The sequence below is a fragment of the Streptomyces sp. NPDC055287 genome (assembly GCF_053646035.1).
Genome location: NZ_JBSHNE010000028.1, coordinates 1 through 56999, shown reverse-complemented (window position 1 = coordinate 56999; position 56999 = coordinate 1). Strand labels below are relative to the sequence as shown.

General features: G+C 71.5%; 48 protein-coding genes and 1 pseudogene (1 of these 49 running past the window's edge). 17 read left to right on the top strand and 32 right to left on the bottom strand.

All coding sequences use genetic code 11. From position 1 onward, the window contains the following. A protein-coding gene (locus tag ACWIHY_RS30380) for an MFS transporter (protein WP_454379180.1) crosses the window boundary here: on the bottom strand, nucleotides 1–315 show its beginning. Its footprint begins 1059 nt before the window's first position; 315 of the gene's 1374 nt are visible here — the first part of the coding sequence; the start codon lies at nucleotides 313–315; its stop codon lies beyond the left edge, outside the window. A 160-nt stretch (nucleotides 316–475) separates the two neighbouring features. Beyond that, nucleotides 476–1717, bottom strand: a complete 1242-nt coding sequence (locus ACWIHY_RS30375; protein ID WP_454379208.1) for an MFS transporter — start codon at nucleotides 1715–1717, stop codon at nucleotides 476–478. A gap of 95 nt (nucleotides 1718–1812) precedes the next feature. Here ACWIHY_RS30375 and ACWIHY_RS30370 point away from each other — a divergent pair, with 95 nt between their 5' ends. Beyond that, complete coding sequence (locus tag ACWIHY_RS30370; protein WP_454379179.1) at nucleotides 1813–2880, top strand: GlxA family transcriptional regulator; 1068 nt, start codon at nucleotides 1813–1815, stop codon at nucleotides 2878–2880. A gap of 110 nt (nucleotides 2881–2990) precedes the next feature. Here the strand turns inward: ACWIHY_RS30370 and ACWIHY_RS30365 are convergent, their stop codons facing one another. The 3 genes from ACWIHY_RS30365 to ACWIHY_RS30355 all read right to left on the bottom strand — a co-directional run bounded on the left by ACWIHY_RS30365 (nucleotide 2991) and on the right by ACWIHY_RS30355 (nucleotide 6242). Beyond that, a complete protein-coding gene (locus tag ACWIHY_RS30365; RefSeq protein WP_454379207.1) occupies nucleotides 2991–4046 on the bottom strand; it encodes a Zn-dependent alcohol dehydrogenase in 1056 nt (351 codons plus the stop codon). 14 nt (nucleotides 4047–4060) lie between these two features. Continuing rightward, complete coding sequence (locus ACWIHY_RS30360) at nucleotides 4061–5206, bottom strand: acyl-CoA dehydrogenase family protein (RefSeq protein ID WP_454379178.1); 1146 nt, start codon at nucleotides 5204–5206, stop codon at nucleotides 4061–4063. 121 nt (nucleotides 5207–5327) lie between these two features. Further along, a complete protein-coding gene (locus ACWIHY_RS30355) occupies nucleotides 5328–6242 on the bottom strand; it encodes an SDR family oxidoreductase (protein WP_454379177.1) in 915 nt (304 codons plus the stop codon). A gap of 84 nt (nucleotides 6243–6326) precedes the next feature. Here ACWIHY_RS30355 and ACWIHY_RS30350 point away from each other — a divergent pair, with 84 nt between their 5' ends. After that, on the top strand, nucleotides 6327–7256 hold the full coding sequence (locus tag ACWIHY_RS30350) for a cyclase family protein (protein WP_454379176.1): 930 nt from the start codon (nucleotides 6327–6329) through the stop codon (nucleotides 7254–7256). A 304-nt stretch (nucleotides 7257–7560) separates the two neighbouring features. Here ACWIHY_RS30350 and ACWIHY_RS30345 read toward each other — a convergent pair whose 3' ends face one another. From ACWIHY_RS30345 to ACWIHY_RS30330, 4 genes are all read right to left on the bottom strand, one after another. Beyond that, nucleotides 7561–8028 carry an ATP-binding protein gene (locus ACWIHY_RS30345; protein ID WP_454379175.1) on the bottom strand — a complete coding sequence of 156 codons (468 nt, stop codon included), beginning with the start codon at nucleotides 8026–8028 and terminating at the stop codon, nucleotides 7561–7563. A 536-nt stretch (nucleotides 8029–8564) separates the two neighbouring features. Continuing rightward, complete coding sequence (locus ACWIHY_RS30340) at nucleotides 8565–9506, bottom strand: acyl-CoA dehydrogenase family protein (protein ID WP_454379174.1); 942 nt, start codon at nucleotides 9504–9506, stop codon at nucleotides 8565–8567. Continuing rightward, entirely contained in the window at nucleotides 9506–10669 is a 1164-nt protein-coding gene (locus ACWIHY_RS30335) for an acyl-CoA dehydrogenase family protein (protein ID WP_454379173.1), read from the bottom strand. The genes ACWIHY_RS30340 and ACWIHY_RS30335 overlap by 1 nt, the downstream gene beginning before the upstream one ends. Then, nucleotides 10669–11907 (bottom strand): amidohydrolase family protein, encoded by a 1239-nt coding sequence (locus tag ACWIHY_RS30330; RefSeq protein WP_454379172.1) that lies wholly within the window; start codon nucleotides 11905–11907, stop codon nucleotides 10669–10671. The genes ACWIHY_RS30335 and ACWIHY_RS30330 overlap by 1 nt, the downstream gene beginning before the upstream one ends. 141 nt (nucleotides 11908–12048) lie before the next feature. Between ACWIHY_RS30330 and ACWIHY_RS30325 the strand changes: the two genes are divergently transcribed. After that, a complete protein-coding gene (locus tag ACWIHY_RS30325) occupies nucleotides 12049–13593 on the top strand; it encodes a class I adenylate-forming enzyme family protein (protein WP_454379171.1) in 1545 nt (514 codons plus the stop codon). Nucleotides 13594–13643: 50 nt separating this feature from the next. On the opposite strand, the gene ACWIHY_RS30320 is transcribed toward ACWIHY_RS30325, so the two are convergent. Beyond that, nucleotides 13644–14174 (bottom strand): EF-hand domain-containing protein, encoded by a 531-nt coding sequence (locus ACWIHY_RS30320; RefSeq protein WP_454379170.1) that lies wholly within the window; start codon nucleotides 14172–14174, stop codon nucleotides 13644–13646. Between the two features lie 60 nt (nucleotides 14175–14234). After that, a complete protein-coding gene (locus ACWIHY_RS30315) occupies nucleotides 14235–14609 on the bottom strand; it encodes an STAS domain-containing protein (RefSeq protein WP_454379169.1) in 375 nt (124 codons plus the stop codon). Nucleotides 14610–14862: 253 nt separating this feature from the next. Between ACWIHY_RS30315 and ACWIHY_RS30310 the strand changes: the two genes are divergently transcribed. Beyond that, a complete protein-coding gene (locus tag ACWIHY_RS30310; protein ID WP_454379168.1) occupies nucleotides 14863–15447 on the top strand; it encodes a sigma-70 family RNA polymerase sigma factor in 585 nt (194 codons plus the stop codon). A gap of 140 nt (nucleotides 15448–15587) precedes the next feature. Next, a complete protein-coding gene (locus ACWIHY_RS30305; RefSeq protein ID WP_454379206.1) occupies nucleotides 15588–16790 on the top strand; it encodes a zf-HC2 domain-containing protein in 1203 nt (400 codons plus the stop codon). Between the two features lie 12 nt (nucleotides 16791–16802). Here the strand turns inward: ACWIHY_RS30305 and ACWIHY_RS30300 are convergent. The 3 genes from ACWIHY_RS30300 to ACWIHY_RS30290 all read right to left on the bottom strand — a co-directional run bounded on the left by ACWIHY_RS30300 (nucleotide 16803) and on the right by ACWIHY_RS30290 (nucleotide 19069). Continuing rightward, nucleotides 16803–17593, bottom strand: a protein-coding gene (locus tag ACWIHY_RS30300) for an IS5 family transposase (protein WP_454379205.1) whose coding sequence is annotated in 2 segments (ribosomal slippage) — nucleotides 16803–17258 and nucleotides 17261–17593 — 789 coding nt in all. Because the reading frame shifts where the segments join, the coding sequence is not laid out codon by codon here. 111 nt (nucleotides 17594–17704) lie between these two features. Next, nucleotides 17705–18595, bottom strand: coding sequence for a formyltetrahydrofolate deformylase (gene purU, locus ACWIHY_RS30295; RefSeq protein WP_454379167.1), 891 nt, complete (start codon nucleotides 18593–18595; stop codon nucleotides 17705–17707). Between the two features lie 27 nt (nucleotides 18596–18622). Continuing rightward, nucleotides 18623–19069, bottom strand: a complete 447-nt coding sequence (locus ACWIHY_RS30290; RefSeq protein WP_454379204.1) for an SCO4402 family protein — start codon at nucleotides 19067–19069, stop codon at nucleotides 18623–18625. A 171-nt stretch (nucleotides 19070–19240) separates the two neighbouring features. Between ACWIHY_RS30290 and ACWIHY_RS30285 the strand changes: the two genes are divergently transcribed. Continuing rightward, nucleotides 19241–20575 (top strand): ABC transporter substrate-binding protein, encoded by a 1335-nt coding sequence (locus tag ACWIHY_RS30285; protein ID WP_454379203.1) that lies wholly within the window; start codon nucleotides 19241–19243, stop codon nucleotides 20573–20575. 59 nt (nucleotides 20576–20634) lie between these two features. Here ACWIHY_RS30285 and ACWIHY_RS30280 read toward each other — a convergent pair whose 3' ends face one another. Both ACWIHY_RS30280 and ACWIHY_RS30275 read right to left on the bottom strand, forming a co-directional pair. Beyond that, a complete protein-coding gene (locus tag ACWIHY_RS30280) occupies nucleotides 20635–22410 on the bottom strand; it encodes a hypothetical protein (RefSeq protein ID WP_454379166.1) in 1776 nt (591 codons plus the stop codon). Nucleotides 22411–22604: 194 nt separating this feature from the next. Next, nucleotides 22605–23990, bottom strand: coding sequence for a transcriptional regulator (locus tag ACWIHY_RS30275; RefSeq protein ID WP_454379165.1), 1386 nt, complete (start codon nucleotides 23988–23990; stop codon nucleotides 22605–22607). A 307-nt stretch (nucleotides 23991–24297) separates the two neighbouring features. Between ACWIHY_RS30275 and ACWIHY_RS30270 the strand changes: the two genes are divergently transcribed. The 3 genes from ACWIHY_RS30270 to ACWIHY_RS30260 are packed head-to-tail and all read left to right on the top strand — an operon-like array spanning nucleotide 24298 to nucleotide 27523. Further along, a complete protein-coding gene (locus tag ACWIHY_RS30270; RefSeq protein WP_454379164.1) occupies nucleotides 24298–24975 on the top strand; it encodes a bifunctional DNA primase/polymerase in 678 nt (225 codons plus the stop codon). Between the two features lie 44 nt (nucleotides 24976–25019). Further along, nucleotides 25020–25841, top strand: coding sequence for an ABC transporter ATP-binding protein (locus tag ACWIHY_RS30265; RefSeq protein WP_454379163.1), 822 nt, complete (start codon nucleotides 25020–25022; stop codon nucleotides 25839–25841). Next, nucleotides 25838–27523 carry a transporter gene (locus tag ACWIHY_RS30260; protein WP_454379162.1) on the top strand — a complete coding sequence of 562 codons (1686 nt, stop codon included), beginning with the start codon at nucleotides 25838–25840 and terminating at the stop codon, nucleotides 27521–27523. The genes ACWIHY_RS30265 and ACWIHY_RS30260 overlap by 4 nt, the downstream gene beginning before the upstream one ends. A gap of 70 nt (nucleotides 27524–27593) precedes the next feature. On the opposite strand, the gene ACWIHY_RS30255 is transcribed toward ACWIHY_RS30260, so the two are convergent. Beyond that, complete coding sequence (locus ACWIHY_RS30255) at nucleotides 27594–28484, bottom strand: alpha/beta fold hydrolase (RefSeq protein ID WP_454379161.1); 891 nt, start codon at nucleotides 28482–28484, stop codon at nucleotides 27594–27596. A 495-nt stretch (nucleotides 28485–28979) separates the two neighbouring features. Continuing rightward, a complete protein-coding gene (locus tag ACWIHY_RS30250; protein WP_454379160.1) occupies nucleotides 28980–29672 on the bottom strand; it encodes a metal-dependent transcriptional regulator in 693 nt (230 codons plus the stop codon). Nucleotides 29673–29848: 176 nt separating this feature from the next. Between ACWIHY_RS30250 and ACWIHY_RS30245 the strand changes: the two genes are divergently transcribed. Further along, on the top strand, nucleotides 29849–30604 hold the full coding sequence (locus ACWIHY_RS30245) for an SIS domain-containing protein (RefSeq protein WP_454379159.1): 756 nt from the start codon (nucleotides 29849–29851) through the stop codon (nucleotides 30602–30604). Between the two features lie 141 nt (nucleotides 30605–30745). On the opposite strand, the gene ACWIHY_RS30240 is transcribed toward ACWIHY_RS30245, so the two are convergent. Both ACWIHY_RS30240 and ACWIHY_RS30235 read right to left on the bottom strand, forming a co-directional pair. Beyond that, nucleotides 30746–31933 carry a sensor histidine kinase gene (locus ACWIHY_RS30240; RefSeq protein ID WP_454379158.1) on the bottom strand — a complete coding sequence of 396 codons (1188 nt, stop codon included), beginning with the start codon at nucleotides 31931–31933 and terminating at the stop codon, nucleotides 30746–30748. Then, the gene (locus ACWIHY_RS30235) at nucleotides 31930–32595 is read right to left on the bottom strand and encodes a response regulator transcription factor (protein WP_454379157.1); all 666 of its coding nucleotides are present in this window, start codon (nucleotides 32593–32595) and stop codon (nucleotides 31930–31932) included. Before ACWIHY_RS30235 ends, ACWIHY_RS30240 begins: the two co-directional genes overlap by 4 nt. Nucleotides 32596–32707: 112 nt before the next feature. Here ACWIHY_RS30235 and ACWIHY_RS30230 point away from each other — a divergent pair, with 112 nt between their 5' ends. From ACWIHY_RS30230 to ACWIHY_RS30215, 4 genes are read left to right on the top strand one after another with little or no spacing between them, the layout of a single operon-like run. Next, a complete protein-coding gene (locus ACWIHY_RS30230; protein WP_454379156.1) occupies nucleotides 32708–33229 on the top strand; it encodes a hypothetical protein in 522 nt (173 codons plus the stop codon). Then, entirely contained in the window at nucleotides 33226–34284 is a 1059-nt protein-coding gene (locus ACWIHY_RS30225) for an efflux RND transporter periplasmic adaptor subunit (RefSeq protein WP_454379155.1), read from the top strand. Before ACWIHY_RS30230 ends, ACWIHY_RS30225 begins: the two co-directional genes overlap by 4 nt. Beyond that, entirely contained in the window at nucleotides 34281–34961 is a 681-nt protein-coding gene (locus ACWIHY_RS30220; RefSeq protein WP_454379154.1) for an ABC transporter ATP-binding protein, read from the top strand. Before ACWIHY_RS30225 ends, ACWIHY_RS30220 begins: the two co-directional genes overlap by 4 nt. After that, nucleotides 34961–36160, top strand: coding sequence for an ABC transporter permease (locus ACWIHY_RS30215; protein WP_454379152.1), 1200 nt, complete (start codon nucleotides 34961–34963; stop codon nucleotides 36158–36160). The genes ACWIHY_RS30220 and ACWIHY_RS30215 overlap by 1 nt, the downstream gene beginning before the upstream one ends. A gap of 129 nt (nucleotides 36161–36289) precedes the next feature. On the opposite strand, the gene ACWIHY_RS30210 is transcribed toward ACWIHY_RS30215, so the two are convergent. Together ACWIHY_RS30210 and pdxH are read right to left on the bottom strand one after the other, a co-directional pair. Next, complete coding sequence (locus tag ACWIHY_RS30210; RefSeq protein ID WP_454379149.1) at nucleotides 36290–37651, bottom strand: PAS domain S-box protein; 1362 nt, start codon at nucleotides 37649–37651, stop codon at nucleotides 36290–36292. Between the two features lie 372 nt (nucleotides 37652–38023). Then, nucleotides 38024–38647: a pyridoxamine 5'-phosphate oxidase gene (gene pdxH, locus ACWIHY_RS30205; RefSeq protein ID WP_454379202.1), complete on the bottom strand. Its 624-nt coding sequence runs from the start codon at nucleotides 38645–38647 to the stop codon at nucleotides 38024–38026. Between the two features lie 334 nt (nucleotides 38648–38981). Between pdxH and ACWIHY_RS30200 the strand changes: the two genes are divergently transcribed. Beyond that, on the top strand, nucleotides 38982–40082 hold the full coding sequence (locus ACWIHY_RS30200) for a citrate synthase 2 (RefSeq protein WP_454379148.1): 1101 nt from the start codon (nucleotides 38982–38984) through the stop codon (nucleotides 40080–40082). 35 nt (nucleotides 40083–40117) lie between these two features. On the opposite strand, the gene ACWIHY_RS30195 is transcribed toward ACWIHY_RS30200, so the two are convergent. The 9 genes and pseudogenes from ACWIHY_RS30195 to ACWIHY_RS30155 all read right to left on the bottom strand — a co-directional run bounded on the left by ACWIHY_RS30195 (nucleotide 40118) and on the right by ACWIHY_RS30155 (nucleotide 51707). Beyond that, entirely contained in the window at nucleotides 40118–40762 is a 645-nt protein-coding gene (locus tag ACWIHY_RS30195; protein WP_454379146.1) for a TetR/AcrR family transcriptional regulator, read from the bottom strand. Further along, nucleotides 40750–41487, bottom strand: a complete 738-nt coding sequence (locus ACWIHY_RS30190) for an enoyl-CoA hydratase family protein (RefSeq protein ID WP_454379144.1) — start codon at nucleotides 41485–41487, stop codon at nucleotides 40750–40752. The genes ACWIHY_RS30195 and ACWIHY_RS30190 overlap by 13 nt, the downstream gene beginning before the upstream one ends. Further along, the gene (locus ACWIHY_RS30185; protein ID WP_454379142.1) at nucleotides 41478–43079 is read right to left on the bottom strand and encodes a 4-coumarate--CoA ligase family protein; all 1602 of its coding nucleotides are present in this window, start codon (nucleotides 43077–43079) and stop codon (nucleotides 41478–41480) included. Before ACWIHY_RS30185 ends, ACWIHY_RS30190 begins: the two co-directional genes overlap by 10 nt. 44 nt (nucleotides 43080–43123) lie before the next feature. Then, nucleotides 43124–44287 carry an acyl-CoA dehydrogenase family protein gene (locus tag ACWIHY_RS30180; protein WP_454379140.1) on the bottom strand — a complete coding sequence of 388 codons (1164 nt, stop codon included), beginning with the start codon at nucleotides 44285–44287 and terminating at the stop codon, nucleotides 43124–43126. After that, entirely contained in the window at nucleotides 44284–46272 is a 1989-nt protein-coding gene (locus ACWIHY_RS30175; protein WP_454379138.1) for an ATP-binding protein, read from the bottom strand. Before ACWIHY_RS30175 ends, ACWIHY_RS30180 begins: the two co-directional genes overlap by 4 nt. An 11-nt stretch (nucleotides 46273–46283) precedes the next feature. Continuing rightward, nucleotides 46284–47888 carry an acyl-CoA carboxylase subunit beta gene (locus ACWIHY_RS30170; protein ID WP_454379136.1) on the bottom strand — a complete coding sequence of 535 codons (1605 nt, stop codon included), beginning with the start codon at nucleotides 47886–47888 and terminating at the stop codon, nucleotides 46284–46286. Nucleotides 47889–48056: 168 nt separating this feature from the next. Then, entirely contained in the window at nucleotides 48057–49808 is a 1752-nt protein-coding gene (locus ACWIHY_RS30165; protein ID WP_454379134.1) for an acyclic terpene utilization AtuA family protein, read from the bottom strand. Then, nucleotides 49805–50609: pseudogene (locus tag ACWIHY_RS30160) on the bottom strand (TIGR03084 family metal-binding protein). Before ACWIHY_RS30160 ends, ACWIHY_RS30165 begins: the two are co-directional and overlap by 4 nt. A gap of 75 nt (nucleotides 50610–50684) precedes the next feature. After that, nucleotides 50685–51707, bottom strand: a complete 1023-nt coding sequence (locus ACWIHY_RS30155; RefSeq protein WP_454379133.1) for an EamA family transporter — start codon at nucleotides 51705–51707, stop codon at nucleotides 50685–50687. A 243-nt stretch (nucleotides 51708–51950) separates the two neighbouring features. Between ACWIHY_RS30155 and ACWIHY_RS30150 the strand changes: the two genes are divergently transcribed. After that, entirely contained in the window at nucleotides 51951–52496 is a 546-nt protein-coding gene (locus ACWIHY_RS30150) for a hypothetical protein (protein ID WP_454379131.1), read from the top strand. A gap of 131 nt (nucleotides 52497–52627) precedes the next feature. Here the strand turns inward: ACWIHY_RS30150 and ACWIHY_RS30145 are convergent, their stop codons facing one another. Then, complete coding sequence (locus tag ACWIHY_RS30145) at nucleotides 52628–55426, bottom strand: FAD-binding and (Fe-S)-binding domain-containing protein (RefSeq protein WP_454379201.1); 2799 nt, start codon at nucleotides 55424–55426, stop codon at nucleotides 52628–52630. 326 nt (nucleotides 55427–55752) lie between these two features. Here ACWIHY_RS30145 and serC point away from each other — a divergent pair, with 326 nt between their 5' ends. Further along, nucleotides 55753–56871, top strand: a complete 1119-nt coding sequence (gene serC, locus ACWIHY_RS30140) for a phosphoserine transaminase (RefSeq protein WP_454379130.1) — start codon at nucleotides 55753–55755, stop codon at nucleotides 56869–56871. Nucleotides 56872–56999: the final 128 nt, after the last annotated feature.

Here is a 56999-nt window from a genome sequence, read left to right as displayed (position 1 = left end):
GCTCAGCGCCACGGCCACCACCTTGCGCATGCCGAAGCGGTCCATGAGCGCGGCGGCGAACGGCGCGGTCAGGCCGTACAGCGCCATGTTGATGGAAACCGCGAATCCGACCTCGCCGCGCGACCAGTCGAACCACTCGTGCAGCGGGTCGATCAGCAGGCCCGGCAGGGAGTTGAACGCGGCGCCGCCGGTGATCGTCACAAAGGCGACTGCCGCGACGAACCAGGCTCGGTGGATCCGAACCGGGCGGGCCGGGCGGCGGGATCCGGCCGGCCCGGGGGCGGCGTGCGGGGCGGCATCGGTCGTCTGGGTCACGTCACTCAGCTTCGGTGCCGCCGGGATCGCGGGCGAGTGGCCCGGCGGCCAGCGTTCGCAAGGATCGGGACACGGCGGGACGCGCGGGGACGAAGCTCCTCAGCCTCGGCCTCCGGCCGCACGACGTCGGCCTCAGCCCACCCGCCTCGGCCCACCGGCGTCACCTCCACCCGCCTCGGCCTATCCGCCCGAGCTCCCGGATCGGCCGGGCTCCCAGCAGCACCCCGACCACCAGCACCATGACCGCGGCCCCCGCCAGCAGCACCGTGTCCGCGCCCACCGCCTCCGCGACCGGACCCGCCAGTGCCCGTCCCGCCGCCATCATGAGCAGCGATCCGGACACGTCGTACGCGTGCAGGCGGTTCAGCGCCTCGTCGGGGACGTGCGTCTGGACCGTCGTCGACCACATCACCAGCCAGAAGGCGGATGCCGCGCCCGCGATGAACTGACCCGTCCCCAGCGCGAGTACGGACATGTCCAGCCCCAGCACCACCAGGTTCACCACGATCCCGAGCAGCGCCACCGCCCCCGCCGCCAGCGGACGCCCCGGCCGCAGGCGCAGTGCCAGCAGGCCGCCCGCGACGCTGCCCGCGCCCTGGACCGCCATCAGGGCGCCGTACATCCCTGAGCCGTGGGCCTCGGTCACCAGGACGGCCGTCAGCGGCAGCATCGGGCCGGCGACGGTCAGTCCGTACACCGTCCAGATCGCGATGACGCCCCACAGCCAGCTGCGCGCGGTGAACTCGCGCCAGCCGTCGATCAGTTCGGCCATGAGCGAGCCGCGCTCCAGCGGGTGGCCGACCGGCGGCAGCCGCAGCAGGAACAGGCAGACTCCACTCACCCCGAAGGTCGCGGCGTTCGCGGCGAAGACGGCTCCCGCGCCACCGGACAGGCCTGCCACGAGCCCGGCGAAGGCCGGACCCGCCATGGTCATGAGCGCCTCACACACCCGCAGGAGCGCGTTCGCCCGCTGTACGTCGTGCGCGATGCGCGGCACGATCGAAGCGACGCCGGGCTGGAAGAGCGCGGCGCCGACGCCGCTGACCGCGCTCAGCCCGTACACCACCCACACCGACGGATCGCCGGCCGCGAAGGAGAGCGCGAGCACCGACGCACCGACCAGCCGCAGACCGTCCGCGACGATCATCATCCGGCGCGGCGTGAAGCGGTCCGCGAGAACGCCGCCGAAAAGGACCAGCACCGCGAAGGGACCGATCCACGCGGCGAGCGCGTAGCCGACGGACGAGCCGGGGTGGCCCGCGCCGAGCAGGCCTGCGGCGAGGGCGACCGGGACCATGCCGTCGCCGAAGACGGCGACCGTACGGGCCACGAAGAAGAGCCGGAAGTTACGGTTCCAGAGGCCTCGGGGGGCCACTGACGGCGTACGCGTCGTCTCGGGAATGTCCTGGGCTGCTGCGCGCTTGTCCGTCACAGCGGAGACATGTACCAGCTTGAGGTCTATACCAGCCAGTGAATAAGAGGGTGGAGGGGCAGCCAATGAACAAGGAACGTCACGCGGTGCCGCACCGCGTAGTCGTCCTCGCGCTCGACGGGCTGCTCCCCTTCGAACTCGGTATCCCGCACCGCATTTTCGGCCGTGCGAAGGACCCGTCGGGCGAGCTCCTCTACGAGATCGTGACGTGTTCGGTCCGACCGCCGGGCCCGGTCCGCACGGACGCCGACTTCTCCATCGCCGTCGAGCACGGCCCCGAGGCGCTGGCCACCGCCGACACCGTCGTGATCCCCGCGTCGTACGAGCTCGGCCCGGTCTACGACCAGGGCGTACTGACCGATGACCTCGAGGCCGCCTTCACCTTCGTACGCCCCGGCACCCGCATGGTCTCCATCTGCACCGGCGGCTACGTCCTGGCGGCGGCGGGCTACCTCGACGGCCGGCCCGCCACCACGCACTGGTCGTCGGCCGAGCACTTCCAGCGGCTGTTCCCGTCGGTCAGGGTCGACGCGGACGTGCTGTTCATCGACAACGGTGACGTCCTGACCTCCGCCGGGGTGGCCGCCGGGCTCGACCTCTGCCTGCACATCGTGCGGCGCGACCACGGCAGCGGCGTCGCCAACGAGGTGGCCCGCCGCACCGTCGTACCGCCGCACCGGGACGGCGGCCAGGCCCAGTACATCCACCGCCCGGTGCCCGAACCCCAGCTGGCGACCACCACGGCGGCGCGGGCATGGGCACTCGGCCGGCTCCACGAACCGATCCAGCTCCGCGACATGGCCGAGCAGGAGTCGATGTCGGTACGGACGTTCACGCGGCGCTTCCGCGAGGAGGCCGGGATCAGCCCCGGCCAGTGGCTGGCCCAGCAGCGCGTGGAGCGGGCCCGGCACCTTCTGGAGTCCAGCGACCTGTCCATCGACCAGGTCGCCCGAGCCGCCGGCTTCGGCACGGCGACCTCACTGCGCCAGCACCTGCAGGCGGCGCTCGGCGTACCCCCGACCGTCTACCGCCGCACGTTCCGCGCCACGACGAGCCACTCGGACGCGGGAGGCGACGACGCAGGAGGCGGCAACGCGGGAGGCGGCAGCGCCCTCAAGACCACCACCGCATGATGTCGAGCGCCGGAGTTCAGGCGCCGCCCACAGCCCCGGCGCCGGAGATCCCACCGGCCGCAGACCCACCGGCCGAAGCCCCGCGTACGTCAGAACCGTGTCGTAACCGGTCAGAAGACCAGCACTCCACGCGCCACGCGCCCGTGGTGCGCGTCGTCCGCCGCCTTCGCGAAGTCCTCGACGGGGTACGTCTCCGTCACCAGCTCGTCGAGCAGCAGCCGGCCCTCCCGGTACAGCTCGGCGTACAGCGCGATGTCCCGCTGCGGGCGCGAAGAGCCGTACCGGCAGCCGAGGATCGACTTGTCCAGGTACATCGAGGAGACGCGGAACGACGCCTCCGCCGTGGCGGCCGGCACCCCGAGCAGCACCGCCTGTCCGTGCCGGTCGAGCAGGTCGATCGCCTGCCGGATCAGGGCCGTTTTGCCGACGCACTCGAAGGCGTGGTCCGCGCCGGTCGGCAGGATTTCCCGTACCGCGTCGCCGCCCGCCGACGGGAGGAAGTGGGTCGCGCCGAACTGCCGCGCGACCGCCTCCTTCGCCGGATTGGAGTCGACGGCGACGATGGTCAGCGCACCGGCGATGCGGGCGCCCTGAATGACGTTGAGGCCGATCCCGCCCGTCCCGATGACGACGACCGTGTCCCCGCGATCGACCTTCGCCCGGTTCAGCGCGGCGCCCACGCCGGTGACGACGCCGCAGCCGATCAGGGCGGCGGAGCTCATCGGGATGTCGTCCGGGATCCTGACGGCCTGGACGGCCTTGACGATCGTGCGCTCGGCGAAGGAGGAGTTCGACGCGAACTGGTACAGCGGTTCGCCGCGTCGCGAGAACGGCTGCCCGGGCATCCCGATCGCCTTGCGGCACATCGTCGGCCGGCCACGGCCGCACTCCGCGCACGCCCCGCAGTTGGCGATGGTCGAGAGCGCCACATGGTCACCGGGCGCCACATGCTTCACGCCGGCGCCGACCGCCTCCACGACACCCGCGCCTTCGTGCCCGAGGACGACGGGGGCCGGGAAGGGGATCGTCCCGTCGATGACGGACAGATCGCTGTGGCACAGCCCGGCCGCGCCGACGGCGACCATGACCTCCCCGGGCCCCGGGTCGCGTATCTCGAGGTCGTCGACAACCTGAACCGTGCTCCCGTCGAAGACAACACCCCGCATGCCGCCGCCACTCGTCATCCGGACTCCCTCGGTAGGCCGAGCACGCGCTCGGCGATGATGTTCCGCTGGATCTCGTCGGAGCCGCCGTAGATGGTGTCGGCCCTGCTGAACAGGAACAGCTTTTGCAGGGGGTCGAGTTCGTACGGGCGCTCCTCGTCCCAGTCGCACGGCCCGACCGTCGCGGCCGCGCCCCGCACCTGGACGGCGAGCTCGCCCAGTCGCCGGTGCCAGCCGCCCCAGAGGAGTTTGGCGACGCTGGGGGCGCCGGGCCCGCCCCGTGAAGTGCCCAAGGTGCACAGGGCGTTGGCACGCATGGTGTGGAGTTCGGCCCACAGCCGGACGAGGCGGCCGCGTACGACGGGGTCACCGGCGCCGCCCGTCTCGACGGCGAGCCGCACGACCCGCCGCAGCTCCTCCGCGAAGCCGATCTGCTGGACGAGGGTGGACACGCCGCGCTCCAGCGCGAGCAGGCCCATGGCGACGCGCCAGCCGTCTCCCTCACCGCCGACGACGTCCCGGGCCACGGCCCCGTCGAAGAACACCTCGTTGAACTCGCTGGTCCCGGTCATCTGCCGGATGGGCCGTACGTCGACATGTCCCGGCTGATCCATCGGCACCAGCAGGAACGACAGCCCGTGGTGACGCCGGGCACCCGCCCGCGCGTCCTCGGTCCTGGCCAGGACGAAGCACCAGTCGGCGTCCTGGGCGAGGGAGGTCCAGATCTTCTGCCCGGTGACGCGGTACGTGCGCCCGTCCCGTACGGCGACGGTGCGGACCCCGGCCAGGTCGGAACCGGCTCCGGGCTCGCTGTAGCCCTGGCACCAGAGCTCCTCGCCGCGCGCGATCGGGGGTAGGAACCGCTGCTTCTGCGCGTCCGTGCCGTAGGCGATGAGGGTGGGGGCGAGCAGGTTCTCGCCGATGTGGCCGGCTCGGGCGGGGGCGCGGGCGCGGGCGTACTCCTCGGCCCAGACGACCTGCTGGGTCAGTCCGGCCCGGCGGCCGCCGTACGCACCGCCGTCGTCCCACCCGAGCCCGATCCAGCCCCCGCCACCGAGTTCCCGCTCCCAGTCCGTTCCTGCCGCGGCCCCGGGATGCGCCGCGAGCCACTCCCGCGCGTCACGTCTGAAGGCGTCGTCGTCGGGGCCGAAGGCGAAGTCCACGGTGCGTCTCCTGTTCGTCGAGCGGATGGGCTGAGTGGGGGACGGCCGGGTGGGCCTGGGTGCGGCCGGGCCCGAACCACTCCCCCGCCCCACCTCCCGCACCACTCCTTCGCCCCCAACCTCACGCGTTCGGCCGCGCCTTCCGGGACGCCGCCTCAGCCATCGCCTCCAGCTGCGCCAGCATCGGCATCGGGTCGGTGCCCACCGCCCCCGGCAGGAAGTCCGCGATGCGATCCGGCGTCCACCGCCCGCCTTCCGCGTACGCAGCCCGCAGTTCCCTCGGCTGCGCCCAGACCGCGATCTTCGGGCCGGCGACCGTGTACACCTGCCCGGTGATTCCCTCGTCCCGCGCCCGCTCGGAGAGCAGGTACACGACCAGCGCCGCCACATCCTCCGGCTCGCCGATCTCCTTCAGCTCCATCGGTACGTTCGCGGACATCCGCGTACGGGCCACCGGCGCCACCGCGTTGGCCGTGACCCCGTACTTGTGCAGCCCGAGCGCCGCGCTCCGGACGAGCGAGATGATCCCGCCCTTCGCCGCGCTGTAGTTGGCCTGGGCGACGCTCCCCTGGTGGTTGCCGCTCGTGAAGCCGATCAGCGTTCCGACACCCTGCTTGCGCATCACCGCCGACGCCGCCCGGAAGACCGTGAACGTCCCTTTCAGGTGCGTCGCGATGACCGGGTCCCACTCCTCCTCGGCCATGTTGAAGAGCATCCGCTCGCGCAGGATCCCGGCAACGCACACCACCCCGTCGATACGTCCGTACTGCGCCAGCGCCACGTCGACGATCCGCTGTCCGCCCGCCATGGTCGAGATGTCGTCGGCGACCGCGACCGCCTCGCCGCCCGCCGCCGTGATCTCCTTCACCACCGCCTCGGCGACCTCGCTCGTCGGCTCCGAGCCCTCCATCGAGACGCCGTAGTCGTTGACGACGACCCTCGCGCCCTCGGCCGCGCAGGCCAGCGCCACCGCTCGCCCGATGCCCCGCCCGGCCCCTGTCACGGCGACGACCTTGCCTGCCAAGAAGTTCCCCACGCCCGGCCCCTTCCCGCGGTTTCTGACGGACCGTTAGATTTTATGGGCATCCAGGTGCCAGGACACAAGACCCGAGGAGGCCCCATGTCACTGCCGGCCGAGTTCCACGACATCGCCAAGCGCGTGAACAACTGGGGCCGCTGGGGCGCCGACGACGAGATCGGCACCCTGAACCTCATCACCGACGAGGTCGTACGCACAGCCGCCACCACCGCCGTCCGCACCGGCCGCCGCATCCCCCTGGCGCTCCCGCTCAAGGAGGACGGCGTACAGACAGGGCTGATTCCGGGGCGGATCAATCCGCTCCATTCCATGGTCCAGATCAACCAGGAGCTCTTCGGCCCCGGCACCGTCGCCACCAGCGACGACGCCGTGACCATGGGGCTCCAGGCGGCCACGCACTGGGACGCCCTCACCCATGCCTCGCACTCGGGGAAGATCTACAACGGCCGCCCGGCCGACACCATCACCCCCCACACCCGCGCCCGCTTCAGCGGCATCGACAAGGCGCGGCACGTCGTCTCGCGCGGGGTGCTGCTCGACGTGGCCCGCGCACGCGGAGTGGACCGGCTGGCCGGGGACCACGCGGTGACGCCCGAGGACCTCGAAGCCGCCGAGGAGCTGGCGCGAACGACCGTGCGGGCCGGCGATATCGTCCTCGTACGGACCGGACAGATACAGACCTACCTGGCGGGCGACAAGCACGCGTACGGCTATCCGTCGCCCGGCCTGTCCATCCGTACGCCCGAGTGGTTCCACGCCCGCGACGTGGCCGCGGTCGCGAACGACACGCTCACCTTCGAGATCTTCCCGCCGGAGATCGAGAACCTGTGGCTGCCCGTGCACGCCCTCGACCTCGTCGAGATGGGCATGATCCAGGGCCAGAACTGGAATCTGGAGGAGTTGTCCACAGCCTGTGCGGAGGAGGGGCGGTACGCCTTCCTGCTCTCCGCGATGCCGGAGCCGTTCGCCGGGGGAACGGGCACCCCGGTCGCCCCTGTGGCGATCCTCTGACGCTGCCGGACGGCGGTGAACAGCCGGATGGCGACCAACAGCCGGATGACGATGAACAGCCGGGTGGCGACGCACTTCCGCACGCCCCGAGCGCGGCACAAGGGCCACCACCCGGCTCCGGCGTACAGGCCCTGCCCCTCTCGCTTCCCCCGGAGGAGCTGACGCCGAACCACGACCCGCGTTCGCCAAGGACGGGCCGCCGGAAACGCAGCTCGAATCCTCGGCGTCCCCTCGCAGCGAATCGCCTCACCCAAGGGTCATCAGACCATCACGAACCGTCAACACCTGATCGGCGTTTTGCGAGTTACGCGCTATTTGTGACAGCGCACGACGGCTCATACACAGCCGCCTCGTACGCCCCTGTCGCCACCACGGGCGCCCCCCGGTCGACCTCGCACCAGATCCGCTTGCCGGCGCCCTCGGACTGCCAGCCCCAACGGTCGGCGAGGCCGTCGACCAGCTCCAGCCCCCGGCCGTTGGTGTCGTCGCCCTCCGCGTGCCGGGGCTTGGGGGGACGGGCGCTCGCGTCGGCGACCTCGACCCGGACCGTGCCGTCGTCGGCGGTGCCGAAGAGCATGCGCAGTACGGCCGGACAGCCCGTATGCACGACCGCGTTCGTGACCAGTTCCGAGATGAGCAGGATCAGGGTCTCGGCCAGTGGCTCATCGACTCTTATTCCGGAGCCGGCCAGCCGCGAGCGGGCCCACCTCCGAGCGCGCCCCACCTCGGCGGGGTCGGCCCCTACCTCCAACTGCACCTGAAGCACCTGCACCGCTCACACCATCCGAACCGGCGGACACATCGCCTCGCGTCTCCACAGGGTCACGGAACGTGATTCCCTTATGGGACAGCATGGTTGACGTACAGTCACCGCAACAAGCGCTTCGGGCATATTCCAGCGCGAAGGAGTACGCGTGGTGCATACTGTGCGACGCGCGCTGCGGGGAGTCGAACAGGGGCGCGTAGAACGCCTCCGCACGGCGCGAGCGGCGCACATCTCGCGGCCCGGAGTCACCACAGAGGCAACGCCGGGACAGCTGCGCAACACAACCACTCGCATCCCACGGAGAGTACCGGAGCGCACCCCCGACTCCGGCCCGTGACGAGTCACGTGAAGGACACAACCCGATATCGACGCACGGTAATCGCTCACCAGTCGCAGGCTGGAGTGACCGGGGGATTACCGAGGGCCACACGGCGCACAGAACGTAAGCGGCTCGGGGTGTTTCGTAACGTTCCGTAGGCAGTCCGCGCCCGATCGCCCCCTGCCGCGATCCGCACGCGACCGCTCCCCCGGCCGCCCGCTGCTCACAGCAGCGCAGCGGCGAGCACCTCCGCCGCGTCCCCCGCCGTACCCCACCGCTCGGCACGCACCCACGCGCGCTTCAGATGCAGGTGTACGTCGGCCTCCCAGGTGAAGCCCATGCCGCCGTGCACCTGAAGGCAGTCACGCGCGTTGCGGACCGCCGCGTCGTCGGCGAGCAGCTTCGCCCCGGCGATCTCCACCGGGTCTCCGGTCACCGCGGCCCCGTACACGGCGCTGCGGGCCACCTCGGCGCGTACGAGCATCTGCGCGCACAGCTGCTTGACCGCCTGGAAGGCGCCGATGGGCCGCCCGAACTGTTCCCGCTCGCGCGCGTAGGCAACGGCCGTCTCGGTGGTACGGGCGGCGCTGCCGAGCTGTTCCGCGGCGGTCAGGAGCGCCGCGAGGCCGGCGTCCGGCGCGGTCCCGGGCGCGGCCACGGGCTCCGGGCCCGTCCTGGCGCCGCCTTTGGCCCCACGTCCGGCCCTGGCGGGTACGCGGTGCAGCGGCGTCAGCGGGTCCACGGAGCGTACGGGCACGGCTCCCGCGGCGTTCCCGAGCACCTCGTCGGCCGCCTCCAGCCACTCCACGAGCTCGCCGTCCACCCTCGTCACCACGGTCTCGCCGGTGGCCGCTCCCGGGACCGTGCCGGCGGCGAGGTGCGTGGCCACCAGCGGGCCCGGCAGCAGCACGCGGCCGGCCTCCTCGAAGGCGAGCACGGCCTCCGGGAGGCCGAGGCCCACTCCACCGTCCTGTTCCGGCAGCCGCAGCGCGAAGAATCCGGCGTCGCCGAGCTCCCGCCACAGCGCACGGTCCAGGGACGCGTCCCGTCCAGGGCCGGGCTTGTCGACCGCCGTACGAAGCCGTTCCGGCCCGAAGCGGCCTTCGAGGAGTTCACGTACGCCCGTCCGGAGCGCACGCTGGTCGTCGGTGAGACGGAAATCCATCAGCGCCCCTTGGGAAGGCCGAGGATGCGCTCGGCGACGATGTTCTGCTGGATCTGCGACGTCCCCGCGGCGATCGTGTACGAGAGCGACGACAACCGGTCCAGGGTCCAGTCGTGGGACAGGTCCAGGCAGCCGGGGCCGAGGACGCGCGCGGCGGCGTCGTACAGCTCCTGGCGGGCATGCGAGTAGCGCAGCTTGAAGACGGAACCGCCGTTCCCGGGAACACCCCCTGTGCGCTGCGCTTCACTGACGTTCCACTGCGTGAGCCGCCACAGGGCATTGAATTCGGCGTTGAGGCGGCCCAGGGTGCGGCGCACTTCCTGATCGTCCCAGCGGCCGTTCCCGCGAGCGGCCGCGGCGAGTGCGCGCAGGGTGCGGCGGCAGGCGACGACCTCGCCGACGAAGGCCGTGCCCCGCTCGAACGACAGGGTGACCATGGTGACGCGCCAGCCGTCGTTCTCTTCCCCTACGCGGTTGGCGGCCGGGACGCGTACCTCGTCGAGGAACATCTCCGCGAATTCGGCCGTTCCCGTGAGCGTGCGCAGGGGCCTGACAGTCACGCCCGGAGCGTTCATCGGCAGGGCGAGCCAGGTGATGCCCCGGTGCCTGGGAACGTCCGCGCTCACCGGTTCGGTGCGTACCAGCAGCTCGCACCAGTCGGCGACCTCCGCGTGGGACGTCCAGATCTTCGATCCGGTGACGACGTACGCGTCCCCGTCCCGCACCGCCCTGGTGCGCAGCGACGCCAGGTCCGAGCCGGCGTCGGGTTCGCTGAATCCCTGGCACCAGACCTCGTCGCCGCGCAGGATCGGCGGCAGCCAGCGGGCGCGCTGCCGAAGGCTCCCCTCGGCGGCGATCGTCGGTCCCGCGTGCAGCAGGCCCACGAAGTTCGCGCCGACGTAGGGCGCCCCGGCCAGCTCCGTCTCCTCCAGGAAGATCAGGTGCTGGGTGGGGGTGGCGCCGCGCCCGCCCGCGTCGGCGGGCCAGTGCAGCCCCGCGTACCCGGCGTCGTACAGCCTGCGCTGCCACGCCGTGTCGTACGCGCGCCGGCCCGGCCAGTCCAGCGGGTCCGGCCGGGGCGGCAGCCCCGGCAGCGTGGCCGCCAGCCACTCGCGCAGGCGCGCCCTGAAGTCCTCTTCCTCCTCGGTGTACGTGAGGTCCATCAGCGGACGCGGTCGGCGGCGGGGATCCGAACCGCGGCGGGGACCCGGTCGCGGTCCAGGTCGAGCCCGAGCATGCGGATGGCGTTGCCGCGCATCAGCTTGTAGACCGTCTCGTCGTCGAGGCCCTTCACGTGATCGAGCGCGACTTCCTTCGTGTGCGGGAACGTCGAGTCGACGTGCGGGTAGTCGGTCTCGAAGGTGGCGTTGTCGCGCCCGACGACGTCCAGGGACGCGACGCCGTGCTTGTCGCGGAAGAAGCAGCAGAACATCTGCCGGTAGTAGTACGTCGAAGGGGGCTCGGGAATCAGGTCCCGTACGCCGCCCCACGCGCGGTGCTCCTCCCACACGTCGTCGGCGCGCTCCAGGGCGTACGGAATCCACCCCATCTGGCCCTCGCTGTACGCCAGCTTGAGGCGCGGGAACTTCACCAGGACGCCGCTGAACAGGAAGTCCATCATCGAGGCCATGGCGTTGTTGAAGCTGAGGGCGGCCTGCACGGCGGGCGGGGCGTCCGGGGACGCGGCGGGCATCTGGGAGGACGAGCCGATGTGCATGTTGACGACCGTTCCGGTCTCCTCGCAGATCGCGAAGAACGGGTCCCAGTGGCCGGAGTGGATGGACGGCAGCCCGAGGTGGGTGGGGATCTCGCTGAAGGTCACCGCCCGTACGCCGCGTGCCGCGTTCCGCTTGATCTCGGCGACGGCCAGGCCGATGTCCCACAGCGGGATGATGCACAGCGGGATCAGCCGGCCGCCGCTGTCGCCGCACCACTCCTCCACCATCCAGTCGTTGTACGCGCGCACGCACGCCAGGGCGACTTCCTTGTCGTGCGCCTCCGCGAAGGTCTGGCCGCAGAAGCGCGGGAAGGTGGGGAAGCACAGGGACGCCTCGACGTGGTTGAGGTCCATGTCCGCGAGCCTGGCCTTCGGGTCCCAGCAGCCGCGCCGCATCTCCGCGCGGGTGATGCCTTCCAGGGTCATGTCGTCGCGGTCGAAGCCGACGGCGGCGATGTTGCGCTTGTACGGGAACTTGAGGTCCTCGTAGATCCACCAGTCGGTCGGCGGGCCGTCGGGATCCATCGTGATCTGGTACTTGCCCGCCACGTAGGCGAGCTCGCCGATCCCCGCGGTCAGCGGCTTGGGGCCGCGGTCGCGGTACTGCGCCGGAAGCCAGGTCTCGAAGAGGTGCGCCGGCTCGATCACATGGTCGTCGACGCTGACGATCCGAGGCAGTTCCATGGGTGTCCTCCGGCGTTCGCGATACCGCGTTTCTGATGGCCCGTCAGATATCAGGCTAGCCCCGCACCCCTGGACCGACAAGGCGCGGCGCCCTACGCTCTCCGAACAATCTGACTGCCCGTCAGCTGTGAGGGGAATGCCGTGACCGACACCGCGACCGACACCGCGCACGCACTGGGCGCCTCCCGCACGCTCTGGGAACTCGTCGACCGCCGCGCCGCGCTCACCCCGCAGCGGCCCGTACTGCTCCAGGACGACGGCGCACTCACCTTCGGCGAGCTCAGGGACCGCGCCGAGCGCGTCGCGGCCGGCCTGCACGGACAGGGCGTACGCCCGGGCAGCGTCGTCGCCTGGCAGCTGCCGACCAGGATCGAGACAGTGCTCCTGTCGGTGGCGCTGGCCAGGCTCGGCGCCGTACAGACGCCGGTCATCCCGTTCTACCGGGAGCGCGAAGTCGGCTTCGCCCTGAGGGAGTCAAAGGCGGACTTCTTCGCCGTACCGGGGCAGTGGCGCGGTTTTGACCACACGGAGATGGCGCACCGGCTCGGCGCGCGTGGCGTTTTCGAGGCGTACGGGAACGTGCCGGACGGGGATCCGGGAACGCTCCCGGAGCCTCCTTCGGACGGCACCACGGTCCGCTGGATCTACTGGACCTCCGGGACGACGTCCGATCCCAAGGGCGTCCTGCACACCGACCGTTCCCTGATCGCGGGCGGCTCCTGTCTCGCGCACGCCCTGCGGCTGTCCCCGGACGACGTCGGCTCGATAGCGTTCCCGTACGCGCACATCGGCGGCCCCGACTACCTGGTGACGCTGCTTCTGTACGGCTTTCCCGCCGTCCTCTTCGAGCACTTCGCGATGCCCGCCGCGCTGGACGGCTACCGCAGGCACGGCGTGACCGTCGCGGGCGGGTCCACCGCCTTCTACTCCATGTTCCTGACCGAGCAGCGCAAGGACCCCGCCCGCAGGATCGTTCCCACCCTGCGGCTGCTCGCCGGGGGCGGAGCGCCCAAACCGCCGGAGATCTACCACGCCGTCGTGCGCGAGATGGGCTGCCAACTGACCCACGGCTACGGCATGACCGAGGTCCCGATGATCACCATGGGCTCACCGGACGACACGGCGGAGAACCTGGCGACCACAGAGGGCCGGCCGCCCGAAGGGATGGAGATACGCATCACCGCAGAGGACGGCACGCCGGTGCCCGCCGGTCACGACGGCGAAGTGCGGCTGCGCGGCGAAGCGGTGTGCCGGGGCTACCTGGAGCCGTCACAGAACGCGGCGGCCTTCGACCAGGACGGCTTCCTGATCACCGGCGACGTCGGGCACCTCACCGCGACGGGACATCTGGTGCTCACCGGACGGCTGAAGGACATCATCATCCGCAAGGGCGAGAACATCTCGGCCAAGGAGATCGAGAACCTCCTGCACCGGCACCCGGGCGTGGGCGACGCGGCCGTGGTGGGGCTGCCCGACCCGGCGCGCGGCGAGCGGGTGTGCGCCGTCGTCGAACAGCCTCCGGGCGCCGCGCCGCTCACGCTGGAGGAGGTCGGCGCGTACCTGCGGGCGCGGGGGCTGTCCGTGCACAAACTGCCCGAGCAGCTGGAACTCGTGGACGCGCTTCCGCGCAACGAGACACTGCGCAAGGTCCTCAAGTACAAACTGCGCGAACGCTATTCGCGGTGAACGTCGGGCCCGGGCCGACAGCCCGGGCTCCTCGTCTCAGGCCCCTCGTCTCAGGCCCGCGGCTCGTCCGGTCCGGGCGTCGTGTAGTACGCGGCGAAGGCGGTCAGGATCTCTTCCTCGCTGATCAGACCGTCACCGTCCGCGTCGAGCGCCGCCGCGACGGCCTGCGCCCTGTCTCCCGCCACGCCCAGCACGCGCAGGACCCGCCCCGCGGCCTGCGGAGTGACTCCCTTGCCGTCCTCCTCGGCCGCGACGGCGATCGCCGCGTGGAGGAACGGGCGGGCGATCTCGGCGAACCGCCGCGGGTTGTCCCGCAGCCGCTTCACCGCTCCCGTGACGAACTCCTCGCGGCTGACCCGCTGGTCCCCGTCCACGTCGGCGATGCCTGCCATGCCCTGCCAGAAGGCCTCGGCCCCGATGTAGAGCGCCTGCCCCTTGTCGCAACGGGCCGTCGTCCCGAACTCGGCCAGCAGGGCCGCCGCCGCGGCACTGAAGTCCTCGCGGTCGATGTATCCGTTGCCGTCCTGGTCGAAGCTGGCGAAACGGGCCGCTGTCTTGCGCTCGTACTCTGCGCTGTCCATAGGGGGGAGGGTACGACGTAGAAGAGCCGACGGGGGAATTCCGCGGGTTCTCCCACCGCCTCAGGCGGAGAGAGCCTGGGCTTCGTCGTCGGCTGCCGTGGCCACGTCGGGGTAGACCTCGAAGAGGCGGCGTACGCCGAGGGCGGCGAGCACCTTGTTCACGTGCGAACCGTCGACCGCGCCGCGTGCGGGCAGGATCAGCCGCAGGTCGCCGCCGCAGGAGTGCATCAGGCGGCGGGCGGCGATCATGACGCCGACCCCGCTGGAGTCGCAGAACTGGACTCCGGACAGGTCGAGCACCACGCGGTGGCGGCCGTTCGCGACGGCGCCGTGGACGTGCTGGCGGACCGCGGGTGAGGTCACCAGGTCCAGCTCTCCGGAGACGTGCAGTACGGCCCAGGCGTTGTGCTCGGCCTCGATCACCTTCAGCGTCACGCGTCCGGACCTTTCGTTCTGCTGATGCGGAAGTCGTCCTTCCAGTCGCGGCTGCCCCGCCGCACCCGCATGAAACACGCCCTGTGAAAGACACCGGAAAGAGACCGCATCGGGAGGACCGGATCATTATCATCCCGGCCCGGGACGCGAACGCACTTACCGTAAAGGGGCATGCGTTGTCAGCAGCTCGCACTACATTCGAAGGAAGTGACGAGAGGCACACGGTGGGCAGGCGCACAGGGTTGGGGGCCGCATGGCGAAGGACGCACCACCGCGCTGGGACCGCAGGATGCAGCAGCGGCTCGCCCGGGGTGAGGCGGCGGCGCTCGGCGAGCTGTACGACAGGTTCGCGTCGCTGGTGCACAGCCTGGCCCACCGGGTCCTGGACGACGACGGCGCGGCCGACCAGATCACGCGCGAGGTGTTCGGCTACGTCTGGGAGAACCCGGACGCGTACGACCCGAAGCAGGGCTCGATGAGGTCCTGGGTGGCCAGGCTCACGCACCGGCAGGCGGTGCACCGGCTGCGCCAGACCGAGTCGGCCGCGCTGCGGGACGGTGGCGACGTCACCTCGGAGGAGCTGGAGCAGAAGGTGCGCAGGGCGTCGGCCGCCGCCCGCGCGGACTACATCGTGACGTCGATGCCGGCGCCGCTGCGGGCCGCGCTGGAGCTCGCGTACTTCCAGCGCAGGGACTACCGGCAGACGGCGGCCGACCTGGGGGTCACGGAGGACGAGGCACGCCGGCGGCTGCGGCTCGGGCTGCAACTGCTGTCCACGGCGAACCCGCGCCCCCAGGACGGACTGTCGTCCCCGCCCGGATACGGAGAGCACAGGTGAGCGCGGGACACGGTCCGAACGGCCCGCGCGGCCCCCACGGACCGCAGGGACCCCACGGACCGCAGGGACCGCACGGGCCCGAGGGCAACGGTTCCGACGGAAGCGGCGGGCGGGAGCGGCCGGAGGGCCGGGCTCCGCGCATACCGTCACCGAGAGCGGCTGCGGACAACCGCGAGGTCCTGGAGCCGGCGCCCCCGCCCCTGCCGCCGCCTCCGCCGCCTCCCGCGGCCCCTTCCCTCGCCCCCGCCCTGTCCCACGGCGTACTCAAGTCGCTGCTGGGCGCCTGGGCCCTGTCCGCGTGCTCGGCCGACGAGACCAAGGCCGTGGAGGACCATCTCACCGAGTGCGCCCCCTGCGCCGAGGAGGCGCTGCGGCTGCGGGACGCGGTCGCCCTGCTCCACACCGAGCGCAGCCTGGACCTCGATCCCCTGCTGCGCAACCGGGTGCTCGACGGCTGCCTGGGTCGCAGGCCCGCCCGTATCCCTGTACCCGGATGGGCCACGCCGTACGACGCCGAGACGGCGCGCCTGGACGCCCTGCTGCGGGACATCGGCGACTCGGAGTGGCACGCTCCGGTGCGCCTCAAATGGTTCGCGGGCGAGGAGGCGACCACCCGCAAGACGACGGTGGCCGGGGTCATCGGCCACCTGATGAGCGTCGACGGCCTGGTCGCCAAGGCTCTGGGCCTCGACGATCCACTGGGCGCAGACGGACCCGTGTCGCCGTCGGACCGCACCGAGTCGTACTGGCGCGGGTCCCACTTCCCGCCGACCCGAACCGTCCGCGAACCCTGGCGCGAGCAGAGCCACGCCCTGATCCGCACGGCGTCCTTCGCGGGCCGGGGCGTGGCCGAGCTCTCCGTCTCGTACGGCGACTTCGCGCTGCCCCTGCGCGACGCGTTGCTGGACCGGGCGTTCGAGTGCTGGGTGCACGCGGGCGACATCGCGGACGCGGTGGACTATCCGTACGAGCCGCCGTCCGCCGCGCACCTCAACAGCATGATCGACCTGGCCGCGCGGATGATCCCGGCGACCCTCGCGGCCCGCCGCAGGGCCGGTCTCGCCGCCCCCGCCCAGAGCCTGGTGACCGCGGGCTCGCCCGGCCGCTCGCTCCACCTGGAGATCGAGGGCGCGGGCGGCGGCGACTGGTACATCGCACTGGACTCCCCCGCGGCGGTCGGCTCGCCCGCCCACCAGGTGGCCCACGTCGCGCTGGACGGCGTCGAGTTCTGCCAGCTGGCCTCGGGCCACGTGCCGCCGCAGGACGCGGCGGCCGGCCAGAACGGCGACCGGGAGGCCATCCGCGACGTACTCTTCGCGGCGGCGTCACTGAGCCGCCTCTAAGAAGTCATTTCATTAGGAGAGTCTGCGGTTGCAGATGAGGGTTGCCGCGATGGCAGTGAAGGCCAGGAAATGTTCCGGTTTTCGCTCGTATCGGCGGTGCAGTCTGCGGCAGCCGGCGAGCCAGGCGATGGACCGTTCGACGACCCAGCGGTGTCGGCCCAGGCGTGCTGAGTTCTCGATGCCGCGCCTGGCGATGCGTGGTGCGATACGGCGTGAGCGAAGCCATTGCCGCAGGTGAACGTAGTCGTATCCCTTGTCGGCATGCAGCTTGGCCGGTCGTCGGCGCCGAGGGCCGCGCCGGGATCGGATGGGTGGGATGCCGCGGAGGAGGGGTTCGAGCGCCTGGCTGTCGTGGGTGTTGGCGGCGGAGATGCCGATCGAAAGCGGAAGGCCGTTGCGGTCGACTATGAGGTGAATCTTGGACCCGCTCTTGCCACGGTCGGTCGGATTCGGTCCCGTCAGCTGCCCCCTTTGAGTGCGCGAACACTGACCGAGTCGATCGCGCACCGGCTCCAGTCCAGCTCGCCCCGAGCTCCGAGCTCGTCCAGGACCAGGCGGTAGAGCTTGGCCCAGACCCGGGCCTGCGACCACTCGGTGAACCGGCGAAAAGCCGTCACCCCGGACGGGCCGAAACCGGGCGGGAGTTGGTTCCACGTGCAGCCTGACGTGGCCACGAACACAATCGCGGCCAGGACCTCTCGATCACCATGCCGTCGGCGCCCACCACCCTGCGGCCTCACCGGGGCCGGCGGCACCACCCGCTGAAACAACTCCCAGAGCCCATCCGGGACCAGACGCTCCACAAGCTTCGTCGTCACCTCATCAGCATGTCGCAAGATCACGCCAAACGAAATGACTTCTAAGGGCACCCGCGACGGCCGGCGGCCCGCTGCCTCGCCGCCTTGCAAGCTGTCCTAGGCGAAGACCACCGTGCGGCGGCCGTTGAGCAGTACGCGGTACTCGCTGTGCCACTTCACGGCCCGAGCCAGCGCCTGACACTCCACGTCGCGCCCGATCGCCACCAGCTGCTCCGGCGTCACGTCGTGGCCCACCCGTTCGACCTCCTGCTCGATGATCGGGCCCTCGTCGAGGTCGGCCGTCACATAGTGCGCCGTCGCCCCAATGAGCTTCACACCGCGCGTGTGCGCCTGGTGGTACGGCTTCGCGCCCTTGAAGCTCGGCAGGAAGGAGTGGTGGATGTTGATGATCCGGCCGCTCAGCTGCTTGCACAGGTCGTCCGAGAGGACCTGCATGTAGCGGGCGAGCACGACCAGCTCGACGTTCTCGGAGCGTACGAGTTCGAGGAGCTGCGCCTCCGCCTCGGCCTTGTTCTCCCGCGTCACCGGAATGTGGTGGAAGGGAATGTCGTACGAGCCGACCAGCTCGGCGAAGTCCGTGTGGTTCGAGACGACCGCGGCGATCTCCACCGGCAGAGCGCCGATCCGCGCCCGGAAGAGCAGGTCGTTCAGGCAGTGCCCGAACTTGCTGACCATCAGCACGATCCGCATCCGCTGCTCCGGGCGGTGGATCTGCCAGTCCATCCGGAACGAGTCACCGATCGCGGCGAAGCTCGCCCGCAGCTTCTCCACGGTCACGGGAGCGTCCGCCGTGAAGTGGACCCGCATGAAGAACAGACCCGTGTCGTGGTCGCCGAACTGCTGGCTGTCCTCGATGTTGCAGCCGGTCATGAACAGATAGCTCGACACGGCGTGCACAATGCCCTTTTTGTCCGGGCAGGAAAGAGTGAGGACGTACTGGTCCGGGGAGGACCGGTCGGACGAGGAGGCGGGCTGCGGGACGCTCATACCCCGAGGATTTCATATTCGGCGCGGTCAGGCGGACCTGGTCAGAATGCGGATCACCTCGAGCGTGCGCGGCGCGGTGTCCGGGTCCTCACCGTCGTTCGCCGCCAGCCGTACGTGCGCCTCGCGCGCCGCCCGCACCGCTTCCGGCCAGGCGTGGTGTTCGAGGTACGCCGACACGGGGGCGTCCGCACCCACCTGATGCATGATCTTCAGAACGCGCAGGACGGCGACGTCGACGAGCGACGCCTCCTGGGAGTCCCGAAAAATCGTTCCGACGTATTTCTCGGCCGACCAGTTGTCCAGCCAGGTGTCCTCCACCAGCCGGTACACGGCGTCTGTCACGTCTCCGTAGCCCTCGAGGCCCGCAAGCCAGCACTCCTGCTGGAAGACGGGATCGGAGAGCATGTGCAGCGCCGATCGCACGTTCGTGCGCCAGCGCCACCACGGCATGTCATTGAGCGGCATGCCGCCCATGGTGGGGGAGCGACGGCCGCGACGGGAAGAGTTCACCGAACCTTGCACGGTTGCAGATCGTACGTTCCCCCACAGCACGGGCGTACGGCCCCCCGTAATTCACCTCGATGTCACCGCGCGTTGAGACATGCTCACTCCACCGTTACCCATGGGGCGGAAACGTGCATGCACATGACCGGACGGCGAAGCCCTCTCTCCACCCGCCCACTCCTCTCAAGGACCGCGGCCTTATTCGCCGCGGCCACGGCGACGGCGGTCGGGGCGTCGCTGCTGACCGGCTGCGGAATGCTCCCTGGAGCCTCGGGGGGATCCAGGGAGCCCGTAACCGTCATGACGTGGGCCCCGGAAGGTACCTCGGCCACGAACATGCCGGGAATGCCCGCCATGGCCCAGGCCTACGCCCGCTGGGCCAACGAGAACGGCGGCCTCGCGGGCCACGAACTCAAGGTCATCACCTGCAACGAGCGCAACAGCACCGTCGGCGCGGCCAAGTGCGCCAAGCAGGCCGTACGGCAGGACGCCGTCGCGGTCGTCGGCTCGTACAGCCAGCACGGCCGGGCCTTCATGGCGCCGCTGGAGGTCGCCGGCATCCCGTTCCTCGGCGGGTACGGCGCGTCCGACGAAGAGTTCACCAGCCCGCTCTCGTACCCGGTGAACGGCGGCCAGACGGCCCTCCTCGCCGGCAATGGCAGACAGCTCTCCAGCGACTGCGACCGCGTGTCCCTGGTACGCCCCGACACGGTCGCCGGTGACGACCTGCCGACGCTCCTCGGTTCGGGCCTCGCGGAGGGCGACCGCAAGACGCCCACGGACATCCGGGCCGCGGAGGACGCGAACGACTACACCAAGCAGGCCCGCCAGGCGCTCACCAGTGCGGGCGCTTTCGACGCGTACGGGACCGGAAGGGGCTGCGTCACGGCGGTGCTCGGCGACCGTACGGAGACCTTCTTCGACTCGTTCCGGAGACTGGAGGCCGAGGCCCCCCGGGACGTCGGCGTCGCGTCGGTCCTCGGCAGCGTCGGACAGCCGCTCGTCGACCGTACGGGCGGCAAGGAGGGCCCCTTCGAGGGGGCGTACGTCACGGGCTGGTACCCGGTGGCGAGCGACGCACGCTGGAACCCGATGCGCGAGGTGATCCGGGAACACGCCTTCGCGGACACCCGGATCGACCCGGCCGATCCCGGGGTGCAGACCACGTGGATCGCGTACACGGTCCTCAAGGCGGTTCTCGAGGCGCTCGCGGAGGGCGGCGGGGACGGCGACAAGGGCAGCGTTTCGGCGTCCGACGTCGCCGGGTCGCTCAACCGTCTGCAGGGAGTCGAGACGGGCGGCCTCACACCGACCCTCAGCTGGCGTCTTGAGCACATGCTGGCGACGCGGGACTTCCCGCGCATCGTCAACCGGGAAGTGACGTTCCAAGTGGTGCGGCGGGGACGGCTGGTCGCCGTCAAGGAGGGCTTCGTAAACGTGGGGGACACGCTGGTACGGGCACCATCCGCGGGGTGATCCGGCGCGAAAGGTGAGGGGGAGGGCGCCGACTCGGCACCCGCCCCCTGCCCGCACCGTCAGAGCTGCGTGGCGTCGCGCTCCGTCAGGCCGTACCGCTTGGCGATGTCGTTCCACATGCCGACGGCTTCCTTCTTCGCCTGCGAAGCCTTGCCGCTCTCGCGGTTGCCCGCCTGCTGCTGCGGCGTCGGCCGGGCCTGGCCCTTCTTGCAGCCCTTCTTGGCCCCGACCTGATCGGCCCAGGCGGCGTAGTGGTTGTCGGCCGCCGCCGACGCCTGCCACGCGGTGGTGAGGGAGGCCGACAGCTCTGTGTGCTTCGGCAGCTTGTCGACGGCCAGGCCCTTGAGGCGGGTGACCAGTTCGTTGCGCTGCTTGGCGGCGGCCCGCAGATCGCTCGCCGCCTTCGGCAGGTTCTTGCAGCTCCCGATCGACTGGACCGCGCTGATCACGGAGGCGCGGCTGTCGTTGCTGTCGGCGAGCAGCGCGTCGAGCGACTCGGCCTGCGGCTTGGCCGGGTCCGCGGCGGCCTGCGGCGACGCGTCGCCTCCCGTGGAACTCTGCGCGGCGACCGGCTTCTTGTCCTCGGGCTTCTCGTCGCCCCCGCTGAGCAGCGCGCCGGCACCGAGGCCGAGTACGGAGCAGCCGACGACGACGGCGGCGATCAGCACCAGGGGCGAATTGCGCCGGCGCTGATCGGCCCCCGTCGAAGCCGTGGGCGTCGTGGGAGCGTGCGGCCCTGCCTGCGCGGTGTTGCGGCGCGCGGCGCGGCCCTGGGGAGCGGCTCCGAACGGCGGCTGCTGGTACGGCGGCTGCTGCTGGTGCGGGAGCTGCGCGTTGACGGGCGGCATCTGCTGCGTGGAGTCCGCCGGCGACGGGCCGGCGTCGGCCCGGAAGAGGTTGTCGAACTCGGCGGGCGGCTGCCGGTCTTCGGGTGCGCCGGGGCGGATGCCGAACGGGGCGCCGGAGGGCGCCTCGGGCGCGCCCTGCGCGTTCGGGACGGGCGGGAGGTACTGCGTGGCGTCCGCGTCGCCTGCGGGAGCGGCAGCAGGCGCGTTCTGGTGCCTGCCGAGGAACTGCGTGGACTCCGCCGGGTTCTCGGGAGGCAGGGCGCCGGGCCCGGCCGGCGGCACGTACGGGATGTACTGGGTCGCGTCCGCTTCGGCGGCGCCCTGGCCTCCGGCGGGGGCTTCCGCGGGCAGCGGCTGCGGCTGCGCCTTCGGGGCGCCGTACTGCTGCGGCGGCGGGAGCGGGGCGGCGGGCTGCTGCTGCGCCTGCGCCTGAGGGGGCTGCGGCTGCTGCTGGCCGTACTGCTGCCCGCCGGGCTGCTGGGGCGCGGGCTGGGAGCCGTACTGCTGGGGCTGCTGCGGCTGGGGCTGGGGTTGCTGCTGCCCGGGCTGCGCGCCGTACTGGTGCGGCTGCTGGGGCTGCTGCGCACCGTACTGCTGCTGCGCCCCCTGCTGCTGCGGCGCCGGCAGGGCCCCGGGCGGCTGCTGCTGCGGCAGCGGCGCACCCGGCTGCGGGGCGCCGTACTGAGGCTGCTGGTACTGCTGCTGCGGTTGCTGTTGCTGTGCCGGCTGCTGGGCGCCGTACTGCTGCGTCCCGTACTGCGGCTGCTGCGGCTGCTGCGGCCCGCCGTACTGCGGCGGCTGAGCGGCGGCGGCCTGCTGCGGCCCCCACGGCTGACCCCACGGCTGTCCACCCGCCGGAGCCACCTGCTCCTCGGGCGCCCCGGGTATCCAGGGACCGCTGCCGTCCGCGGGCAGCACGACACCTTCGTGCGCGGGCGGCCGCGCGGCGGGAAGCCGCGACTCGTCACCCTGTCCGCTCTGCGTCACCGGGACTCCTACGTGTGGACGTATGTGTGGACCTACGGAACCGTCGGTTCACGCTACCGGGTGACGACACGCCTCTGCCACGCGCCCACGTTCCCCACACATACCGCCGGAGTCCCGACAGCAGCCCTGCGCCAAGATGCGCCCTCAATGCACCGGTATGGGCCGACGCCACGGTCGGCCCGGCGCCCCGTCCCTTACGCCGCCTGCAGCTCCAGCCGCGCCCCGAATTCCCGCACGGCGGGTTCGTCACGGTACGGCGCGAGGCGCTGCTGGAAGTCCTCCAAGTACTCCGCTCCCCGGTTCGACCGCAAGGTCCCCAGCAGCTCCACCGCGCGCGTGCCCGTGGCGCAGGCCTGCTCGATCTCGCGCTGCTGGACCTGCCCCGTGGCCAGCAGGACGAGGCCGATCGCCCGCCGTCGGGCCCGCGTGGCCGGGTGGCCGTCCAGGGCGTCCTGGGCGCGCCGGGCCGCCGCCTGCCCCTGTCCGAGGTCGCGGTGGCAGTGGGCGAGCTCGTCGGAGAGGTACGCGTGATCGAAGTGCGCGATCCATACGGGATCGTCGCCCGAGTCCTCCTCGGTACGCTCCAGCGCGCCCAGCGCCTTGCCCGCCATCTGGTTGCACGCGCGCGCGTCGCCCATCAGCGCGTGCCCGCGCGCCTCCGCCGCGCAGAACATCGCCTCCGCGCGGGGCGTCACCTGCCCCCGCGCCCCCTCCTGCGCGGCCCGCGCCAGCTGCGCGATCTCGCGGGGGTTGCCGAGCTGGGCGGCGAGGTGGCTCATGGACGCGGCCAGTACGTATCCGCCGTACGCGCGGTCCCCCGCCGCCTGGGCGAGCCGCAGCGCCTGGATGTAATAGCGCTGCGCGAGCCCAGGCTGGCCCGTGTCGACGGCCATGTAGCCGGCCAGTTCGGTCAGCCGCGCCACGGCCGCGAAGAGGTCCCGGCCCACCGATTCGCGGTACGAACCGGACAGCAGCCCCGACACGACGCTGTTGAGGTAGTGGACGACGATCGGCCTGACGTGCCCGCTGCCGTAGCGGTGGTCCAGTTCCACGAGGGCGTCCGTGGTCGCCCGTACCGCCTCCACGTCCGACGCGCCGACCCGTCCGCCGCCCGCCGTCCTGGCGACCTGGGTGTCCGTGCCCGTGATCAGCCAGTCGCGGCTCGGCTCGACGAGCGCCGAAGCAGCGACGGTCGAACCCGACAGGAAGTCGCGGCGCCCCACGTCGCTGCGCCACAGCTCGCAGACCTGCTCGATCGCGCCGGGCACGGTGGGCGAGAACTGCAGGCCGATACCGGAGGCCAGGTTCTTGCCGTTGGCCATGCCGATCTCGTCGATCGTCACCGTGCGGCCGAGTTTGCGCCCGATCGCTTCCGCGATGATGCCGGGGGCCCGCCCGCGCGGCTGCTGTCCGCGCAGCCAGCGGGCCACCGATGTCTTGTCGTACCGCAGGTCGAGACCGTGTTCGGCGCCGCACATGTTGACGCGGCGCGCGAGCCCGGCGTTGGAGCACCCGGCTTCCTGAATGAGCGCCTGCAACCGTTCGTTCGGCTGGCGGGCGACGAGAGGCCTGGCTGCCATTGACTACCCCCTGGTGCCGCATTGGTCCGTGATTCGTGGTCCGTACGTCGTGAACTGATCACGCCGGTCACGCTGATCACTGCCCGGCAGATATGCAGAGAATGCGGAACATGACGGAAGAGACGGTATTGACGGTCTTTTGACTGTCATTCCCGGGCTTCCACACCTGTGGCTACCCCCTCGCCGCTGCCCAGCCCCATGCGCGCCCCCGCCCATGCACCGATGCGCCCCGCGTGCAGGATCGATGTTCCTCCGCAAGCCGATCGCACGCCCGTAACCCAAGGTGACGGCGGGAGTTGAGTTCATCGTGGAAGAGACCATCGGAGTCACGGATGCCGCCCAGATCCCCAAGCAGCGCGGCGATCAACTGCTGGACTGCGCCGTGCGGTACGCGGAAGAACGGCACTGGGACGTGTTCCCGGGCACCTGGCTGGAGGCGGACGAGGGCGTCGAGCGCTGCTCGTGCGGCGTCCCCTCCTGCGCCCTGCCCGGTGCGCACCCCGCCACCGCGGACTGGGCGTCGCAGGCGACGGGCAGCGCCACCGCCGCGCGCCGCATGTGGGCGAAACAGCCGAGGGCCTCGATCCTGTTGCCGACCGGCCGCTCCTTCGACGCCATCGACGTTCCCGAGTCGGCCGGCTTCCTGGCGCTGGCACGGATGGAGCGCATGGAACTGACGCTCGGCCCGGTGACCTGCACCCCCGACCGCCGGATGCTCTTCTTCGTCCTGCCGGGCGCGGGCGCGAAGGTGCCCGATCTCGTACGCAAGTTGGGCTGGACGCCGACCGCGATCGACCTGGTCACGCGGGGCGAGGGCGAATACGTCGCGGCGCCGCCGACGCGGCTCGGCGGAATGGGCGCGGTGCAGTGGGCGCGCCGCCCCACTCCGGCCAACCGGTGGCTGCCCGACGTGGAGGAACTGATCAGTCCCCTGGCCTACTCCTGCGGGCGAGAGGCAGCAGCGGCGCGCACACGCCGACCGTAGGGTGTTCCCCGAAGCGGGACGGGGACACCGGGAGGCTGTGCGACATGGCCGATGAGGCAGTGGGTTCACAAGAGGCGGGCGGAGCGCACAGTGCGCCGCCCGCCGCCGTACGTGCAGAGGGCCTGTGGAAGCGCTTCGGCGAGCAGATCGCCGTCGCGGGCATCGATCTGGAGCTGCCCGCAGGCAAGTTCATCGGCCTGGTCGGGCCGAACGGCGCGGGCAAGACCACCACCCTGTCGATGGTCACGGGGCTGCTGCGCCCGGACGCGGGAACGGTACTGGTCGGCGGGTACGACGTCTGGAAGGACCCGGTGGCGGTCAAGGCCAGGATCGGCGTACTGCCGGAGGGCCTGCGGCTCTTCGAGCGGCTGTCGGGGCGTGAACTCCTCGCGTACTCCGGGCGGCTGCGAGGGCTGCCCGGCGACGTGGTCGACCAGCGGGCCACGCAGCTTCTCGACGTACTGGACCTGGCAGGCGCCCAGCACAAGCTCGTCGTCGACTACTCGACCGGCATGCGCAAGAAGATCGGGCTCGCCGCCGCCCTGCTGCACAACCCGGAAGTGCTGTTCCTGGACGAGCCGTTCGAGGGCGTCGATCCCGTGTCTGCGCAGACGATCCGCGGCGTACTGGAGCGGTACACGCAGTCCGGTGCGACCGTCGTCTTCTCCAGCCATGTGATGGAGCTCGTCGAGTCGCTGTGCGACTGGGTCGCGGTGATGGCCGCGGGCCGTATCCGTGCGCAGGGGACGCTCGCGGAGGTACGCGGCGACGCGCCCACGCTCCAGAACGCCTTCCTCGAACTGGTCGGCGCCAACGACCGGGCCGGCGGGGAGAACCTGGACTGGCTGGGCGGCGGCGCCCGATGAGCGGGGGCGCCGCATCGCCCGTTCCCGGGAAGGGCGCCACGGCCGTTCCCGGGAACCGCACATCGTCCGTTCCTCGGAACAGCGCACCGGCCGTTCCCGGGATCACGTCCGTCTTCGTACGGCTCAAGCTGTCGCTGCTGCGCAACGGGCTGCGGCAGTCGTCCGGCCGCAGGACGGCGTACATCGTCTCCGGTGTGCTCGCGCTGCTGTTCGCGGCGCTTCAGCTGATCGGCCTCGTCGCGCTTCGCGGGAACGAGCACGCGACGACCGTGGTGGTGCTGCTGACGGCCCTTCTCGGGCTCGGCTGGACGTTCATGCCGCTGTTCTTCCCCAGCGGCGACGAGACGCTCGACCCGACCCGCCTGGTCATGCTGCCGCTGCGGCCCCGACCACTGATCCGGGCGCTGCTGGCGGCGTCGCTCGTCGGGATCGGGCCGCTGTTCACGTGCTGCCTGGCGCTGGGGTCGGTGATCTCCGTGGCGCACGGCGCGGCGGCTGCCGCCGTCGGTGTCCCCGCCGTCGCGCTGACCCTGCTGCTGTGCGTAGCGCTGGCGCGGGCCGTGGCCGCGGCGAACGTCCGGCTGCTGAGCAGCCGCAAGGGCCGCGATCTGGCCGTGCTGAGCGGCCTGGTGATCGCCGTCGGCATCCAGGTCGTCAACTTCGGCGCGCAGCGGCTCAGCAACGCGGGCGGTCTCTCGAAGCTGGACCCGGTCGCGGACGTGGTGAGCTGGGTGCCGCCCGCGTCGGCGATCGGCGCCGTGGACGCGATGAGTGACGGGGCGTACGGCCGTGGCGCGGCCCAGCTGCTGCTGGCCGTCGCCGCGTTGGTCGCGCTGCTGTGGTCGTGGGAGCGCAGTCTGGTGAAGCTGATGACGTCCCCGGACGGCTCGACGCTGCAGGTGGTGGAGCCGGCCCGCAAGGAGTCGTCACGCGGATTCGGCGGGCGGTTCCTGCCGGCCGGACGTACGGGCACGGTGATCGAGCGCAGTCTGCGATACGTGTGGCGGGACCCCAAGACCAAAGCCGCGTGGGTGACTTCACTGGTGATCGGGCTGATCGTGCCGGTGTTCAACGCCCTCCAGGGAACGGGCACGATCTACTTCGCGTGCTTCGCGGCCGGGATGCTTGGCATCCAGATGTACAACCAGTTCGGTCAGGACACCTCCGCCTTCTGGATGGTCGCCATGACGATCTCCAGCTCGCGGGACGCGTACGAGGAACTGCGGGCGAGGGCCCTGGCCCTGCTGGTGATCACCCTCCCGTACTCAGCGCTCGTCACTGTGATCACGGCCGGCCTGGTGGACGACTGGCGGGCCCTTCCCGAGGCGCTCGGCCTGTCGTTCGCGCTGCTCGGCGCGATGCTGGCGACAGGGGCGGTGGCGTCCGTGCGCTTCCCGTACTCGATCCCGCAGGGCAGCGCCCACAAGAACGTGGCGCCGGGACAGGCGGGCCTCGCCTGGATCTCGATCCTCGGCGGCATGGTCGCGGCGGCGCTGCTGTGCGCTCCGCTGATCACGCTGACGATCTGGCTCCATGTGGCGGACGCGACGGGCTGGTTGTGGCTGGTGCTGCCGCTGGGCGCGGCGTACGGCGGGCTGATCGCCTGGGCCGGTGTGCGCTGGTCGGCTCCCCAGGCGGCGGCGCGCCTTCCTGAGATCCTCACCGCGGTGAGCAAGGGCTGAACCCGGCGTAACGACCTTCGGCGGAGGGGCTCCAGATCGGCTGGGGCCCCTCCGGCGTTTGAGGAGCGGGTCAGGACTGGCTCAGGGGCGGGGCGACCGGCTCGTCGGCCGTTTCCTCGAGGAACGGCTCGATCGCGGCGCGCCAGCCTTCCGGCTGGTCGTAGTGCACGAGGTGGCCCGCGTCGACCACTTCGGCGTACCGCCCGCGTGGCAGCACCCGGACCATCTCCTGCGCCTCCGCCCGGCCCAGTTCGCCGTCGAGGCCGCGGACGACCAGGGCGGGGCACTGCACGAGCGCCAGCTCCTCCCAGTGGGCGTCGAACACCCACGTCTCGCGAGAGGTCAGCATCTGATGGCGGGAGAAGAGCGGGTGCCAGCCGTCGGCCCGTTCGGCCATGACCTCGGCGAAGAACTCGCCGCGGGCCGGGCTCGGGCGCTCCACCCACGGGTCGTCCTCACCGAACCACTTACGTACGTCGGCGAGGGTGGCGAACGGGACGGGCCAGGACTTGAACCAGTCGTCCCACTCGCGCTGGGACGCGGCTCCGAGCGCACTCGCCCGCATGTCGCAGATGACGACGGCCCGGACCAGGTCGGGGCGCTTGGCTGCGAGCTGCCAGGCCGTCAGAGCGCCCATGGAGTGGCCGATGAGGGTGACGGGCGCGAGGCCCAGTTGCTCGACCGCGGCCTCCGCGTCGGCGACGTACGCCTCGCGGGTGTACGGGCCGTCGGCCGGTTTGTCGCTGCGGCCGTGGCCGCGCTGGTCGATGGCGACCGCCCGGTAGCGCTCCGAGAGCCAGCGCGCGGTGCTCGCCCAGTGCGAGGCCCGGCCCATCAGGCCGTGGAGCAGTAAGACCCCCGGGGCGCGGTCCGTCTCGCCGCTTCCTTTGGGAGGATCGGCGAACTCCCAGGCCGCCAGGCGTACGCCGTCGGCTCCTGTCACGTCGATGCGCCGCACCATATGTCCTGGCACCCCCTTCGTCCCCCGGGTGGTCCGTCCATGAGTGGTCGAGTCCAGCCAGACTATCGAACCTGCATTCGAGAACACGGTTTCTGCGCGCAACACCCCTCGTTCGAGTGACCACGCTCAAGGATTGACTGCCGCCGCCGAGGGGAGATCTTCAGCGGGAGGCGGGCCGCTCGGGGAAGACGGTCCGCGGGGGCTGACCCTGGGAGCTCGGGGCTCCGGGTCAGCACAGGGGAGGACGGGCTCCGGCGCCTCAGGGCGCCGGAGCCATCCCCTTCACAACGAACAGAAAAAACCGGGCGATGCCAGCGCGACGGGCGCATCCCCTGCCCCCTCCCCGACGAACCGTCAGACCGGTCGGTGGCCCTCACGTCATGTGCCTCGGTCACAGCCTGGCACGCCATCCGTCCGGTCGCTGGGATTCCGGAGGATCGCCGGACCGGCCCCACCACCGCGGGGCCGGCGAACGCTGCCACCCGGGCGCCTGCGTCAGCGCTTGGCGACGAAAACGTGCGAGGCCACCTCGGCATTGAGCTCCGCGGCCTCGCCACTGCTGCCCACGAGTACCCCGCCGGGCGACTCCGTCACGCTCACGACGGAACCGGGCTGCACACCCGCGCGGCGCAGCGTGTACATCAGCTGGGCGTCCGTCTGGATCGGCTCCCCGATCCGCCGTACGACGACGGTCTTGCCCTCCGGTCCCGGCGCCAGGTCGTTCAGACTCACCATGTTGTCGTCCAGGAACGGGTCGGCCTCGGCCTTTTCGCCGAGCTCCTCCAGGCCGGGAATCGGGTTCCCGTACGGAGACTCCGTCGGGTGTCGCAGCAGCTCGAGGACGCGCCTCTCCACCGCCTCGCTCATCACGTGCTCCCAGCGACAGGCCTCCGCGTGCACCTGCTCCCACTCCAGGCCGATCACATCGACGAGCAGGCACTCGGCGAGCCGGTGCTTGCGCATCACGCGGGTGGCGAGCTTGCGGCCCTCTTCGGTCAGCTCCAGGTGACGGTCGCCCGCCACGGTCACCAGACCGTCCCGCTCCATGCGCGCCACGGTCTGGCTCACCGTCGGTCCGCTCTGGTCGAGCCGCTCGGCGATACGGGCGCGCATGGGGACCACGCCTTCTTCCTCGAGCTCGAGGATGGTGCGGAGATACATCTCCGTGGTGTCGATCAGTCCGGACATTCGTGCCCCTCGATTGCTCGTGCGCTGGCCCTGACCCAATTCTGACGCATAGCGCCGACAACCGTGCCGCGCCGACGGGAAGCCGTATTGACACGGCACTGGTCCAGACCGCAACGTGATCCGCGCCACCGTCGCACGACGTTCGCACGATGTACCGCTGGAAGGGGCTTTGCGCGATGAGCGAGAGCAAGCTGGCCGGTCAGTTCTTCGACGCCGCGATCGGGCTGCTGCACCGGGTCCGCGACGAGGAGGCCGGGAACATCGCGGCCGCCGCGGCCGCCATCGCCGACACGGTGGCCTCGGGCGGGCGGCTCTTCGCCTTCGGCGCGGGCCACTCCTCGCTCGCCGCCCAGGACGTCGTCTACCGGGCCGGCGGCCTCGCCCTGATGAACCTGCTCGCCGTTCCCGGAACCGTCGGCGTGGACGTCGTGCCGGCCCCCCTGGGCTCCGCCCTGGAGCGCGTCGACGGGCTCGCGGGAGCGGTGCTGGACAGCAGCCCCGCGAAACCGGGCGACGTACTGGTGATCATCTCGCTGTCGGGACGCAACGCCCTGCCGGTGGAGATGGCGATGAACGCGCGGGCGCTCGGCCTGAAGGTCATCGGCGTGACCTCGGTGGCGTATACGCGCGAGACGAAGTCCCGGCACGTCTCGGGCACCTATCTCAAGGACCACTGCGACATCGTCCTCGACAGCAAGATCGCGGCCGGCGACGCGGAGCTGACTGCGGAGGGCATCGAGGCGCCGTTCGCTCCCGCCTCGACGGTGATCACGAGCGCCCTGATGCAGGCCGTCATGGCAGGCGCGGCGGGCGAGCTGGCGGACCGCGGCATCGAACCGCCGCTGCTGCGCTCGGGCAACGTCGACGGCGGCCACGAGTGGAACGGCCGCGTGATGACGGAGTACCGCGACCGGATCTTCTACCGGCACTGATCCCGCACGCGCGGCCGTCCGTTCCCGAGTGCCGCTTCGTTTCGTGCCGTTCCCGGGAACGGACGATGCGCCTTCCCGGGAACGCACGGCGTGCGTTCCGTTCACGGGAACGGAACGCGCACGTTCCCGGGAACGGAGCGCCTACGTTCCCGGGAACACCACCCGTACCGTCAGCCCGCCTCCCGGGTTCGCCTCGGCTGTCGTTCGCGCGCCGTGGGCACGCGCGATGGACGCGACGATCGACAGGCCCAGTCCCGCCCCCTCGCCCGGCGCGTGATGGCGCTCCCGTGCGCGGCGGAACGGCTCGAAGAGGCGGGGCACCGTCCCCGGCGGCACGACGGGGCCCGTGTTGGAGACCTCCAGGCCGTCCGGGGACACCTGGACCCGCGCCCGGCCGCCGGGGTGGTTGTGGCGGATCGCGTTGGCGGCGAGGTTGTGGACGAGGTGACCCAGCAGAACCGCGTCTCCCCTTACCGTCAGCGGCTCCGCAGACGTCTCCACCGTGATGTCCCGGCGCCCGGCGTCTTCTGCCAGCCCCGCCGCCACCGTGCCGGCGATCGCATCCAGATCGGCCGGTTCGCGGCGCTGAAGCCCCTGGTCGGAGACCGCGAGGAGCAGCAGGCCCTCGATGAGCTGCTCGCTCTCCCCCGCCGTCTCGATCAGCTTCTCCCGGATACGGGCGACCTTCTCCGGCGACGGTTCGTCGGCCAGTCCGATCTCGGCGGCGGCCCGCTGCACGGCGAGGGACGTACGCAGTTCGTGGGCGGCGTTGGCGGCGAAGCGCTGCTGGGCCGAGACGAGCTGCTCTATCCGGTCGAGCATTCCGTCGAAGGTGTCGGCGAGTTCCTTCAGCTCACCCGGCGGCGCCTTCAGGGCGAGCCGTTCATGGAGGTTCTCACCCGACAGCCGGCGCGCCCGCGCGGTGATCACCCCGACCGGGCGCAACACCCTGCCCGCCATCCACCAGGCCAGGGCCACGGAGGAGGCCGAGAAAAGGGCGAGCGCCACGCCTGACACCGTCAGCAGGCTGTCCAGTGCGGCGTCCTCGGCGGCGTTGCTGATCCGCCGGGTCGCCGCGTACTCCGCCCGCACCCCCTGCCCGAGCTCGACCAGCGTGCCGGGTTCCGCCCGCCGCGCAGGGACCGCCGCCCGCCAGTCCGGGTCCGGAACGGCGAGGTCCGTGTACGGCACTGTCGTGGTGACCGCCGTACTGATGCTGGAGTGGAGCGTGTCCCGTACGAGGAGGTACACCAAGCCGATCAGCAGAACACCTGCCAGAACGAGCAGGCCGCCGTACAGCGCCGTCAGACGCCCGCGCTCGCTCGTCACGCGCGACCGCCGACCCGGTAGCCCGCGCCCGGGACCGTCTCGATCACCTGCGGCTCGCCCAGCTTGGCGCGCAGTTTGCTGAGGGTGACCCGGACCGCGTTGGTGCGGTAACTGGTGTCCTCCTCCCACACCTGCTCGATCAGGTCCTCGCCGCTGACCACCGCGCCGTCGGCGCGCATCAGCGTCTCCAGTACGGCGAATTCCTTGCGCGACAGCGCAAGGTAGCGTCCGTCCCTGCTGACCTGCCTGCGGGCGGTGTCCAGCACCAGTCCCGCACGTTCGAGAACGGGTGGCAGCGCGGGCCGGGCGCGCCGGCCGAGCGCCAGGACGCGGGCGAGGAGTTCGTCGTACGCGAACGGCTTCGTGAGGTAGTCGTCGGCGCCGAGACCGAGGCCGTCGACCCGGTCCCGTACCGTCCCGGAGGCCGTCAGCATCAGGATGCGGGTCAGCAGCCGCCGCCCGACAACCTCGCGGCACACGTCGTCACCGTGCAGACCCGGCAGATCGCGGTCGAGGACCAGCACGTCGTACTCGCCCAGCCCGAGCTTGCGCAGGGCCGTCCGACCGTCGGGCGCCACGTCCACCGCGATCGCGTCGCGGCGCAAGCCCTCGGCAATCATCTCGGCCAGGAATTCCTCGTCCTCCACCACCAGCACACGCATGCGCTCTGTGTACCTGAAGTGGACCTTTCGCCGATGTAAGCGTCTTCGCTGAGAGAAACGAAAGGCCGTTCCTTGGAACGCTCGCGGTGTCCCCCTCAGAAGGAGAGAACCCATGAGCCCCACGACTCGTACCCGTACGAACTCAGCGGCCGTCGCTTCTTGTTTCGCCGCGCTCGCCCTCTTCGCCTCGGCCTGCTCGGGCGGTTCCGACGGCACGGACGGCGGGAACGGCGACACGTCGAACGACTCCGGTACGAACGCGGGCAAGGCCAGCGACGACGCGGCCAAGCACCGCAAATGCCTGCGCGACAACGGGCTCGACGTACCCGACCCCAAGCCGGGCCAGGACGAGCGCGGCATGACGATCAGCGGCGACGGCATGAGCAAGGAAGCCATGGAGAAGGCGCTGAAGGCGTGCGCCGGGAAGGGCGGCCCCGGCTCGGCGGGCGGCGGGATCACCCAGGCCGACAAGGACAAGATGCTCAAGCACGCCCAGTGCATGCGCAAGAACGGCTACAACATGCCCGACCCGAAGTTCGACGGCGGGATGACAGCGGCGATGCCGATGCCCAAGGGTGCCGAGAAGGAGAAGTTCGAGAAGGCCAACAAGGCCTGCGAAAGCATCATGCGATGAGGGGGCGCAGGATCGTCGCGGCCGTCGTGGTCGTTCTCGCCGTGGCGGGCGGCGGAGTCGCCGCCACGACCCTGAGCACGACGGGCGAAAGCGAAGCCCCGCAGGACTCCGCACTGCCGCCCACCACCGCTTCCGTCGAACGCGGCGACCTCAGCGACAGCACCCAGATCGAGGGGACGCTCGGTTACGCCAAGGAACGCAAGCTCAACGCGGGCATCACGGGAACGCTCACCTGGGCCGCCGCCACCGGCTCCACGGTGAAGCGGGACGGCAGGCTCTACGAGATCGACGGAAAGCCCGTCCGCCTCATGTACGGCACCGGGCCGATGTACCGCACGCTGAAGACCGGCGACGAGGGCAAGGATGTCGGACAGCTGGAGCGGAACCTGGCCGCTCTCGGGTACACGGGCTTCACCGTCGACGACGAGTACACGGCGCTGACCGCGGCCGCCGTCAAACGCTGGCAGCGGGCTCACGACCTCGACCGGACCGGGCGCGTAGGCCCGGAACAGGTCACCTTCGCGCCCGGCCCTGTACGAATCAAGAGCGCCGACTCGGCCGTCGGGGACCAGGCGGCGCCGGGCCGGCCCGTATTCACCACCACGAGCTCCGAACGTGTCGTCACGTTCAAGCTGGACGTCGCCGACGGAAAGCTCGCCAAGACCGGCACCAAGGTCACCGTCGGCCTGCCGGACGGCTCCGGCGCGGAGGGTGAGGTCTCGGCGGTCGGCAGGACCGCGAAGCCCGGCGACGACCCGCAGGACCGCACCCCCAAGATCGGCGTGACCGTCTCCTTCGACGAACCGGGGAAGGTCAGCGGCTTCGACCAGTCACCGGTCACCGTCAACCTCACCGGCGAGACCCGGGAAGACGTTCTGTCCGTTCCCGTGAACGCGCTTCTCGCCCTCCCCGGTGGCGGCTTCGGCGTGGAGGTCGTCGAGAACGGAAGGACCCGTGACGTGAAAGTCGAGCTCGGCATGTTCGGGCAGGGCCGGGTCGAAGTGAGCGGCGGCGGACTGCGCGACGGCATGAAGGTCGGGGTTCCCAAGATATGAGCGCCGTCGTCGATCTCGCGGGAGTGACCAAGGAGTACCCCGGAGGTGTCGCCGCGCTGCGCGGCGTCGACCTCACCGTGCAGGAGGGCGAACTGCTGGGCATCGTCGGCCCGTCCGGCTCCGGCAAGTCCACCCTGCTGCACATCGTCGGCACCCTGGACCGGCCGACCGCCGGAACGGTCACCATCGCCGGACATGATGTCGCCGCCCTCTCCGACCGTGAACTGTCCGCCCTGCGCGCCCAGCACGTCGGCTTCGTCTTCCAGGCGTTCCACCTGGTGCCGGGCATCAGCGCCCGCGACAACGTGGCCGAAGGGCTGCTCTACTCCGGTCTCTCACGCACCGAGCGGCGCCGGCGGGCCGCGGACGCGCTGGAACGGGTGGGGCTGGCGGACCGGATGCGGCACAAGCCGCACGAGTTGTCCGGTGGGCAGAAACAGCGGGTGGCGATAGCCCGCGCTGTCGTCGGCGAGCCGGACCTGCTGCTCGCCGACGAGCCGACCGGGGCGCTCGACACCGCATCCGGGGAAGCGGTGATGGCGCTCCTCCACGAACTCAGCGAAGAGGGCGCCACGATCGCGGTCATCACCCACGACACGGAAATCGCCGAACGGCTGCCCCGGCAGGTCCGTATCCGCGACGGCCGGGTCGTGGCGGACCTGAGGAACGGCGAATGATGGCCCGCACACGACTCAGAGCGGCAAGGCTCGGCCCGCGCGACATCCTGCACGTCGGCTCCGCCGGGCTCCGCAGCCGCCCCGTGCGGGTCGTCCTGTCGGCCCTGGGCATCGCCATCGGTATCGCCACCATGATCTCGGTGGTCGGCATCTCCGCCTCCAGCAAGGCCCAGCTGATGGAACGCCTCGACCGGCTGGGGACCAACATGCTGGTCGCGAGCCCCGGCGAACCGATGTTCTCCGGTGAGGACGTCAAGCTGCCCAAGGACGCGGTCGGCATGGTGGGACGCATCAAGGGCGTACGGGAGGCAGCCGCGACCGGAGACGTCGACGAAGCGGTGCGGCGCTCGGAGAAGATCTCCGAGGACGAGACGGGCGGCATCGCCGTCAAGGCCACGACGGAGGAACTGCTGAACGTCCTGCGCGGCAAGGTGGCCGCCGGCACCTGGCTCAACCAGGCCAACGGCCGATACCCCTCGGTCGTCCTCGGCCACGTCTCCGCACGGCGCCTCGGCATCACGTCGCCGGGCCGCCAGGTCCGCATCGGCGACCGGTACTTCACCGTCGTCGGCATCCTCGGCCCGCTGCCGCTCTCGCCCGAGATCGAACGCTCGGCACTGGTCGGCTGGGCAGGCGCGCAGAAGCTGCTCGGCTTCGACGGCCACCCGACGTCGGTGTACGAGCGCTCGACCGATGCCTCCGTCCATGACGTACGAAAACTGATCGCCTCGACCGTCGACCCGCAGAACCCGCGGAACGTGCAGGTCACCGACCCGTCGTCGGCCCTCCAGGCCAAGGCGGCGACCGAGGGCGCGTTCAACGGACTACTCCTCGGGCTCGGCGGGATCGCACTGCTCGTGGGTGGAGTCGGCGTAGCCAACACCATGATCATCTCGGTGCTGGAGCGACGTTACGAGATCGGGCTCCGCCGCTCCCTGGGCGCGACCCGCGGCCAGATCCGCGTCCAGTTCGTCACAGAGTCACTGATGCTCTCGGGCCTGGGCGGCCTGGCCGGCGTCGCGATGGGCGCCGCCGCGACGGGCGTCTACGCGTACGTCGGCGGACTGCCGTGGGTCGTACCCCCGTGGGCGGTCGGCGGCGGGTTCGGCGCGACCCTCGTCATCGGCACGGCGGCAGGGCTGTACCCGGCCGTACGGGCCGCTCGGCTCTCCCCGACGCTGGCGCTGCACGCGGCGTAGGACGGCCATGGCCGGTGCGGTCCGCCCGCACCGGCTGGTGCGTTACCGGGTTCGTCGTACCGCCGTTCCCAGGATCGGCGCGCAGCCGTTCCCGGGAACGGCACGTCGCGGTTCCCGTTCCCGGGTGCGTCACGTCGGCTTGAGCGCCCGGGACAAGTCGATCGCCGCCGCCACGCGCACCGCGATGTTCTCCGCGTACGTCGCGTCAGGGCGCTCGAAAGCCGTGCGACTCGGGCCGCGCAGGAAGGTGGCCACACCCAGCGTCCTGCCACGGCTGCGCAACACCGTGCACAGGGCGTGCACGGTGTCCTCCGGCCACTGGCGCTGCGCCGCCCAGTCCGGCGAACCCCCGCTCGCCCGTACCGACCCGAGCCGGTCCAGGCACTGGAGCGCCGGATGACCCGACGGGTACGGAACCGGGATGCCGGCTCCCCCGGTGACCGGCAGGCACGGGCCCGGGGCGCCCGCCGGCGTGGCCGCCGCCCGGACCAGACGCGGCGGATGCTCTCCCACGGACAGGTCGACCAGAGCGTGGTCGGCGAACCCCGCGAGAGCGAAGTCGAGGTACGACAGTGCCGCCTCCATCGGGTCCTCGCACTCGGCGGCCGCGCGCCCCGCACGGTGCAGCTGGTTCCCGCGGAACCGCAGCTGCGCGGCTTCCTGTTCCGCGGTCTTCGCCTCGGTGATGTCCTGGAACAGCCAGCCGACCCCGAGCGGAACCGGCTCCTCGGCGAGCGGCGAGGCCAGCCGCAGGAAGCCACTGCGCCAGCACCGCCGCCGCTCCCCCTTGCCGCCCGCCTCGGCCCTGCGCAGCGTCACCCACAGCTCGGCGGGAGCAGGCGGCGCCCCTTCCGCCAGTACGTGCTGGAGGGCGCCCTCCAGCTCCTCCACGCCCTGGACGATCAGCTCCCCCAAGGGGCGGCCCAGGAGCGTCGTACGGCCCACCCCGAGCGCGCGTGCCGCATGCGTGTTGACGACGGTCGGGCGAAGGTCCACGTCCACCAGGACGACGCCCCAGGACGCGTCGTCGAAGAGAGCCTCGCTGAGCGCGATCGCCCGCTCCAGGTCGATCTGCGCGTGCACCTCGCTGAACGCGCAGTACACCCCCGCGGGCTTGCCCTCCGCGCCGCGCACCCCCGCCGACTGCGTCCGTACGAGAATGCGCCCGCCGTCCTTGCGCAGTAACGCGAATTCGTGCACCTGCCGGCCCGGCGCGTGCATCGCCGACATCAGCCGTCCCTGCACTTCGTCGGCGTCCGCGGCCCTGGCCGCCCAGCCCGCGAAACCGGACCGCCCGACCGCCTCGTCGACCGTCCACCCGAGGATCCGCTCGGCCTCGCGGTTCCAGTGGGTGATCACACCTTCCGCGTCGAAGGCACAGAGCGCCGCGTCCATGCCGTCGAGAAGCGCGGCAAGAAGATCGTCGGAACCGGGTCCTGGCTCGTCGGGACCGAACGCATCGGTGGTCTCGCCGATCCGGGAAGCACTCACCTGGCACCCCCTGCAGGTGTTCGCCTTTGCTGCACTGCTGAACTCGGGATCATTCAACTGGAACGTGACGCAGCCCACACCTGGTTCGGTGAAATAAATACCTCCCGGAAATTCGGTTGTGGTGAACGGGAGGGGTTCTTACGCTTGCAGTACACGTGAAGGGAGGTGGTTCGGAAGTGATGTCATTTCGGACTCGTGAGGTGACTGCGGGCTGACGGCCCGTCGTCGCACTTAGTGCAGGCCGACAGATCGTCGGCCGAAATCCCAGCAGTCACTGACCCGCGGGCTCGCCGGTAAGTCCGGCCGGCTCCTCTTCGGAGGGACCAGAGCCCGCGGGTTTCTGCGTTCCGCGGGCCCATGCGCGGCCGGGCCTCACGGGCAGAGGCGTTCCACGCGCCACGCGTCGCCGTCGGGGACGTAGCGCAGGCGGTCGTGCAGGCGGTTCGCGTGGCCCTGCCAGAACTCGACCGTCTCGGGAACGACCCGGTAGCCGCCCCAGTCCGGCGGCACCGGTACGCGTTCGGTCTGCGGGTAGCGCGCCGCCAGTTCGTCGTACCGCGCGAGCAGCTCTTCGCGGGACCCGACAACGGACGACTGCGCGCTCGCCCAGGCCCCCAGCTGTGAGCCGTGCGGGCGGGTTCTGAAGTACGCCGCCGTCTCCTCGCGGCCGATCCGCACGGCCGTTCCGGTGACTATGACCTGGCGCGCGACCTGGTGCCACGGGAAGAGCAGTGAGACGTACGGATTGGACTCGATCTCCCGCCCCTTGCGGGAGGCGTAGTTCGTGAAGAAGACGAAGCCCTCGGCGTCGTACTTCTTCAGAAGCACCGTGCGGGAGGAGGGCCGGCCGTCGGGGGTGGCGGTGGAGACGATCATCGCGTTCGGCTCGTGGAGGCCGCCGGTGGCGACCTCCCTGAACCAGTGGTCGAACTGGCCCATGGGCCCGGCTGCGAGTTCCGCCTCCGTGAAGGCTTCGCTGCGGTAGTGCTCGCGCATGGCGGCGGGATCGAAATCTCGGTTCGGCACAGTGCCATCCTGCCGCAGGGGCCCAGTGTGCCCGGCACCCGGTGTCATCAACCCTCGCCCGGGAAATGGGGCAGTGTGCCGGTAATCACGCTTCCCCGCATCGGCGGAACCCGCCAAAATATGGGCGCCGGGCACTGTGACCTCCATACAGCAGGGGATATCGTGCCTGCTTCCGAGGCGGTTGGGTGACCACCTGCCGCGCGGGGAATCACCGGGGTGACCGATGGCGCTGGATCCTGCCCCCCGGTCATAAGCCGCCTACCGCTTGTCGATGCTTGTCGAACACATCATGAGGAGCCGCCTGATGTCCGACTTCGTACCCGGACTCGAAGGAGTCGTCGCGTTCGAAACGGAGATCGCAGAACCGGACAAGGAGGGCGGTGCGCTCCGTTACCGGGGGGTCGACATCGAAGACCTCGTCGGGCACGTGTCCTTCGGGAACGTGTGGGGTCTGCTGGTCGACGGCGCGTTCAATCCCGGACTTCCGGTCGCCGAACCGTTCCCGATCCCCGTCCACTCCGGTGACATCCGCGTCGACGTGCAGTCCGCGCTCGCGATGCTCGCGCCCGTGTGGGGCCTGAAACCGCTGCTCGACATCGACGAGCGGACCGCCCGCGACGACCTGGCGCGTGCCGCCGTGATGGCGTTGTCGTACGTCGCCCAGTCGGCGCGCGGGCAGGGCCTGCCGATGGTGCCGCAGAGGGAGATCGACAAGGCGGAGACCGTCGTGGAGCGCTTCATGAAGCGCTGGCGCGGCGAGCCCGACCCCAGGCACGTCAAGGCCGTCGACGCCTACTGGACGTCGGCCGCCGAGCACGGCATGAACGCCTCCACGTTCACCGCGCGCGTGATCGCGTCGACCGGCGCCGACGTGGCCGCCGCTCTGTCGGGCGCGGTCGGTGCCATGTCGGGGCCGCTCCACGGTGGCGCGCCCTCGCGCGTCCTCGGCATGATCGAGGAGATCGAGCGCACCGGTGACGCGACGGCGTATGTGAAGCGTGCCCTGGACAAGGGCGAGCGTCTGATGGGCTTCGGTCACCGTGTGTACCGCGCGGAGGACCCGCGTGCGCGCGTTCTGCGGCGTACGGCGAAGGAGCTCGCGGCGCCGCGCTTCGAGGTCGCGGAGGCCCTGGAGAAGGCCGCCCTCGAGGAGCTGCACGCGCGGCGTCCCGACCGGGTGCTCGCGACGAACGTCGAGTTCTGGGCGGCGATCGTGCTGGACTTCGCCGAGGTCCCGGCGCACATGTTCACGTCGATGTTCACGTGTGCGCGTACGGCCGGATGGTCGGCGCACATCCTGGAGCAGAAGCGCACGGGGCGCCTGGTGCGGCCTTCCGCGCGGTACGTCGGTCCCGCGTCGCGCAATCCGCACGAGGTCACGGGCTTCGACGACATCGCCCGCTGAGCCTGCCCGGGTGAGGGGCCGGGCGTTCCGGCCCCTCAGCCCAGCGCGCCGTCGAGCAGCGCCGCCCACTGGGCCACCACCCGGTCGCGTCGCGTCGCGTCGTCGGTGAGGAGGTTGGCGAGGCCGAGGCCGCGGGCCATGTCGAGGAGTCCCTGGACGGTCTCGCGTACGCCGGGGACCGCTTCGTCGGCGCCCAGGAGTTCCACGGCGATGCGGTGGGTCTCGCGGCCGACACGGGCCTCGAGCTCGGTGACGCGTGCGCGCAGCTGGTCCTCGTTGGAGGCGGCGACCCACAGGTGCAGGGCGGCCCGGAAGAGCGGTCCTGTGTAGAGGTCGACGAGGGCGCCGACGACGGCCGCGCGGTTGGTGGCGCCGTGCGGGAACAGTGCGCGCAGTGCCGTGGAGCGTTCTTCGGCGACGTACTCGACGGCGGCCGTGAAGAGGTCTTCTCTGGTGGGGAAGTGGTGCTGGGCCGCGCCGCGTGAGACGCCGGCCCGTTCCGCGACGACGGACACCGTGGAGCCTGCCCATCCGCGCTCGGCCAGGCAGGACACGGCGGCTTCCAGCAGGCGCTGCCTGGTGGCCCTGGAGCGGTCCTGCTTGGGGGCCTTGCCCGTGGCCGGAGCGGAGCCTGTGGCGGAGCCCGCGGCCGGTGTCGGAGTCGGGGTCACAGCACCCATGCGGGGTCCCGTCGTTCGAGGAATGCCGTCACGCCTTCGGCCGCCTCCCGTGAGGCGAACAGGCGCGCGGACTGCTCGACGAGCGTGTCCGTGTCCCGGTCGAAGGCTGCCAGCACTGTAGCCGTGACCAGGCGCTTGGATTCGGCCAGCCCCTGTGGCGAGGCCCTGCGCAGACCGTCGAGTACGGGTGCGAGCGCGTCGTCCACGTCGTCGCCGGACGCGATGGTGATCAGTCCTGTACGGGCAGCCTCGGCGGCGTCGAACCGCTCTCCGGTCAGGTAGTAGCGGGCGGCGGCGCGCGGGTCGAGGCGGGGCAGCAGCGGCATCGAGATGACGGCGGGGGCGAGCCCGAGCCGGGACTCGGTGAACGCGAAGCTCGCGCGGGGCCCGGCGGCGGAGATGTCGCACGCGCCGAGCAGCCCCAGGCCGCCGGCCCGCACGTGCCCCGTCACGCGGGCCACCACGGGCTTGGGCAGGGCGACGACGGCCCGCAGGAGGGTCACGAAGGCCGCCGGGTCGGGCGGCGACTTGAGGTCGGCGCCCGCGCAGAAGGTGCCCCCTGCGTGGGTGAGCTGTACGGCCCGTACGGAGGGGTCCTTCGCGCACGCGGAAAGGGCGTCGCCGAGCTCACCGACGAGCCGCGCGGACAGTGCGTTGCGGTTCGCCGGTGAGTCGAGGGTCAGGGTGGTGATTCCGCGGACGTGTGCGGTCGGTATCAGGGACATCTGCTCTCGCCTTCACGTTCACGCGGCGCGCGCAGCTCACGCAGTTCGCGCCTGAGGATCTTTCCGGAGGCCGCCCTGGGGACGCTTCCGACGAACGCCACCCGGCGGACCTTCTTGTACGGGGCGACGCGCTCGGCGACGTGCGCCATGACGTCGTCCTCGGTGAGGCGTGCGGACGGCTGCGGGACGACGTACGCCATGGGCACTTCGTTGCCGTCGTCGTCGTACACGCCGATGACTGCCGCGTCCGCGATCGCCTCGTGGGTGAGGAGGAGTGCTTCGAGTTCGGCGGGTGCCACCTGGAAGCCCTTGTATTTGATGAGTTCCTTCACGCGGTCGACGACGAACAGCCAGCCGTCCGCATCGACCCTTCCGATGTCGCCGGTGTGCACCCATCCGTCGGTGTCGATCAACGCCGCGGTGGCGTCGGGGCGGCCGAGGTAGCCCTTCATCACCTGCGGGCCCCGGATCGCGATTTCGCCGTCCTCGCCCACGGCCACGTCCGTGCCGGGGTCGTCCAGGGAGAGAATGCGCATTTCCGTTCCCGGGAGAAGCTTTCCGACGGTTCCCGGGGGCGGGTTCGGCGCGTTCCGGGGAACGACGTGGGTGCCGGGGGACAGTTCCGTCATGCCGTACGCCTGGAGGACGGGCGGCAGTCCGAGGCGGCTGGAGCAGGCCTGCGCGAGGGCGGCGTCGAGCGGGGCGGCGGCGCTGACGATGTACTCGAGGCCGGACAGGTCGTACTTCCCGACGGCGGGGTGCTTGGCGAGGGCCAGGACGATGGGCGGGGCGACGTACAGGCCGTTGATGCGGTGCTTCTCGATCGCGCCGAGGAACTGGTCGAGCTCGAAGCGCGGTAGTACGACGACCGTCGCACCATTGCGCAGGGGCGCGTTCATGAGTGCCGTGAGGCCGTATATGTGGAAGAAGGGCAGTACGGCGAGGATGCGGTCGCCCGGGCCCATGGGGATGAAGGGGTCGAGCTGCGCCAGGTTGGTGGCGATGCTGCGGTGCGTCAGCATCACGCCCTTGGGAACGCCGGTGGTGCCCGACGAATACGGGAGCGCCGCGATGTCCTCGGACGGGTCGATGGTGAGGTGTGGCTCGGGTGCGGTCGAAGCGAGCATGTCGAGGACGGAGCGGTGGCCCTCCGCGCTGTCGCAGACGAAGATCTCCTCGATTCCGCCGACGAGTTCTGCGGCCCTGCGCGCGACGCCGAGCAGCGGTGAGACGGTGACGATCCAGCGGGCGGAGGAGTCGGCGAGCTGCTTGGCGAACTCCTCCGCCGTGGACAGCGGATGGATGGTCGTGACGGAGGCCCCGGCGCGCGTGGCGGCATAGAAGACCACCGGGTACGCGATGGTGTTGGGGCTGTGCAGGGCCAGTACGTCGCCCTGCCGCAGGCCGGCCTCGGCGAGCGCGGCGGCGATCCGCCGGTGGAAGAAGTCCAGTTGGCTGTACGTGATCGTGTCGCCGTTCGTCCCGTCGATCAGGGCGGGCGTTTCGCCGTACTCGGCGGCCCTTGCGAGCACCGCCTCGTGGATGGGCAGCTCGACGGGCTCTACGGATGCGTACTCGCTCTGGAACGCCATGACGGTCCCCTCCGCGGTATGGGTGGTGGCCAGAATCGCGCGTACTAGTACGACTTGGGGAGACCCAGGGACTGGTGGGAGACGAAGTTCAGGATCATTTCCCGGCTGACGGGCGCGATGCGGGCCACCCGGGCGGCGGTGATGAGCGACGCGAGGCCGTACTCGCGGGTGAGTCCGTTGCCGCCCAGGGTGTGGACGGCCTGGTCGACGGCTTTCACGCAGGCCTCGGCGGCGGCGTACTTCGCCATGTTGGCGGCCTCCCCCGCGCCGAGGTCGTCGCCCGTGTCGTAGAGATGGGCGGCCTTCTGCATCATCAGGCGCGCCAGTTCGAGTTCGATGTGGGCCTGCGCCAGGGGGTGGGCGATGGCCTGGTGGGCGCCGATGGGGGCCTTCCAGACGCTACGGTCCTTGGCGTACTCGACGGCCCTGTGCACGGCGTAGCGGCCCATGCCGACCGCGAACGCGGCCGTCATGACGCGCTCGGGGTTGAGGCCCGCGAAGAGCTGGAGGAGGCCCGCGTCCTCGTCGCCGACGAGCGCTTCGGCGGGCAGCCGCACGTCGTCGAGGGCCAGCTCGAACTGCTTCTCCGGTGCCTGGAGTTCCATGTCGATCTGTGAGCGCCGGAAGCCGGGGGTGTCGCGGGGGACGATGAACAGGCACGGCTTGAGGCGGCCCGTCCTCGCGTCCTCCGTGCGGCCGACGACGAGGGTCGCGTCGGCGATGTCGACGCCGGAGATGAAGACCTTGCGTCCCGTGAGCAGCCAGTCGTCGCCGTCACGGCGGGCCGAGGTGGTGATCCGGTGGGAGTTCGATCCGGCGTCGGGCTCGGTGATGCCGAAGGCCATGGTGAGGCTGCCGTCGGCGAGGCCCGGCAGCCAGGTGGCCTTCTGCTGGTCCGTGCCGAAACGGGCGATGACGGTGCCGCAGATGGCGGGTGAGACGACCATCATGAGGAGCGGGCAGCCGGCTGCCCCCAGCTCCTCCAGGACGATGGACAGCTCCGCTATTCCACCGCCCCCTCCGCCGTACTCCTCGGGAAGGTTCACACCGAGGTAGCCGAGCTTGGCGGCTTCGGCCCAGAGCGCGTCGGGATGTGCCCCTTCGCGCACGACGGTGGTCATGTAGTCGCGTCCGTAGCGCTTCCCGAGAGTGGCGACGGCCGCGCGGAGCGCCTTGTGTTCTTCGGTCTCTACAACGGCGGTGCTCATGACTGCTGTTCCTCCTGGGACTCTTCGCCAGGCTCTTCGGCCTGTACGACGGCGAGCAGGGCGCCGACCTCGACCTGGCGGCCGGGAGCGGCGTGGAGCGCGGTGAGCGTGCCGGAGGCGGGGGCGGAGACGCGATGTTCCATCTTCATGGCCTCCAGCCAGAGCAGGGGCTGCCCGGCGGTGACGTGCGCGCCCTCCGCGATCCCCTCGGCGACGCGGACGACGGTTCCCGGCATGGGTGCGAGCAGGGACCCGGGCGCCGTACTGGTGGTGGGGTCCGGGAAGCGGGGCAGGGCGGTGAGGGTGTGCGTACCGCCTGTGGACGTGTCGACGTACGTGCGGCCGCCGGGGTGCACGGTGACGACGAAGTGCCGCAGTACGCCTTCGATTTCGAGGGTCACGTGATCGGCCCGTACGCCGTGCACGCGAACGCCCGGAGTGCCTTCCGCGGTGAGGCTGTCCCGGGTGGCCCGGTAGCGGACCTCGTGTTCCGTCCCGTCGGGCTCGGTCCGGTAGGTCTTCGCCTGCGGCTGGGAAGCCAGGTTGCGCCAGCCGCCGAGCCGGGCCGCCGTCGTCGTTCCCGCGGCCTGTCTGGCGGCGGCGTCGGCCAGGGCGGCGGCGAGCGCGGCGAGTGCTCCTTCGCGTGAGTCCGCGGTGGCCTCGGTGAGGGCGTCCAGGTGCCGGTCGTAGAACCCCGTGTCGAGCCGGCCGGCGCCGAAGTCCGGATGCCGCAGCGAGCGTACGAGCAGTTCCCTGTTGGTGACCGGGCCGTGGATCGCGGCCCGCTCCAGGGCATGGGCCAGTTTGCGTACGGCTTCGGCGCGGGTGGGCGCGTGGGCGATCACCTTGGCCAGCATCGGGTCGTAGTGCACCCCCACGAGGTCTCCGCCGGCGTACCCGCTGTCGAGCCGCAGTCCGGGCGCCTCGGTGACGCGCAGTGCGTGCAGGGCGCCCGTCTGGGGCTGCCAGTCGCGGGCCGGGTCCTCCGCGTAGAGGCGGGCCTCCACGGCGTGGCCCGAAGGGGCGGGTGGTTCGGGGGGCAGTGCCTCGCCCTCGGCGACGCGCAGTTGCAGCGCCACGAGGTCGATGCCGAACACCGCTTCCGTGACGGGGTGTTCGACCTGGAGGCGGGTGTTCATCTCCAGGAAGTACGGGCGTCCTTCGGCCGAGACCAGGAACTCGACCGTTCCCGCGCCCCGGTAGTCCACCGCCCTCGCCGCCGCCACGGCGGCGTCGTGCAGCGTGGTGCGCAGGGCGTCGTCCAGGCCGGGTGCGGGGGCCTCTTCGACGACCTTCTGGTGCCGGCGCTGGAGGGAGCAGTCGCGGGTCCCGAGCGCCCAGACGGTGCCGTGCGCGTCGGCCATCACCTGGACCTCGACGTGGCGGCCGCGTTCGACGTACGGCTCGGCGAAGACCTCACCGTCGCCGAAGGCCGACCGCGCTTCCGCGGCTGCCGCTGTCAGCTCTCCGGGGAGCGCCGCCAGGTCGCGTACGACGCGCATGCCCCTGCCGCCGCCGCCCGCAGCCGCTTTGAGGAGGAGCGGGAGGTCCGCGTCGGTGGCCCGGTCGGGGGCGACGGGGGCCAGGAGGGGGACGCCGGAGGCCGCCATGAGTTCCTTGGCGCGTGTCTTGGAGGCCATGGCGTCGATCGCCGCGGGCGGCGGACCGATCCACACGAGACCCGCGTCCAGTACGGCGCGGGCGAACTCGGCGTTCTCGGAGAGGAATCCGTACCCGGGATGGACCGCGTCCGCACCGGCCGACAGGGCGGCCTTCACGACGAGATCACCACGCAGGTACGTGTCGGCGGGGGCCGTTCCCGGGAGGCGTACGGCAGCGTCCGCGGAACGGGCGTGCAGCGCGCCCGTGTCCGCGTCGGAGTACACGGCGACCGTGGTGATGCCGAGCTGTGCGCACGTACGGAAGATCCGGCAGGCGATCTCGCCGCGGTTGGCCACGAGCACTGAGGAAATCGTCGAACTCATCGGGAGGCCCTTCACATCCGGAAGATGCCGAAGCCGCCGCGCGCGCCCTCGACCGGTGCCGTGTGGATCGCGGACAGGCACAGCCCCAGCACGGTCCTGGTGTCGCGCGGGTCGATGACCCCGTCGTCGTACAGCCGCCCCGACAGGAACATCGGGAGGGACTCCGACTCGATCTGCTGCTCGACCATGGCGCGCAGCCCCGCGTCGGCCTCGTCGTCGTACGGCCGGCCCTTCGCGGCGGCCGACGCGCGGGCGACGATCGAGAGCACGCCTGCGAGCTGCTGGGGGCCCATGACGGCGGACTTGGAGCTGGGCCAGGCGAAGAGGAAGCGTGGGTCGTACGCGCGGCCGCACATGCCGTAGTGGCCGGCTCCGTAGGAGGCGCCCATCAGGACGGAGAGGTGCGGGACCTTGGAGTTGGAGACCGCGTTGATCATCATCGCGCCGTGCTTGATGATGCCGCCCTGCTCGTACTCCTTGCCGACCATGTAGCCGGTGGTGTTGTGGAGGAAGAGGAGGGGGATGTCGCGCTGGTTCGCCAACTGGATGAACTGGGCGGCTTTCTGGGACTCCGCGCTGAACAGGACGCCCTGGGCGTTGGCCAGGATGCCCACGGGGTGGCCGTGGAGGCGAGCCCAGCCGGTGACCAGGCTGGGCCCGTACAGCGGCTTGAACTCGTCGAAGTCGGAGGCGTCGACGATGCGGGCGATCACTTCGCGCGGGTCGAAGGGCACCTTGAGATCACCGGGAACGATGCCGGCGAGCTCTTCCTCGTCGTACTTGGGCGGCTCGGCGGGGGCCCGCGAAGCGGACGGTTGCGCCTTGCGCCAGTTCAGGCGGGCGACCACGCGGCGGGCCTGGCGCAGGGCGTCGTGCTCGTCCAGCGCGAAGTAGTCGGCGAGGCCGGAGGTGCGGGCGTGCATTTCGGCGCCGCCGAGTGATTCGTCGTCCGACTCCTCGCCGGTGGCCATCTTGACCAGGGGCGGGCCGCCGAGGAAGACCTTCGAACGCTCCTTGATCATGATGGTGTGGTCGGACATTCCGGGGATGTACGCCCCGCCGGCCGTGGAGTTGCCGAAGACGACGGCGATGGTCGGGATTCCGGCGGCGGACAGCCGGGTGATGTCGCGGAAGAGGGCGCCGCCGGGGATGAAGATCTCCTTCTGCGAGGGGAGATCCGCGCCGCCGGACTCGACGAGGCTGATGCAGGGGAGGCGGTTCGCGTACGCGATCTCGTTGGCCCGCAGGGCCTTCTTGAGGGTCCAGGGGTTGGAGGCGCCGCCCCTGACGGTGGGGTCGGTGGCGGTGATCAGGCATTCGACGCCTTCGACGACACCGATGCCGGTGACCATGGACGCGCCCACGGCGTATTCGCTTCCCCAGGCGGCGAGGGGGGACAGCTCCAGGAACGGGGTGTCCGGGTCGAGCAGCAGCTCGATGCGCTCGCGCGCGAGCAGCTTGCCGCGCTCGCGGTGGCGGGCGACGTACTTCTCGCCCCCGCCGGCGAGAGCCTTGGCGTGCTCGGCGTCGAGGTCGGCCAGCTTGGCGAGCATGGCGGCGCGGTTGGCGGCGTACTCGGGGCTCTGCGGGTCGAGGGCGGTGGGGAGCAGGGTCATGGGGTCACCGCCGGGGGTTGTGGGGGCGGGGTACGGGGTGGGTTTCCCGAACCGGGGCTCCGCCCGGGACCCCGGTCCTCAAACGCCGGCCGGGCTGGAAGGGGCCACGACGGGAGCGTCGCGCTACCGCGCAGGGGCACCGCGCCGTCGCGCACGAACGTTCTGGTGTCACAGGAGTGCCTCCGGTATGTCGATGTGGCGGGCGCGCAGCCATTCGCCCAGGGCTTTCGCCTGGGGGTCGAAGCGGGCCTGGGACGCGACTCCCTCGCCCAGGAGGCCCTCGACCACGAAGTTCATCGCCCGCAGGTTCGGCAGGACGTACCGCGTGACGGGCAGATCCCTGGTCTCCGGGAGCAGTTCACGGAAACGGTCCACCGTCAGTGCGTGGGCAAGCCACTGCCACGCCTCGTCCGACCGCACCCACACGCCTACGTTCGCGTCGCCGCCCTTGTCCCCACTGCGGGCGCCCGCGACCAGGCCGAGCGGGGCCCTTCGGGTCGGACCGGCCGCACCAACCGGACGGGCCGGACGGGCCGGACCAGTCCGTGCGGGCGGGAAGTCCGGTGTGTCGCCCACCGGTGCGAGGGGGCGCGTGGTGGCGGGATGCGGCACTCTCACCCGCTCGCCGTCCGGCAGCACGGCCACGTGCTCGACGTCGGACGCGTTCACGTACGCCGCCTCGAAGACGCCGTACGGCGCTCCCTTCCCCGGCGGGGCCGTCACGTGGAAGCCGGGGTAGCTGCCGAGCGCCAGCTCGATCGCCGCTCCGCTGATCACGCGGCCGACGTTCGCCGGGTCCGGGTCCCGTACGACCAGCCGCAGCAGGGCGCTCGCGCGTTCCTGCGTGTCCGCGTCCGGGCGGTCCGTGCGCACCAGCTCCCAACAGACCTGCGCGGGCCGGCTTTTGGCCGCCGACAGGGCGTCCTCGACCTGGGCCCGGACGAGCTCTGCCTTCGCCTCGATGTCCAGGCCGGTGAGTACGAACACGACCTCGTTGCGCCACCCGCCGACCCGGGTCACGCCGGCTTTGAGGGTGGGCGGCGGGGCCTCTCCGTGAACGCCCGCGATTCGCACCCGGTCGGGGCCGTCCTGTGTCAGCCGTACGGTGTCGAGTCGTGCCGTGACATCGGGCCCGGCGTACCGGAGCGCGCCCGTTTCGTACAGCAGTTGCGCGGTGACCGTTCCCGTGTCGACGCAACCGCCCGTTCCGGGGTGCTTCGTTATGACAGAAGCACCGTCGGCATGGATCTCCGCGAGCGGGAACCCCGGGCGCCTCGCGCCTGAACGCTCTGCGAAGCCGGAGAAGAACGGGTAGTTCCCGCCCGTCGCCTGCGTCCCGCACTCCAGCACGTGCCCCGCGACCACCGCCCCCGCAAGGCGGTCGTACTCCTCGGCGCCCCAACCGAACCACCACGCCGCCGGTCCCGTGACCAGAGCCGCGTCCGTGACGCGCCCCGTCACCACCACGTCCGCACGCGCACGCAGGCACTCCGTGATCCCGCCGCCGCCCAGGTACGCGTTCGCCGTCAGCGCCCCTTCGGGCAGCGGCAGGCCGTCGCCCTCGACGTGGGCGACGCGCACCGGCACACCGACGCGTTCCGCGAGATCCCGTACGGCGTCGGCGAGCGCTCCCGGGTTCAGTCCGCCCGCGTTGGCCACGATCCGCACCCCGCGCTCGTGTGCCACGCCCAGGTTGTCCTCCAGCTGCCGCAGGAAGGTCTTGGCGTACCCGAGCCGCGGGTCCTTCAGGCGGTCGCGTCCGAGGATGAGCATGGTCAGTTCGGCGAGATAGTCCCCGGTGAGTACGTCGAGTTCACCGCCGGTGAGCATCTCCGTCATGGCGTCGAAGCGATCGCCGTAGAAGCCGGACGCGTTCCCGATCCGCAGTGGCCGGCCGCCCTGCCCGCCGGGGACCGTCATGCCCCTCCCCCGTCCCGCTTCGGCTCCCGCCCCGCGCCCGCCGGGCCCGCGAACGCCTGCGCGATGTCCAGCCACCGGTCGGCGTCGGCGCCCTGTGCCCGCAGCGCCACGTCGTCACGGTGGACCCGCTGGGTCACCAGGAGGCAGAAGTCGAGCGCCCGTCCCGGTCACCCGCTGCCGGGCGTCCTCGGGGCCGTACGCCCATACTCCCGACCCGTCCGGCGCGGTCAGCTCCACCCGGAACTCCTCGTCCGGCGGGGTGAGCCCGCGCACGGCGAAGGCGTAGCCGCGTGCCCGCACCCCGATCCGGGCCACGTGCCGCAACCGCGCCGTCGGCTCACGGCGTACGCCCACCGCGTCCGCGATGTCCTGGCCGTGCGCCCAGGTCTCCATCAGCCGCCCGGTCGCCATCGAAGCGGCGCCCATCGGAGGCCCGTACCAGGGGAACCTGACCCCGTCCGGCGCCGCCCGCAGTGCGCGCTGGAGCTGCTCGCGACCATCCCGCCACCAGGCCAGCAGCTCGTCGACCGGCAGCGCGGCCCCCGCCTCGGCGCCGTCGTCGACGAACCGCTCGGGCGCGGCAAGCGCTTCGCGCGCCTCCGCCGCGAAGCCCTCGGGGTCGGTGACGGACAGCAGCGCCGCCGTGTCCGTCCAGGCGAGATGCGCGATCTGGTGGGCGACGGTCCAGCGCGGCGCGGGTGTGGCGAGCGACCACTGCTTCTCGCTCAGGCCCTCGACCAGTTGGTCGAGGTCGTCCCCTTCGGCACGAAGATCGTCGAGCACGGCTGCCGGATCGGACACGGTGCGCTCCCCTCGGGGTAGGGCGGTGTGTCCGGAGCATGGCAGGCCCTCAGGAAACAAGCAAGCGTGCTTGCATTATTTGTCGGAGCGGAATGACGCGACCGGGGAGGACCGCTCCCGACGCCCCTGACGCGCCTGGCTCCGTACCGCACCCAGGCTCGCCCCGATGACCAGCGCGATCGCCAGTGCGTCCGTCGTCGAGAGGGCCTGATGCAGCACCAGGAACCCGGCGACTGCCGCGATGGCCGGCTCCAGGCTCATCAGTACGGCGAAGGTCGCGGCCGGCAGCTTGCGCAGGGCCAGCAGTTCCAGCGTGTACGGCAGCACGGACGACATCAGCGCCACCGCAGCACCCAGCGCCAGCGTGTGCGGCTCCAGCAGCCTGCTGCCCGCCTCAGCGATCCCGAACGGCAGGCTGAGCAGCGCGGCGACCGCCATCGCGAGCGCCAGCCCGTCCGCCTGCGGGAACCTGCGCCCGGTCCGCGCGCTGAAGAGGATGTACGCCGCCCAGCAGCCACCCGCTCCGAGCGCGTACGCCGCGCCGACGGGATCGAGCCGGTCGAATCCGCCACCGCTGAGCAGCGCGACGCCGCCGAGCGCGAGCGCGGCCCACACCACGCTCATGGCGCGCCGGGAGGCGAACACGGACAGCGCGAGCGGGCCGAGCACCTCGAGGGTCACCGCCACGCCCAGCGGGATGCGGTCCAGAGCCTGGTAGAAGAGGCCGTTCATGCCGGTCATGGCGAGGCCGAAAGCGGCGATGGTCCACCAGTCGGCGCGTGCGTACCCGCGCACCCGCGGCCGGCACACGGCGAGCAGGATCACGGCCGCGACGGCGAGCCGCACGGCGACGACACCGGCGGCTCCCGTGCTCGGCATGAGCGTCACCGCGACGGCGGACCCGAACTGCACCGACAGCCCACCGGCCACCACCATCGCCACAGGCCCCAGCCGGGTACCGAGCCGTGCCCCGGCGGGCGCACCGGCACCAGCAGCGGTGCCGCCGTCGGATATCGGAGGAGTCGCGGAGGTGGAGGCGGCGGGAGCGGGGTCGGGAGCGGGTGCGTGGCCTGGGGTGGCGGCGGTGGGCTGGTCCATACGCTCCACGGTAAGTGGACCAGGAGCGTCCGCGGCCCACACCCCTGACCACACCCGGCCCGCACCCCTGACCGGGGCGACCGGCCGCGACGGCCGGGGGACGACGCGACCGGTGTCGCGTGACGCCGCTCCTGGCGCATCCCCCGAGGCCGTGGGCGCGTCTCTCCGACTGTCCGATTACCCGACCCTGGCCGAGATCACTGGCGGCCGGGCGAAACAACGACCGCAGGAAGGCACTGCTCGATGAGTTCTCCGCACCACACCACTGACGAAGGCCCCAACGGGCCCGTCACGATCACGCTGGACACGGAGAAGGGGCGGGCGGAGATCTCCGGGCCGGGCATCCCCACCGCGCTGCTGGTGCGGAACGACGCCGATCAGGCGGGCGACAGCCAGACCGGCGAACACCGGACGAACGGCGTGACCCCGGTGGGCACCCGGTCCGCGCGCCGCCTGTCCCTGACGGTCGGTGGCGCCACGGCCCGGCTCGTACCGGCCCCCGGGCGCCTCAGCCGTCGGTCCTACCGGGTCGACGCCACCGTCGGGGACGTCACGTACCGCCTCGTGCCGCACACGCTCGCCGAGAGCCGTCTGCTGCGCGACGGCGCACTGATCGGCGTCTTCCAGGCGGACGGTGACGCAAGAGTGCTGGCGGAGTGGTCCGACGGCGCCGAGCCCGGCCCCGTCGACATCAGCGTCGGCTATGTGCTCGCAGCGTCCTTCGGAACCGGCGGGCAGCATTTTCTGGCCGCCGTGGTCGACGTGGCCCTGGAGGCCCTGCCCTGGTGAGCCCGGCCGGGCGGCGCGCGTCAACGTCCCGGCGGCCCGGCGGCGCGCGTCAACGTCCTGGCGGCCCGGCGGCGCGTCAACGTCCTGTCCGGCGGCGCGCTTCGCCGTCCTGACGGCCCCTGGGGCGCGGCTCAGGGCCGTGCGCCGCCGTCGGTGGGGTCAGCCGGGCGGGTCCGGTCGGCCCCGCCCGGTGGGGAGGCTCCCTCCGCCCCCCTCGGCGCTCCTCCCAGTCCCTCCGCCAGTACCTCCGCCAGGTGCCTCGCTCTGCGGCCCGCCAGCTGTTCCAGCTGGGTGCGGCAGGAGAAGCCGTCCGCCAGGAGCTCCGTTCCGGGCTCGGCCTCGCGCACCGACGGGAGGAGCTGTTCCTCCGCGCAGGCGACCGACACGTCGTAGTGGCCGCGCTCGAAGCCGAAGTTTCCGGCGAGGCCGCAGCAGCCGCCGCTCAGGGCGCCGGTGAGGCCGGCCCGTTCGCGCAGCCGCTGTTCCGCCGCGTCGCCCAGTACGGCGTGCTGGTGGCAGTGCGTCTGGCCCGCGACCGGGCGGTCGATCCCCGGTGGCTGCCAGTCGGGGGCGTACTCCTCCAGTACCTGGGCGAACGTGCGTACCGAGGCGGCGAGGGCGGCCGCTCTCGGATCGTCCGGCAGGAGCTCGGGGAGGTCCGCCTTGAGCGCGGCCGCGCAGCTCGGTTCCAGAACCACGAGGGGCAGTCCTGCGGCGCGTTCCATGCCGTCCAGGGTGCGGCGCATGGTGGCGCGGGCCCTGTCGAGTTGTCCGGTCGAGACGTACGTCAGGCCGCAGCACAGCTGCCCCGGTGGCATCGCGACCCGCAGACCCGCCGCTTCCAGTACGTGCACGGCGGCCCGGCCGACGTCCGGCGAGAGATGGTTGGTGAACGTGTCGGGCCACAGGACGACCGTCGCCGCCCCCGACTCCCGCGACCGCTCACCGCCCGCCCTGTTCCGCGCCCGCCACCAGCTCCTCAGAGTGCCGCGTGCGGGGGTGGGCAGGTCGCGTTCCGGGGCGATGCCTCCCAGGCGCTTCGCGAGAGCGGCCAGCGGGCGTACCCGGGAGGCGGTCCGCAGCGCGCCCGCGAACGGAGCGGCCGCGCGCAGCCACACGGGAAGCCATCCCATCGCGTAGTGAGCGGCGGGGCGCACCCGTCCCTTGTAGTGGTGGTGCAGAAATTCCGCCTTGTACGTCGCCATGTCGACGCCCACCGGACAGTCGCTCCTGCACCCCTTGCACGACAGGCACAGGTCGAGTGCGTCCCGTACTTCCTCCGAACGCCAGCCGTCCGTGACGACCTCCCCGGCGAGCATTTCGTGCAGCAGACGCGCGCGCCCGCGCGTGGAGTGCTGTTCGTCTCCGGTGACGCGGAAAGAGGGGCACATGACGCCCGCTCCCGCCGCGGACTCGGTACGGCACTTCGCGACGCCCACACAGCGGCGCACGGCGGCCGAGAAGTCACCACCGTCGTGCGGGTACGCGAAGGTGACGTCGACGCGCTCCCGGGGAAGCACCGCGAAGCGGAGGTTCTCGTCCAGCCGGGCGGGGCGGGCGAGCATGCCCGGGTTCATTCCGCCGGCCGGGTCCCATACGTCCTTGAAGCGACCGAAGAGGGCCACGAGTTCGTTCCCGTACATCTTCGGAAGCAGTTCCGCGCGTGCCTGTCCGTCGCCGTGTTCGCCGGAGAGAGAGCCGCCGTGCGCGACGACGAGCTGCGCCTGATCCTCGGAGAACCGGCGAAAGCGCCGCACACCGGTGTCACTGAGCAGGTCGAAGTCGATCCGGACGTGGATGCAGCCGTCGCCGAAATGCCCGTACGGCGTGCCGTGCAGGCCGTGCTCGGCGAGCAGCGACCGGAAGTCCCGCAGGTACGCGCCGAGCCGTGCGGGCGGTACGGCGCAGTCCTCCCAGCCGGGCCAGGCCTCGCTCCCGTCGGGCATCCGTGTCGCCGTACCGCTCGCGTCCTCACGGATGCGCCACAGAGCGCGCTGTCCGGCCGCGTCCGTGACGACCGTTCCGCCGGGCGCCCGGGCGGCCTGCACCAGCCGCTGGGCGCGGGAGAGGGCTTCGGCGGGCGTGTTCCCTCCCATCTCGACGAAGAGCCACGCGGAGCCGCGCGGGAGCAGCCTCCGCTCCTGCTCGGGAACGAGGTCTTCCGCCATGCCTTCCACGGTGAGCGGGCCGTACGGGAGGAGTGCCGGCGCGGCCTCGGCGGCTTCGCTCTCACCGGCGTACCCGAGAACGGCGAGCGCGCGTGCGCGGGGTGCCTCCACCAGGCGTACGGTCGCCTCGCTCACCACCCCGAGCGTTCCCTCGCTTCCGCAGAACGCCCGCGCGAGGTCCACGCCGTTCTCGGGAAGCAGCGCGTCCAGCGCGTAGCCGGAGATGCGGCGCGGCAGTTCGGGGAAGCCGGTGCGCAGGAGCGTCAAGTTGTCGTTCACGAGAACGGTCAGCCCTTCGGGTGCCCCGTCCCCGCCGGGCCCCAGGCGCAGCACCTCGCCGCCGTATCGGACGACCGTCAGACGAGTGATGTTGTCGGCCGTCGTTCCCCAGGCCACCGAGTGCGAGCCGCAGGAGTTGTTCCCGATCATGCCGCCGATCGTGCAGCGGCTGTGCGTGGACGGGTCGGGCCCGAAGGTCAGCCCGAAGACGCCCGCCGCGGCGCGCAGATCGTCGAGGACGACCCCCGGCTGCACCACGGCGGTACGGGCCTCGGGGTCCAGGTCCGTGATGGCGCGCATGTGGCGCGTGAGGTCGAGGACCACGCCCGTTCCGGTCGCCTGCCCCGCGATCGAGGTGCCACCGCCGCGCGGCACCACCGGCACCCCGTACGCCCGGCACACGGCGAGGGCGGCGGCCACGTCGGCGGCGTCGCGCGGGGCGACGACACCGAGCGGCACCCGCCGGTAGTTGGAGGCGTCCATCGTCATCAGGGCGCGCGCCGCCGCGTCGAAGGCGACCTCACCGCGCACGGCACCGCGCAGTTCGCGCGCCAGGCCCGCCGTGTCGGTCCTCCGCCGGCCTTCTCCCCCGCCTCCCCCCTCCCCGGCGCCGGCCCCGTTCCCACCCCTGCCCCGGTCCCCGTCCCTGTGTGCAGACATGAGCCAAGGATGCCCCGCATCTCGGCACCGATCCCGGAGATCGCGGCCGGGGTTCGCGACCGCTACGGCCGTCTCACGAGCCGGAGCGCGCGTCTCACCGGCCGGACGCCCGCCTCCGGCACCTCTCCATACCGGCTACGCTCCGGCTCGTGGCTGAGATCCAGATTCCCGCTGACATGAAGCCCGCCGACGGCCGTTTCGGCGCGGGCCCCTCCAAGGTGCGTACGGAGGCGCTGGACGCCCTGGCCGCGACCGGCACCTCACTCCTCGGTACGTCCCACCGCCAGGCCCCGGTCAAGAACCTGGTCGGCTCGGTGCGTGACGGCGTACGCGACCTCTTCCAGCTCCCCGAGGGCTACGAGGTGATCCTGGGCAACGGCGGTTCGACCGCCTTCTGGGACATCGCGACCCACGGACTGATCGAGCAGAAGTCCCAGCACCTGAACTTCGGCGAGTTCTCGTCGAAGTTCGCGAAGGCCGCCAAGCTGGCGCCCTGGCTGGACGACCCGACCGTGATCGCCTCCGACCCGGGTACGCACCCGGACCCGCAGGCCGAGGCGGGTGTCGACGTCTACGCCTTCACCCACAACGAGACCTCGACCGGTGTCGCGGCCCCGATCAAGCGCGTCCAGGGCGCCGACGCCGGCTCCCTCGTCGTGGTCGACGCCACGTCCGGCGCGGGCGGCCTGCCGGTCGACATCGCCGAGACCGACGTCTACTACTTCGCCCCGCAGAAGTCCTTCGCCTCCGACGGCGGCCTGTGGATCGCGGCCTTCTCCCCCGCCGCCCTGGAGCGCGCCGCGCGCGTCCACGCGTCCGGCCGCCACATCCCGGAGTTCTTCAGCCTGCCCACGGCGATCGACAACTCCCTCAAGAACCAGACGTACAACACCCCCGCGCTGTCGACCCTCTTCCTGCTGGACAACCAGCTGGAGTGGCTCAACTCGCAGGGTGGCCTCGACTGGTCGGTGCGCCGCACCGCGACCTCCGCGGCCAACCTGTACGGCTGGGCCGACGAGTCGAAGTACGCGACACCGTTCGTCACCGACCCGGCCAAGCGCTCGCAGGTCATCGGCACGATCGACTTCGCCGACGAGATCGACGCCACGGCGGTCGCCAAGGCGCTCCGCGCGAACGGCATCGTCGACACGGAGCCGTACCGCAAGCTGGGCCGCAACCAGCTGCGCGTGGCGATGTTCCCGGCCATCGACCCGGCCGACGTCCAGGCGCTGACGGCCTGCATCGACTACGTGATCGAGAAGCTCTAGGCGTACGCATGGAAAGGGGCCCGTCCGCACCGTCGGACGCTGTTGGTTAATTCGGCCCTTCGCGTGACGTCGGCCTTCAGGACCCGGTTGTGGTCTTGAAGGCCGACGTTGTTGTTTGGGGTGGGTGC

Coding starts and splice junctions, on each gene's coding strand:
- ACWIHY_RS30285 (WP_454379203.1), top strand. CDS start 19,241: ATGACCGGACGGCGAAGCCCTCTCTCCACCCGCCCACTCCTCTCAAGG.
- ACWIHY_RS30215 (WP_454379152.1), top strand. CDS start 34,961: ATGGCCCGCACACGACTCAGAGCGGCAAGGCTCGGCCCGCGCGACATC.
- ACWIHY_RS30275 (WP_454379165.1), bottom strand. CDS start 23,990: ATGGCAGCCAGGCCTCTCGTCGCCCGCCAGCCGAACGAACGGTTGCAG.
- ACWIHY_RS30180 (WP_454379140.1), bottom strand. CDS start 44,287: ATGAGCACCGCCGTTGTAGAGACCGAAGAACACAAGGCGCTCCGCGCG.
- ACWIHY_RS30335 (WP_454379173.1), bottom strand. CDS start 10,669: ATGGACCTCACGTACACCGAGGAGGAAGAGGACTTCAGGGCGCGCCTG.
- pdxH (WP_454379202.1), bottom strand. CDS start 38,647: ATGCGCGAGCACTACCGCAGCGAAGCCTTCACGGAGGCGGAACTCGCA.
- purU (WP_454379167.1), bottom strand. CDS start 18,595: ATGAGCGTCCCGCAGCCCGCCTCCTCGTCCGACCGGTCCTCCCCGGAC.
- ACWIHY_RS30145 (WP_454379201.1), bottom strand. CDS start 55,426: ATGGACGCCTCCAACTACCGGCGGGTGCCGCTCGGTGTCGTCGCCCCG.
- ACWIHY_RS30195 (WP_454379146.1), bottom strand. CDS start 40,762: ATGGGTGCTGTGACCCCGACTCCGACACCGGCCGCGGGCTCCGCCACA.
- ACWIHY_RS30200 (WP_454379148.1), top strand. CDS start 38,982: ATGTCCGACTTCGTACCCGGACTCGAAGGAGTCGTCGCGTTCGAAACG.
- ACWIHY_RS30235 (WP_454379157.1), bottom strand. CDS start 32,595: ATGCGTGTGCTGGTGGTGGAGGACGAGGAATTCCTGGCCGAGATGATT.
- ACWIHY_RS30250 (WP_454379160.1), bottom strand. CDS start 29,672: ATGTCCGGACTGATCGACACCACGGAGATGTATCTCCGCACCATCCTC.
- ACWIHY_RS30265 (WP_454379163.1), top strand. CDS start 25,020: ATGGCCGATGAGGCAGTGGGTTCACAAGAGGCGGGCGGAGCGCACAGT.
- ACWIHY_RS30370 (WP_454379179.1), top strand. CDS start 1,813: ATGAACAAGGAACGTCACGCGGTGCCGCACCGCGTAGTCGTCCTCGCG.
- ACWIHY_RS30150 (WP_454379131.1), top strand. CDS start 51,951: ATGAGTTCTCCGCACCACACCACTGACGAAGGCCCCAACGGGCCCGTC.
- ACWIHY_RS30260 (WP_454379162.1), top strand. CDS start 25,838: ATGAGCGGGGGCGCCGCATCGCCCGTTCCCGGGAAGGGCGCCACGGCC.
- ACWIHY_RS30185 (WP_454379142.1), bottom strand. CDS start 43,079: ATGGCGTTCCAGAGCGAGTACGCATCCGTAGAGCCCGTCGAGCTGCCC.
- ACWIHY_RS30190 (WP_454379144.1), bottom strand. CDS start 41,487: ATGTCCCTGATACCGACCGCACACGTCCGCGGAATCACCACCCTGACC.
- ACWIHY_RS30340 (WP_454379174.1), bottom strand. CDS start 9,506: ATGGATTTCCGTCTCACCGACGACCAGCGTGCGCTCCGGACGGGCGTA.
- ACWIHY_RS30320 (WP_454379170.1), bottom strand. CDS start 14,174: ATGGACAGCGCAGAGTACGAGCGCAAGACAGCGGCCCGTTTCGCCAGC.
- ACWIHY_RS30365 (WP_454379207.1), bottom strand. CDS start 4,046: ATGCGGGGTGTTGTCTTCGACGGGAGCACGGTTCAGGTTGTCGACGAC.
- ACWIHY_RS30330 (WP_454379172.1), bottom strand. CDS start 11,907: ATGGAACTGCCTCGGATCGTCAGCGTCGACGACCATGTGATCGAGCCG.
- ACWIHY_RS30230 (WP_454379156.1), top strand. CDS start 32,708: ATGAGCCCCACGACTCGTACCCGTACGAACTCAGCGGCCGTCGCTTCT.
- ACWIHY_RS30245 (WP_454379159.1), top strand. CDS start 29,849: ATGAGCGAGAGCAAGCTGGCCGGTCAGTTCTTCGACGCCGCGATCGGG.
- ACWIHY_RS30350 (WP_454379176.1), top strand. CDS start 6,327: ATGTCACTGCCGGCCGAGTTCCACGACATCGCCAAGCGCGTGAACAAC.
- ACWIHY_RS30290 (WP_454379204.1), bottom strand. CDS start 19,069: ATGGGCGGCATGCCGCTCAATGACATGCCGTGGTGGCGCTGGCGCACG.
- ACWIHY_RS30165 (WP_454379134.1), bottom strand. CDS start 49,808: ATGACGGTCCCCGGCGGGCAGGGCGGCCGGCCACTGCGGATCGGGAAC.
- ACWIHY_RS30310 (WP_454379168.1), top strand. CDS start 14,863: ATGGCGAAGGACGCACCACCGCGCTGGGACCGCAGGATGCAGCAGCGG.
- ACWIHY_RS30225 (WP_454379155.1), top strand. CDS start 33,226: ATGAGGGGGCGCAGGATCGTCGCGGCCGTCGTGGTCGTTCTCGCCGTG.
- ACWIHY_RS30255 (WP_454379161.1), bottom strand. CDS start 28,484: ATGGTGCGGCGCATCGACGTGACAGGAGCCGACGGCGTACGCCTGGCG.
- ACWIHY_RS30155 (WP_454379133.1), bottom strand. CDS start 51,707: ATGGACCAGCCCACCGCCGCCACCCCAGGCCACGCACCCGCTCCCGAC.
- ACWIHY_RS30170 (WP_454379136.1), bottom strand. CDS start 47,888: ATGACCCTGCTCCCCACCGCCCTCGACCCGCAGAGCCCCGAGTACGCC.
- ACWIHY_RS30220 (WP_454379154.1), top strand. CDS start 34,281: ATGAGCGCCGTCGTCGATCTCGCGGGAGTGACCAAGGAGTACCCCGGA.
- ACWIHY_RS30175 (WP_454379138.1), bottom strand. CDS start 46,272: ATGAGTTCGACGATTTCCTCAGTGCTCGTGGCCAACCGCGGCGAGATC.